The organism is Gordonia sp. (in: high G+C Gram-positive bacteria) (genome assembly GCF_012515855.1).
In the GTDB taxonomy this organism is placed as follows: Bacteria; Actinomycetota; Actinomycetes; order Mycobacteriales; family Mycobacteriaceae; genus Gordonia.
Map to the genome: position 1 here is coordinate 1 of NZ_JAAYXO010000191.1, position 57671 is coordinate 57671.

The 57671-nt window shown below is 68.3% G+C and carries 55 protein-coding genes (1 of these 55 running past the window's edge); 5 read left to right on the forward strand and 50 right to left on the reverse strand.

Annotated features, from left to right (window positions below):
* From GX543_RS13520 to mihF, 8 genes are all read right to left on the reverse strand, one after another.
* A partial coding sequence (locus tag GX543_RS13520; RefSeq protein WP_290852572.1) for a transcription antitermination factor NusB occupies positions 1–464 on the reverse strand: 464 nt, incomplete at its 3' end.
* Positions 461–1402: a methionyl-tRNA formyltransferase gene (gene fmt / locus GX543_RS13525; protein WP_290852573.1), complete on the reverse strand. Its 942-nt coding sequence runs from the start codon at positions 1400–1402 to the stop codon at positions 461–463. The genes fmt and GX543_RS13520, both read right to left, overlap by 4 nt.
* A gap of 1 nt (position 1403) precedes the next feature.
* A complete protein-coding gene (locus GX543_RS13530; RefSeq protein ID WP_290852663.1) occupies positions 1404–3344 on the reverse strand; it encodes a primosomal protein N' in 1941 nt (646 codons plus the stop codon).
* A 105-nt stretch (positions 3345–3449) separates the two neighbouring features.
* On the reverse strand, positions 3450–4664 hold the full coding sequence (metK, locus tag GX543_RS13535) for a methionine adenosyltransferase (protein ID WP_290852574.1): 1215 nt from the start codon (positions 4662–4664) through the stop codon (positions 3450–3452).
* Positions 4661–5977 (reverse strand): bifunctional phosphopantothenoylcysteine decarboxylase/phosphopantothenate--cysteine ligase CoaBC, encoded by a 1317-nt coding sequence (gene coaBC / locus GX543_RS13540; protein ID WP_290852575.1) that lies wholly within the window; start codon positions 5975–5977, stop codon positions 4661–4663. Before coaBC ends, metK begins: the two co-directional genes overlap by 4 nt.
* A 9-nt stretch (positions 5978–5986) precedes the next feature.
* Positions 5987–6286, reverse strand: a complete 300-nt coding sequence (rpoZ, locus tag GX543_RS13545; protein ID WP_290852576.1) for a DNA-directed RNA polymerase subunit omega — start codon at positions 6284–6286, stop codon at positions 5987–5989.
* Between the two features lies 1 nt (position 6287).
* Positions 6288–6908 (reverse strand): guanylate kinase, encoded by a 621-nt coding sequence (gene gmk, locus GX543_RS13550; RefSeq protein ID WP_290852578.1) that lies wholly within the window; start codon positions 6906–6908, stop codon positions 6288–6290.
* 2 nt (positions 6909–6910) lie between these two features.
* On the reverse strand, positions 6911–7225 hold the full coding sequence (gene mihF / locus GX543_RS13555; protein WP_006894812.1) for an integration host factor, actinobacterial type: 315 nt from the start codon (positions 7223–7225) through the stop codon (positions 6911–6913).
* A 247-nt stretch (positions 7226–7472) separates the two neighbouring features.
* Here mihF and GX543_RS13560 point away from each other — a divergent pair, with 247 nt between their 5' ends.
* On the forward strand, positions 7473–8540 hold the full coding sequence (locus GX543_RS13560; RefSeq protein ID WP_290852581.1) for an alpha/beta fold hydrolase: 1068 nt from the start codon (positions 7473–7475) through the stop codon (positions 8538–8540).
* Between the two features lie 8 nt (positions 8541–8548).
* Here GX543_RS13560 and pyrF read toward each other — a convergent pair whose 3' ends face one another.
* The 10 genes from pyrF to GX543_RS13610 all read right to left on the reverse strand — a co-directional run bounded on the left by pyrF (position 8549) and on the right by GX543_RS13610 (position 19816).
* Complete coding sequence (gene pyrF, locus GX543_RS13565) at positions 8549–9367, reverse strand: orotidine-5'-phosphate decarboxylase (RefSeq protein ID WP_290852583.1); 819 nt, start codon at positions 9365–9367, stop codon at positions 8549–8551.
* A 5-nt stretch (positions 9368–9372) separates the two neighbouring features.
* Positions 9373–12702 carry a carbamoyl-phosphate synthase large subunit gene (gene carB / locus GX543_RS13570; RefSeq protein ID WP_290852585.1) on the reverse strand — a complete coding sequence of 1110 codons (3330 nt, stop codon included), beginning with the start codon at positions 12700–12702 and terminating at the stop codon, positions 9373–9375.
* On the reverse strand, positions 12702–13895 hold the full coding sequence (gene carA, locus GX543_RS13575; RefSeq protein ID WP_290852586.1) for a glutamine-hydrolyzing carbamoyl-phosphate synthase small subunit: 1194 nt from the start codon (positions 13893–13895) through the stop codon (positions 12702–12704). The genes carB and carA overlap by 1 nt, the downstream gene beginning before the upstream one ends.
* Positions 13892–14473: a transporter gene (locus GX543_RS13580; protein ID WP_290852588.1), complete on the reverse strand. Its 582-nt coding sequence runs from the start codon at positions 14471–14473 to the stop codon at positions 13892–13894. The genes carA and GX543_RS13580 overlap by 4 nt, the downstream gene beginning before the upstream one ends.
* Positions 14470–15798: a dihydroorotase gene (locus GX543_RS13585; protein WP_290852590.1), complete on the reverse strand. Its 1329-nt coding sequence runs from the start codon at positions 15796–15798 to the stop codon at positions 14470–14472. The genes GX543_RS13580 and GX543_RS13585 overlap by 4 nt, the downstream gene beginning before the upstream one ends.
* A complete protein-coding gene (locus tag GX543_RS13590) occupies positions 15798–16850 on the reverse strand; it encodes an aspartate carbamoyltransferase catalytic subunit (protein ID WP_290852592.1) in 1053 nt (350 codons plus the stop codon). Before GX543_RS13590 ends, GX543_RS13585 begins: the two co-directional genes overlap by 1 nt.
* Positions 16847–17410: a bifunctional pyr operon transcriptional regulator/uracil phosphoribosyltransferase PyrR gene (gene pyrR / locus GX543_RS13595; protein ID WP_290852593.1), complete on the reverse strand. Its 564-nt coding sequence runs from the start codon at positions 17408–17410 to the stop codon at positions 16847–16849. The genes GX543_RS13590 and pyrR overlap by 4 nt, the downstream gene beginning before the upstream one ends.
* A gap of 110 nt (positions 17411–17520) precedes the next feature.
* The gene (gene nusB / locus GX543_RS13600) at positions 17521–17970 is read right to left on the reverse strand and encodes a transcription antitermination factor NusB (RefSeq protein WP_290852594.1); all 450 of its coding nucleotides are present in this window, start codon (positions 17968–17970) and stop codon (positions 17521–17523) included.
* A 73-nt stretch (positions 17971–18043) separates the two neighbouring features.
* Positions 18044–18607 (reverse strand): elongation factor P, encoded by a 564-nt coding sequence (efp, locus tag GX543_RS13605; protein ID WP_290852596.1) that lies wholly within the window; start codon positions 18605–18607, stop codon positions 18044–18046.
* Positions 18608–18667: 60 nt separating this feature from the next.
* Positions 18668–19816 (reverse strand): aminopeptidase P family protein, encoded by a 1149-nt coding sequence (locus GX543_RS13610; RefSeq protein ID WP_290852598.1) that lies wholly within the window; start codon positions 19814–19816, stop codon positions 18668–18670.
* A 42-nt stretch (positions 19817–19858) separates the two neighbouring features.
* Between GX543_RS13610 and GX543_RS13615 the strand changes: the two genes are divergently transcribed.
* Positions 19859–20350 carry a B-4DMT family transporter gene (locus tag GX543_RS13615; protein ID WP_290852599.1) on the forward strand — a complete coding sequence of 164 codons (492 nt, stop codon included), beginning with the start codon at positions 19859–19861 and terminating at the stop codon, positions 20348–20350.
* A 107-nt stretch (positions 20351–20457) separates the two neighbouring features.
* Here the strand turns inward: GX543_RS13615 and aroB are convergent, their stop codons facing one another.
* The 11 genes from aroB to aspS form a co-directional block, all read right to left on the reverse strand.
* Positions 20458–21567 (reverse strand): 3-dehydroquinate synthase, encoded by a 1110-nt coding sequence (gene aroB, locus GX543_RS13620; protein WP_290852601.1) that lies wholly within the window; start codon positions 21565–21567, stop codon positions 20458–20460.
* The gene (locus GX543_RS13625) at positions 21564–22121 is read right to left on the reverse strand and encodes a shikimate kinase (RefSeq protein ID WP_366929080.1); all 558 of its coding nucleotides are present in this window, start codon (positions 22119–22121) and stop codon (positions 21564–21566) included. The genes aroB and GX543_RS13625 overlap by 4 nt, the downstream gene beginning before the upstream one ends.
* A gap of 5 nt (positions 22122–22126) precedes the next feature.
* Positions 22127–23341, reverse strand: coding sequence for a chorismate synthase (gene aroC / locus GX543_RS13630; RefSeq protein WP_290852666.1), 1215 nt, complete (start codon positions 23339–23341; stop codon positions 22127–22129).
* Positions 23342–23391: 50 nt separating this feature from the next.
* Entirely contained in the window at positions 23392–23793 is a 402-nt protein-coding gene (locus tag GX543_RS13635) for a prepilin peptidase (protein ID WP_290852604.1), read from the reverse strand.
* Between the two features lie 77 nt (positions 23794–23870).
* Complete coding sequence (locus GX543_RS13640) at positions 23871–24719, reverse strand: shikimate dehydrogenase (RefSeq protein ID WP_290852606.1); 849 nt, start codon at positions 24717–24719, stop codon at positions 23871–23873.
* On the reverse strand, positions 24716–26545 hold the full coding sequence (gene mltG, locus GX543_RS13645) for an endolytic transglycosylase MltG (RefSeq protein WP_290852608.1): 1830 nt from the start codon (positions 26543–26545) through the stop codon (positions 24716–24718). Before mltG ends, GX543_RS13640 begins: the two co-directional genes overlap by 4 nt.
* A gap of 30 nt (positions 26546–26575) precedes the next feature.
* Positions 26576–27004: a Holliday junction resolvase RuvX gene (ruvX, locus tag GX543_RS13650; protein ID WP_290852611.1), complete on the reverse strand. Its 429-nt coding sequence runs from the start codon at positions 27002–27004 to the stop codon at positions 26576–26578.
* Positions 27001–29664, reverse strand: coding sequence for an alanine--tRNA ligase (alaS, locus tag GX543_RS13655; RefSeq protein WP_290852613.1), 2664 nt, complete (start codon positions 29662–29664; stop codon positions 27001–27003). Before alaS ends, ruvX begins: the two co-directional genes overlap by 4 nt.
* A gap of 81 nt (positions 29665–29745) precedes the next feature.
* On the reverse strand, positions 29746–31119 hold the full coding sequence (locus tag GX543_RS13660) for a replication-associated recombination protein A (RefSeq protein WP_290852615.1): 1374 nt from the start codon (positions 31117–31119) through the stop codon (positions 29746–29748).
* 7 nt (positions 31120–31126) lie between these two features.
* Positions 31127–32272, reverse strand: a complete 1146-nt coding sequence (locus GX543_RS13665) for a hypothetical protein (RefSeq protein ID WP_290852616.1) — start codon at positions 32270–32272, stop codon at positions 31127–31129.
* 7 nt (positions 32273–32279) lie between these two features.
* Complete coding sequence (gene aspS, locus GX543_RS13670) at positions 32280–34088, reverse strand: aspartate--tRNA ligase (protein WP_290852617.1); 1809 nt, start codon at positions 34086–34088, stop codon at positions 32280–32282.
* A gap of 160 nt (positions 34089–34248) precedes the next feature.
* Here aspS and GX543_RS13675 point away from each other — a divergent pair, with 160 nt between their 5' ends.
* Positions 34249–35121 (forward strand): neutral zinc metallopeptidase, encoded by an 873-nt coding sequence (locus GX543_RS13675; RefSeq protein ID WP_290852619.1) that lies wholly within the window; start codon positions 34249–34251, stop codon positions 35119–35121.
* Positions 35122–35216: 95 nt separating this feature from the next.
* Here the strand turns inward: GX543_RS13675 and GX543_RS13680 are convergent, their stop codons facing one another.
* The 3 genes from GX543_RS13680 to GX543_RS13690 form a co-directional block, all read right to left on the reverse strand.
* A complete protein-coding gene (locus GX543_RS13680) occupies positions 35217–36113 on the reverse strand; it encodes a hypothetical protein (RefSeq protein WP_290852621.1) in 897 nt (298 codons plus the stop codon).
* Between the two features lie 175 nt (positions 36114–36288).
* Positions 36289–37557: a histidine--tRNA ligase gene (hisS, locus tag GX543_RS13685; RefSeq protein WP_290852623.1), complete on the reverse strand. Its 1269-nt coding sequence runs from the start codon at positions 37555–37557 to the stop codon at positions 36289–36291.
* The gene (locus tag GX543_RS13690) at positions 37554–38237 is read right to left on the reverse strand and encodes an MBL fold metallo-hydrolase (RefSeq protein ID WP_290852625.1); all 684 of its coding nucleotides are present in this window, start codon (positions 38235–38237) and stop codon (positions 37554–37556) included. Before GX543_RS13690 ends, hisS begins: the two co-directional genes overlap by 4 nt.
* A gap of 151 nt (positions 38238–38388) precedes the next feature.
* Between GX543_RS13690 and GX543_RS13695 the strand changes: the two genes are divergently transcribed.
* A complete protein-coding gene (locus GX543_RS13695; RefSeq protein ID WP_290852627.1) occupies positions 38389–39318 on the forward strand; it encodes a peptidylprolyl isomerase in 930 nt (309 codons plus the stop codon).
* Positions 39319–39396: 78 nt separating this feature from the next.
* On the opposite strand, the gene GX543_RS13700 is transcribed toward GX543_RS13695, so the two are convergent.
* From GX543_RS13700 to GX543_RS13755, 12 genes are all read right to left on the reverse strand, one after another.
* The gene (locus GX543_RS13700; RefSeq protein WP_290852629.1) at positions 39397–41691 is read right to left on the reverse strand and encodes a bifunctional (p)ppGpp synthetase/guanosine-3',5'-bis(diphosphate) 3'-pyrophosphohydrolase; all 2295 of its coding nucleotides are present in this window, start codon (positions 41689–41691) and stop codon (positions 39397–39399) included.
* Between the two features lie 13 nt (positions 41692–41704).
* Positions 41705–42277, reverse strand: coding sequence for an adenine phosphoribosyltransferase (locus GX543_RS13705; protein ID WP_290852631.1), 573 nt, complete (start codon positions 42275–42277; stop codon positions 41705–41707).
* The gene (locus GX543_RS13710) at positions 42274–43962 is read right to left on the reverse strand and encodes an ABC transporter substrate-binding protein (RefSeq protein WP_290852632.1); all 1689 of its coding nucleotides are present in this window, start codon (positions 43960–43962) and stop codon (positions 42274–42276) included. The genes GX543_RS13705 and GX543_RS13710 overlap by 4 nt, the downstream gene beginning before the upstream one ends.
* Positions 43959–45017: a protein translocase subunit SecF gene (gene secF / locus GX543_RS13715; RefSeq protein WP_290852634.1), complete on the reverse strand. Its 1059-nt coding sequence runs from the start codon at positions 45015–45017 to the stop codon at positions 43959–43961. Before secF ends, GX543_RS13710 begins: the two co-directional genes overlap by 4 nt.
* Positions 45014–46633, reverse strand: coding sequence for a protein translocase subunit SecD (gene secD / locus GX543_RS13720; RefSeq protein WP_290852636.1), 1620 nt, complete (start codon positions 46631–46633; stop codon positions 45014–45016). The genes secF and secD overlap by 4 nt, the downstream gene beginning before the upstream one ends.
* Positions 46634–46642: 9 nt before the next feature.
* The gene (gene yajC, locus GX543_RS13725) at positions 46643–47005 is read right to left on the reverse strand and encodes a preprotein translocase subunit YajC (protein ID WP_290852638.1); all 363 of its coding nucleotides are present in this window, start codon (positions 47003–47005) and stop codon (positions 46643–46645) included.
* A 97-nt stretch (positions 47006–47102) separates the two neighbouring features.
* Positions 47103–48227, reverse strand: coding sequence for a Holliday junction branch migration DNA helicase RuvB (gene ruvB, locus GX543_RS13730; RefSeq protein ID WP_290852639.1), 1125 nt, complete (start codon positions 48225–48227; stop codon positions 47103–47105).
* Entirely contained in the window at positions 48224–48820 is a 597-nt protein-coding gene (ruvA, locus tag GX543_RS13735) for a Holliday junction branch migration protein RuvA (RefSeq protein WP_290852642.1), read from the reverse strand. The genes ruvB and ruvA overlap by 4 nt, the downstream gene beginning before the upstream one ends.
* Positions 48817–49410, reverse strand: a complete 594-nt coding sequence (gene ruvC, locus GX543_RS13740; RefSeq protein WP_290852644.1) for a crossover junction endodeoxyribonuclease RuvC — start codon at positions 49408–49410, stop codon at positions 48817–48819. Before ruvC ends, ruvA begins: the two co-directional genes overlap by 4 nt.
* An 81-nt stretch (positions 49411–49491) precedes the next feature.
* Positions 49492–50247 carry a YebC/PmpR family DNA-binding transcriptional regulator gene (locus tag GX543_RS13745; RefSeq protein ID WP_290852645.1) on the reverse strand — a complete coding sequence of 252 codons (756 nt, stop codon included), beginning with the start codon at positions 50245–50247 and terminating at the stop codon, positions 49492–49494.
* A gap of 54 nt (positions 50248–50301) precedes the next feature.
* Positions 50302–50913, reverse strand: coding sequence for a pyridoxal 5'-phosphate synthase glutaminase subunit PdxT (gene pdxT, locus GX543_RS13750; protein ID WP_290852647.1), 612 nt, complete (start codon positions 50911–50913; stop codon positions 50302–50304).
* Complete coding sequence (locus GX543_RS13755) at positions 50910–51764, reverse strand: acyl-CoA thioesterase II (RefSeq protein ID WP_290852649.1); 855 nt, start codon at positions 51762–51764, stop codon at positions 50910–50912. The genes pdxT and GX543_RS13755 overlap by 4 nt, the downstream gene beginning before the upstream one ends.
* Positions 51765–51820: 56 nt before the next feature.
* On the opposite strand from GX543_RS13755, the gene GX543_RS13760 reads away from it, so the two are divergent.
* Positions 51821–53800, forward strand: coding sequence for an acyl-CoA dehydrogenase (locus tag GX543_RS13760; protein WP_290852651.1), 1980 nt, complete (start codon positions 51821–51823; stop codon positions 53798–53800).
* 51 nt (positions 53801–53851) lie between these two features.
* On the opposite strand, the gene GX543_RS13765 is transcribed toward GX543_RS13760, so the two are convergent.
* The 6 genes from GX543_RS13765 to GX543_RS13790 all read right to left on the reverse strand — a co-directional run.
* Positions 53852–54301: a helix-turn-helix transcriptional regulator gene (locus tag GX543_RS13765; RefSeq protein WP_290852653.1), complete on the reverse strand. Its 450-nt coding sequence runs from the start codon at positions 54299–54301 to the stop codon at positions 53852–53854.
* Positions 54302–54405: 104 nt separating this feature from the next.
* Positions 54406–55122: a hypothetical protein gene (locus tag GX543_RS13770; RefSeq protein ID WP_290852655.1), complete on the reverse strand. Its 717-nt coding sequence runs from the start codon at positions 55120–55122 to the stop codon at positions 54406–54408.
* An 18-nt stretch (positions 55123–55140) separates the two neighbouring features.
* Positions 55141–55974, reverse strand: coding sequence for a protein phosphatase 2C domain-containing protein (locus GX543_RS13775; RefSeq protein WP_290852657.1), 834 nt, complete (start codon positions 55972–55974; stop codon positions 55141–55143).
* A 138-nt stretch (positions 55975–56112) separates the two neighbouring features.
* Entirely contained in the window at positions 56113–57018 is a 906-nt protein-coding gene (gene pdxS, locus GX543_RS13780; protein ID WP_290852659.1) for a pyridoxal 5'-phosphate synthase lyase subunit PdxS, read from the reverse strand.
* 66 nt (positions 57019–57084) lie between these two features.
* A complete protein-coding gene (locus tag GX543_RS13785) occupies positions 57085–57600 on the reverse strand; it encodes an NUDIX hydrolase (RefSeq protein ID WP_290852668.1) in 516 nt (171 codons plus the stop codon).
* A gap of 10 nt (positions 57601–57610) precedes the next feature.
* Positions 57611–57671 carry the end of a glycosyltransferase family 4 protein gene (locus GX543_RS13790; protein WP_290852661.1) on the reverse strand. It continues 1064 nt past the right edge of the window, so 61 of the gene's 1125 nt are visible here — the last part of the coding sequence; its start codon lies beyond the right edge, outside the window — the gene reads right to left on this strand; the stop codon is at positions 57611–57613.

The following is a 57671-nucleotide window of genomic DNA, read 5'->3' on the forward strand; positions in this document are numbered from 1 at the left end:
TGACTGACCTTGCGGAGCACCGCGTTGACGAAGCCCGACGGCCCCATGCCGTTCTCGGCGCGGGCGATGTCCACCGACGTCGAGACGGCGGCGTGCGAACCGATGCGGGTGCGGAGCAGCTGATAGGCGCCGAGCCGAAGGACGTCGAGGAGCTTGCCGTCGATCTCGTCGACGGGGCGACCGGCGGCGGCCGCGATCACCGCGTCGAGGAACCCGATCGAGCGCGCGGCGCCGTAGGTGAGCTCGGTGGCCAGCGCCGCGTCGCGGCCGGTGATCTTCCGTTCGCGGAGCATCTTCGGCAGCAGCAGGTTGGCGTAGGCGTCGCGCTCGCGGACCGCGCGCAGCACGTCGCGGGCGGCGATGCGAGCCGGATCTATGTCCTTGTCGCGGAACTTGTTCGGCTTGGTGCCGCCGTCCTTGTGGGGGCCGCGCTGAGAATGATCGGTCCTGGGTCGATCGGTCATGCGAACTTCTCCGTTCCGTCGAGCCGACTGCCGCGCGCCCAGTCGGCGGCGTTCATCGACTTCTTCCCCGGTGCCTGCACCGTACTCAGCCGCACCGCACCGGACGCCGTTCCGACGAACACCGCCTTCTTGGTGACGCCGAGGACCCCGGGTGCGAGTCCGGCGGGGACGTTGTCGTCGCCGTCGACGGGTGTCACCGCGCCGAGCTTCACGCGGGCATCGCCCAGCATGGCCCAGGCGCCCGGCGCCGGCGTGTGTGCCCGCACCGAACGGCCGATCAGGTGCGACGGCAGGTCCCAGCGAACGTGTGCATCGTCGGTGGTGATCTTGGCGGCGTGGGAGACCCCGTCTTCGGGCTGTGCCACCGGCACCAGTTCGCCCGCCTCGATGCCGTCGATCACGGCGCGCGCCAAGCCGGCACCGGATACGGCGAGCCGTCCCAGCAGGTCGCCGGAGGTGTCCGTGTCGCGGATTCGCTCGGTGAGGGTTCCGTAGACCGGGCCGGTGTCGAGGCCCGCTTCCAGCAGGAAGACGCTGGCACCGGTGATCTCGTCGCCCGCGGCGATCGCCGCCTGGACCGGGGCAGCTCCGCGCCAGGCGGGAAGGATCGAGAAGTGCAGGTTGATCCAACCGTGCGGGAGGGCGTCGAGGATGCTCTGCGGGATCAGGCCGCCGTAGGCCACGACCACCCCGAGGTCCGCGTTCCAGCGCGCCAGCGCCTCGGCGACCTCCGGCTCGGACATCCGGGCCGGGGTGATCACCTCGATCCCGTGCGCGTCGGCCAGCGTCCCGACATCCGACCGCACCACGCGTCGACCGCGGCCCGCGGTGGTGTCGGGTCGGGTGATGACGCCGACCACCTCGTGGTCGTCGGAGTCGAGCAATTCCTTCAGGGTCGGCACGGCCACATCGGGCGTGCCGGCGAACACCAGCCTCATGTCAACCAATCGTAGGTGGATCTATTTGGACCCGGATGCCTGCGGTGTCGTCGTGGCGCGCATTGCGGAGCGCCTGCGCAGCGCGGAGGGCCTCGGCGAGTTGGCGGCCGGCCACGCGCGGGGTCCGCAACAGGATGCGGTCGACGGGTCCGGAATCGTCCAGACCCGCGGGTCGTCGTACCCCCGGGGGCAGCGGCACGGGTCCGAGGGTCTCGGCGTCGGTGGGCATGTCGAGCAGGTCGAGGAACGCCGAGACCGCGGCGGGCGGACCGTCCACCGAGGCCATCGTGACGGCGGGCGGAAAGCCGAGTTCTACGCGGTGGCCGAGTTCGATCGACGCGAAACCGATCGGATCCCAACGGATCAGCGCCTGCACCGCGGCTTCGGAGGCGTCGGCGACCACCACCACCCGACCGCCGTCGCCGCGGGGTCGCACCAGCGTCGCGACCGCCATCCAGGCGCGCACCGCCTCCTCGGCGGCACGCAGGTCCTCGCGGTCCAGTTGGGCCCAGGTGTCGAGCAGGACGGCGGCCCCGTAGCCGCCGGGAGCGCGCGGCGCCGCCCCGGGCGTCGCGATCACCACGCGGGGACCCTCCGGGATCTCGTCGACGATCTTGTCGCCCGACGATGTGATCACCGGTACGCCGCGGAAAGCCCGGCCCAATTCCTCGGCGGTCCGCTGGTCGCCGACCATCAGTGCCCGCACCGCGGTGCCACCGCAGGCCGGGCACACGAACCGATTCTCCGGTCGAGCGCACCAGCGGCACGCGAGATCGCCGCGGTCGGACATCTGCAGCGGGCCGTTGCACGCCCGGCATCGCGCGTGGGCGCGGCACCGCGCACACGACACCGACGGCAGGTAGCCGCGTCGGGGAACGCTGAACAACACCGCCTGGTCGGCGGCCAGTGCCCGTCGGGCGGCGTCGAACGCGATTCCCGGAATGCGCGCTGCCCGTGCCAACGGGTCGCCGGCGATCCGCCGATCTTCGTCGGAGAGGCCGTCGACGCGGGGCATCCGCTCGCGCACCGTCGTTCGCGGGCCGACGACGTCGAACGCCCACCCGGACTCCACCAGCGCCTGCACCTCGGCGGTGCGCGCGTGGCCCCCGACCAGCAGCGCGGCCCCCGCCGCGTGGGCTCGCAGCACTCCGACCTCTCGGGGATGCGGATACGGCGACCGCGGTTCGTCCAGGCTGTCGTCGCCGTCGTCGAACACGACGATGAGCCCGATGTCCCGGACGGGCGCGAAGATCGCACTGCGGGTCCCGATCACCACCGTCGCCCTCCCCCGCAGCACCGACAGCCAGCGCCGGTACCGGGCGGTGGGTCCGAGCCCGGCGGCCAGCGTGACGCACTGTTCGCCGAGCAGGGGTTCGCAGGCGGCTTCGAGCCGGTCGAGATCACGCTGGTCGGGTACCACCATCACCACGCCGCGCCCGGCGGCCGCCGCACAGGCGGCGAGCTCGGCCAGCCGCGCCGCGACGTCCTCTCCCGGCAGCGCCTGCCAGCCCGCGTGCGGGTGCCCGCCGTCCACCACGGCGTCGACGAACTGCGAGCCGGAATCGTAGGCGCCCCACCCGTTCACGACTGGCGCCTCGATGGGCGGCAGTACGTCGTGGCTCGTCGGCTCCTTCTCCACCCGCGCATGCCGTGGCGGAATGGCCGAGCGCAGCACATCGGCCAGCGTGCCCGCGTACCGATCCGCGACGGCCCGACACAGGGTCGCCAGTTCGTCGGTCAGGACGCGTTCGGGCGAGACCACGCGGTCGAGCCACGACAGCTTGCCGTGGTGCTCGCTCCGCTCGACGCGCTCCAGGAGGTAGCCGTCCACCAGACGCCCCGCGAAGCGCACGCGGACTCGGACGCCCGCCTGCGCCTGCGCGTCCGTCTTGGTGTCGACGAGATAATCGAAAGGACGGTCCAGGTGGGCCAGCCCGAGCATCGGGAGAACGCGAGCAACGGGCCGCTGCGAAGCAGCGACCCGTTGATTGCGTGCAGGCTTCACAGCCTGCTCATCGACTGTCACATCGGTGAGAATACGGCCCGCTCAGAGGCCTGCGGCGGCACGCAGCGCGTCCACGCGATCCGTCCGCTCCCACGGAAGGTCGACGTCGGTGCGTCCGAAATGACCGTACGCCGCGGTCGGCGCGTAGATCGGCCGCAGCAGTTCGAGATCGCGGACGATGGCGCCCGGACGGAGATCGAAGACCTCCGAGATCGCCTTCTGGATGATCCCGGTGTCCACCTTCTCGGTTCCGAAGGTCTCGACGAACAGCCCGACCGGGGCGGCCTTGCCGATCGCATAGGCCACCTGGACCTCGACCCGCTTGGCGAGCCCCGCCGCCACTGCGTTCTTCGCCACCCAGCGCATCGCGTAGGCGGCGCTGCGGTCGACCTTCGAGGGGTCCTTGCCCGAGAAGGCGCCGCCGCCGTGACGGGACATGCCGCCGTAGGTGTCGACGATGATCTTGCGCCCGGTGAGACCTGCGTCGCCCATCGGGCCGCCCAGCACGAAGCTGCCCGTCGGGTTCACCAGCAGTCGCAGGTTCGAGGTGTCGAGCTTCACCGGCAGCTGCAGCTCGGCGAAGACCGGCTCCAGGACGTGCTTGCGGATGTCGGGCGTCAGCATGCCGTCGATGTCGATGTCGGCGGCGTGCTGCGTCGACACCACGACGGTGTCCAGGCGGACCGGGGTGTCGCCCGCGTACTCGATGGTGACCTGGGTCTTGCCGTCGGGACGCAGGTACGGAAGGATCCCGTCCTTGCGGACCTGGGTGAGGCGACGCGAGATCCGATGCGCCAGCGCGATCGGCAGCGGCATCAGTTCCGGCGTCTCGTCCGAGGCGTAGCCGAACATCAAGCCCTGGTCGCCCGCGCCCTGCGAGTCCAGATCGTCCTCGCCGGTGCCGGTGCGCTTCTCGTGCGATTCGGTCAGACCCTGGGCGATCTCCGGGGACTGCGCACCGATGGCGACGTTGACGCCGCAGGAGGCGCCGTCGAAGCCCTTGGTCGACGAGTCGTAGCCGATCTCGAGGATCTTCCCACGCACGATGGTCGGGATGTCGACGTAGGCGGTGGTGTTGACCTCGCCCGCCACGTGCACCTGCCCGGTCGTCACGAGCGTCTCGACGGCGACCTTCGCGCGGGGGTCCTTCGCGAGCATCGCATCGAGGATGGAGTCACTGATCGCATCGCAGATCTTGTCGGGGTGACCCTCGGTGACAGATTCGCTCGTGAATAGACGGGACGCAGAGCCGCTCATCGGTTCCTCTCGGTGTTGTCCCTCGCGGGAACAGGGTTCGTAAGTGTGTTGCCGCCCCGGTCGGTTCCCGGGTGCACCCGTCCATCTGGCACGAGAGAGGCGACTTCGTCAAGGATTCTGCTCGCCATCAACGTCTTTGAGCCAAAAGGCAGCCCGGTCTCCTGGCCGTCGGCGCTCAGCAACCAGCCCGTGTTGTCCTCGGTGCCGAAGGCCTTGCCGCCGCCGACCGCGTTGACCACGAGCAGGTCGCAGCCCTTGCGGCGCAGCTTGGCGCGACCGTGATCGAGGACGCCTCCGTCGGCGTCGCCGGTCTCGGCCGCGAACCCGACGATCACTGTTCCGGGCGCGATCTTGCCGTCGGCGCGATCGCGCACCAGGCCCGCGAGGATGTCGGGGTTGGTGTCGAGGTGGATGGGCGCCGGACCTTCGGCGCCCTTCTTGATCTTGGCGTCGGCGACGGCGATCGGCCGAAAGTCCGCCACGGCCGCAGCCATGATCACCACGTCGGCGTCGCGGGCACGCTCGGACATCTCCCGCTGCATCTCGACCGCCGAGTCGACGTCGACGATCTCGACCGACGCCGGATCGCCGGGGTCCGACGTCGCGCCGGACACCAGGGTGACGTGGGCGCCGCGCTGCGAGGCGGCTCGGGCCAGGGCGTAGCCCTGCTTGCCCGAACTGTGGTTGCCGAGATAGCGAACCGGGTCGAGCGCTTCGCGTGTGCCGCCTGCGCTGATGACCATGCGGACACCCGACAGGTCGTACGGCAGCGCATCGGATCGCTGAAGCAGAAGGTCGCCCAGTGCCGCGATCTCCGACGGCTCCGGCATGCGGCCGGCACCGGTGTCGGCGCCGGTCAGCCGGCCGACCGCCGGTGTCATCACGGTGACGCCGCGACGTCGGAGGGTCGCGACGTTGTCGACGGTCGCCGGATGCTCCCACATCTCGGTGTGCATCGCGGGGACCATCAACACCGGGCAGCTCACCGTCAACAACGAGGCGGTGAGCAGATCGTCGGCTCGACCGGCAACCGCCCGCGCCATCAGGTCGGCGGTCGCGGGGGCGATGATCACCAGGTCGGCCTGCCGACCGAGGGCGACGTGCGCCACCTCGTCGACGTCGTCGAAGACCTCGGTGGTCACCGGGTTGCCGGAGAGTGCCTCGAACGTCGCTGCGCCGACGAAGTTGAGCGCAGCGCGGGTCGGCATGACGCGAACGTCGTGGCCGGCCTCCGTGTAGTGACGGATCACCGAACAGACCTTGTACGCGGCGATTCCACCGCCCACACCGATCAGGATGTGCGCTTTCGACACCTGCGGGGCCTACTCGCCTTCGGTGTGCTCGAGAAGGTCCGAGTGGATCTCGCGCATCGCGATGGAGAGGGGCTTCTCCTGGACGCCCGGCTCCACGAGGGGGCCGACGTACTCGAGGATGCCCTCGGCGAGCTGGTTGTAGTAGTCGTTGATCTGACGCGCGCGCTTGGCCGCGTAGATCACCAACGCGTATTTCGACGAGGTGCGCTCAAGCAGTTCGTCGATCGGCGGATTGGTGATGCCCAGCGGGGTGTCGTAGACGGCCTCGTCCACGATGTCGCCGGTTTCGATCTCGGTCTGAGTGCTCAACTCAACTCTCCTGCGAAGTATGTGCCTGGGCTGTCTCGTCCGAGGACGGCCCAACCAGCAAGTTTACCAACTGTTTGGCGGCTACGTCGACATCGTCGTTCACGATGACGTGCTGAAACTCATCACGCGCCTCCATTTCGGTGCGCGCGGTCGCCAATCGACGCTCGATGTCCTCCGCCGATTCGGTTCCGCGACCCTTGAGCCGCTGCACCAGTTCGTCCCAGTTCGGCGGGGCGAGGAAGACGGTGATCGCCTCCGACATGGCGGACACCACGTTGCGCGAACCGACCAGATCCACTTCCAGAAGAACTGGCAGCCCGGACGCCAGCGCGCTCTGCACCGGCGCCGCCGGCGTTCCCGAACGCTGCAGACCACCGTGAATGTCGGCCCACTCGAGCAGTTCCCCTCGATCGATCATCGCGTCGAAGTCGGGACGGCTGACGAAGTGGTAGTCGCGCCCGTCGATCTCACCGGGTCGCGGGTCACGCGTGGTCGCCGAGATGCTGAACCACAGCTCCGGCACCAGATCACGTAACCGACGGACGACCGTCGACTTGCCGACGGCCGAGGGGCCGACCAGTACAACCAGTCGGCCCCTCCGTCGGGATTGCTCCGAAGTCACGCTCAGGAGCTGAACTTCTCAAGCAGGGCCTTGCGCTGACGGTCGCCCAGGCCGCGAACACGACGAGTCGGAGCGATCTCCAGCTCGGTCATGATCTCCTGCGCCTTGACCTTGCCGACCTTCGGCAGTGCCTCGAGGAGCGCAGAGACCTTCATCTTGCCGAGGATCTCGTCGTTCTCGGCGTCGGCCAGCACCTGCTGCAGGTTGGTGCCGCCACTCTTCAAACGGTTCTTGAGCTCGGCACGAACACGGCGAGCGGCAGCCGCCTTCTCAAGTGCTGCTGCGCGCTGCTCATCGGTCAACTGGGGAAGAGCCACGGTTCCTCCGTCTTTCGTTTCTACAGTTCGGTTTGTCCACGCGACGCTATACGAACATCTCGTGTGTTTTCGCCTCGGCGGGACGAGTCCCTGCGAGCGAATCGGTTCAAGCCTAACGCTCGACGCCGTGTCCCATGCAAGCGGACCAGCACAAACGGTACCTGGAACCGCTCTCGCGACGCGTCATCCGCATCGGCGCGCCCTGCGTGTTGTCGATAGGGGCGTCGAACAAGGTACCCTCCGCTCCATGCTCAGCGACCTTCGGACCCTCGCGCGTGTCCTCACCAACGATCTCGCGCCCACTGCCACCACCGAGAGCACCATGCTGTCCACGCGACCGCACGCCCGGCTCGTCCGGTACGGCTCGTCGGCCCAGTTGGCGGCGGCCCGCGCTGCCGGCCAGGTCCCGGTACTTCTGGTGCCGCCGCTCGCGGTTCCCGCGCGCTGCTACGACCTCGCGCCCGACGCCCAGCCGGGCAACTCGGTGGTCGAGTTCCTGCTGAGCATCGGGACCATCCCGTACGTGATCGATCTGGGCGACGTCACCTACCGTGATCGCCACCTCGGATTCGAGACCTACATCGACTCGATCATCCCGCGCGCCATCGGCGACGTGGTCGACGACTTCCGGTCGGCTCCCGACGCCGTCGACCTGATGGGGTGGAGTCTTGGCGGAACGTTGTCGCTGCTCACGGCAGGCGCGCACCGCGAACTGCCCATCCGGTCGGTCATCACGGTCGGCACCCCGCTGGACTACAAGAAGATCGAGCCGTACCCCATCGTCCGGAAGCTCCTCGGCCCCACCGGCGGTCGTCCGTTCACGTACGCCATCCGCGCCCTGGGCGGAATCCCGGGGCCGGCGGTGCGGCTGGCCTACCGAGCCACGGCGTGGGACCGGGAGCTGCTGAAACCGAAGTACATCCTGCAGAATCTGCGGGACACCGACGCCCTGATCCGGATGCAGGTCATCGATCGCTTCCAGAGCTCCCTGCCCGGCTACCCCGGCCGGGTGAGCGAGCAGATGTTCGTCAACCTGATCCTGCGCGACGAGATCTCACAGGGCACCCTGCACTTCGACGACCTGACCGTCGACCTGGCGTCCATCACCACGCCGGTGTTCATGGTCGGATCGCACAAGGACGCCATCGTCAGCCACGCCGCGGCGAAGCACGGCGTCGCGCTGTTCGCCGACTCGGTCTACACCGAGTTCCACACCGTGGAGACCAGCCACCTCGGGCTGCTGACCGGCGAGGCCGCGCAGAACCAGACCTGGCCCGCGATCGCCGCCTTCCGCGACAAGATCAGCAGCGTCTAGTCAGCCGGTCAACCCAGCGCGCTCTCGATCTCATCGCGCGTCCGCGCCGCGGCCGCGGCCAACGCGGCCGGGTCGGGGCCGGCCCCCAGGATGCTGCGGCTGGCCGCCGGAAGCAGCCACGACAGGTCGGCCCCGTCGAAGATCCGCGCGAGATCGGCGGCGGTGGCCCCCTGTGCGCCGAGCCCCGGCGACAGCACCGGTCCGCCCAGTGCACTCAGGTCGAGACCGTGCTGGCGCGTCGCTCCGACCACCACGCCGACGGTTCCCGAGCCGTCGGCGTTGGTCTCGGCGGCGGCGTCGACGATCGACTGGGCGACCGTGCGACCGCCCGCGTCGGCGGTCTGCACTGCCCCGCCTTCGGGGTTCGACGTCCGCGCGAGCGCGAAGATCCCACGGCCGGTCTCCTTGGCCTTCCCGATCATCGGGTCGAGGGAACCGAAGCCGAGGTACGGCGACGCGGTGACCGCATCGGAGCACAGCGGCGACGCGTCGTCGAGCCAGGCTCCCGTGTACGCGGCCATCGTGGAGCCGATGTCGCCGCGTTTGGCGTCGGCCAGGACCAGCGCCCCGGCGGCGCGACATCCGGCGATCACGTCCTCGAGGACCGCGAAACCTGCGGAACCGAAGACCTCGAAGAACGCGACCTGAGGTTTGATGACCGCCGCGACCGGACCCAGGCCGGCCACTGCGGCGTCGGCGAAGGCGCGCAGCCCGTCGACGGTGACCGGGAGCCCCCACTGCTCCAGCAGGGCGGCATGCGGGTCGATGCCCGCACATAGCCGACCCCGCTGGTCGACGACGGCTCGGTAGCTGGTCGCGAAGGTCATCTCACTCACCGTCCGGCTTGCAGCTCGGCGTGCCAACGCTGCAGCGAGCGGACACCCATCTTTGCGTTCAGCGTGGCCTCGATGCCCTGGATCGCTGCGCCCGCTCCCTGAACCGTGGTGATGAACGGGACGGTCGCGGCGATCGCCGCGGCGCGGATCTCGTAGCCGTCGACGCGCGGTCCGGCGGTGCCGAACGGCGTGTTGATGATGAGGTCGACCTCGCGATTGCGGATCGCGTCGATCACGGTCCGCTCCCCCTCCTGCGCCTCGAAGTACTTGCGCACGGTCTCGACCTCGATGCCGTTGCGACGCAGCACGTCGGCGGTGCCACCGGTGGCGAGCACCCGGAAACCGAGATCGGCGAGCCGCTTGATCGGCGAGATCATCGAGGCCTTGTCCCGGTCTGCCACCGAGACGAACACGGTGCCCGACAGCGGCAGCGCGCCGCCCGCACCCTCCTGGGCCTTGGCGAAGGCACGACCGAAGTCGGCGTCCAGCCCCATCACCTCACCGGTCGACTTCATCTCGGGACTCAGCAGCGAGTCGACGCCCGTGCCGTCGGCCAACCGGAACCGGTTGAACGGCAGGACTGCCTCCTTGACCGCGATCGGAGCGTTGGTCGGGGTGATCGAGCCGTCGCCCTCCGCGGCCAGGATGCCCTCGGTGCGGAGTTCGGCGATGGAGCGGCCGAGCATCACTCGCGCGCAGGCCTTGGCGAGCGAGACCGCGGTGGCCTTCGAGACGAAGGGCACCGTGCGACTGGCGCGCGGGTTGGCCTCCAACACGTAGAGGACGTCGTTCGACAGTGCGTACTGGACGTTCATCAGACCGCGGACGCCGAGGCCCTTCGCGAGGGCCGCCGTCGAGACGCGGACCCGTTCGATGACCTCGGAGCCCAGGGTGATCGGCGGCAGCGCGCACGCCGAGTCACCGGAGTGGATGCCCGCCTCCTCGATGTGCTCCATGATTCCGCCGATGTAGATGTCGGTGCCGTCGTAGAGGGCGTCGACGTCGATCTCGACGGCGCCTTCCAGGAACCGGTCCACCAACACCGGGCGGTCGTCGGAGATCTCGGTGGCGCCTGCGATGTAGGCGGCCAGGGACTCCTCGTCGTACACGATCTGCATGCCGCGACCGCCGAGGACATACGACGGTCGCACCAGCACCGGGTAGCCGATCTCGTCGGCGATGTCACGGGCGCCCTCGAACGTGGTGGCGGTACCGAACTTCGGTGCGGGGAGGTTCGCCTCCACCAGGACCTTGCCGAACTCGCCACGGTCCTCGGCGAGGTCGATGGCCGCCGGGCTGGTGCCGACGATCGGCACGCCCGCTGCCTCGAGGCGAGCGGCGAGCCCCAGCGGAGTCTGGCCGCCGAGCTGCACGATGACGCCGGCGACGGTGCCCGAGATCGACTCCGCGCGATACACCTCCAGCACGTCCTCGAAGGTCAACGGCTCGAAGTACAGACGGTCGGCGGTGTCGTAGTCCGTCGAGACGGTCTCCGGGTTGCAGTTGACCATCACGGTCTCGTACCCGGCCTCCGACAGCGTCAGGGCGGCGTGCACGCACGAGTAGTCGAACTCGATGCCCTGGCCGATGCGGTTGGGGCCGGACCCCAGAATGAGGACCTTGGGCCGCTCGGTCTGCGGCGCCACCTCGCTCGTGGCCGCGGGGTCGAGCTCGTAGCTGCTGTAGTGGTACGGCGTCTTGGCCTCGAACTCGGCCGCGCAGGTGTCCACGGTCTTGAACACCGGGTGCACGCCCAGGTCGATGCGCAGCGCACGGATCGCGTCCTCGTCGGTGCCGCGGAGCGCAGCGATCTGCCGGTCCGACAGCCCGTTGCTCTTGGCGACGCGCAGCAGGTCCTCGTCGAGGCTCTCGGCGTCGCGGACCTCGTGGCCGACGGCGCGGATGCCGTCGAGCTCGGCGAGGAACCACGGGTCGATGGCGGTGGCCTCGTAGATCTGCTCGATGGTCGCACCGGCTTCGAGGAGCAGCATGATCTTGTACATGCGCCCGTCCTTGGCGACGGACACCTCTTCCAGGAGCGCGTCGACGTCGACCGTCGACGGATCCGGACGGTCCGGCTCGGTCCAGAACCCTGCCGCCTTGGTCTCCAGCGAGCGCATCACCTTGCCGAAGGCCTCGCTGTAGCTGCGGCCCAGGCTCATGGCCTCGCCGACCGACTTCATGGTGGTGGTGAGGGTGTCGTCGGCTCCGGGGAACTTCTCGAAGGCGAACCGCGGGGCCTTGACCACCACGTAGTCGAGTGCCGGCTCGAACGCCGCCGGCGTGACCTTGGTGATGTCGTTGGTGATCTCGTCGAGCGAGTAGCCGATGGCCAGCTTGGCGGCCATCTTCGCGATCGGGTAGCCGGTGGCCTTGGAGGCCAGGGCCGACGAGCGCGAGACGCGCGGGTTCATCTCGATGACCACCATGCGGCCGTCGCGGGGATCCTGCGCGAACTGGATGTTGCAGCCGCCGGTGTCGACGCCGACCTCGCGGATGATGGCGATCGAGAGATCGCGCATGATCTGGTACTCGCGGTCGGTGAGGGTCATCGCGGGCGCGACGGTGATCGAGTCGCCGGTGTGGACACCGACGGGGTCGACGTTCTCGATGGAGCAGATGACGACGACGTTGTCCTTGTTGTCGCGCATCAGCTCGAGCTCGAACTCCTTCCACCCGAGGATCGACTCCTCGATGAGGACGTTCGCGGTCGGCGAGGCGGCGAGGCCGCCGCCCGCGATGCGCTTGAGGTCGTCCTCGTCGTACGCCATGCCGGAGCCGAGGCCACCCATGGTGAACGACGGACGCACGACCACCGGGTAGCCGAGGTCGGCGACGGTCTCGTAGACCTCGTCCATGGTGTGGCAGACGGCCGAGCGGGCGCTCTCGCCGCCGACCTTGGTGACGATGTCCTTGAACATCTGGCGGTCCTCACCGCGCTGGATGGCGTCGAAGTCGGCACCGATCAGCTCGATGTCGTACTTGGCGAGGATGCCCTGCTCGTGGAGTCCGACCGCCGCGTTCAGCGCGGTCTGACCACCGAGCGTCGCGAGGACGGCATCGATCGGGTGACCTGCTGCGGCCTCGGTCTCGATGACCTTCTCGATGTACTGCGGGGTGATCGGCTCCACGTAGGTGGCGTCCGCGAACTCCGGGTCGGTCATGATCGTCGCCGGGTTGGAGTTGACCAGCGAGACCCGCAGGCCCTCGGCCTTGAGGACGCGGCAGGCCTGGGTGCCCGAGTAGTCGAACTCGCAGGCCTGTCCGATGACGATGGGGCCGGAACCGATGACCAGGACGTGTGAGAGATCTGAACGGCGAGGCATTACGCGCGGTTCCCTTCCGTTGCTGAGGTTTCCATGACGTGGACGAACTTGTCGAAGAGGTTGGCCGCATCGTGCGGGCCGGACGCTGCTTCGGGGTGGTACTGCACCGAGAAGGCCTTGCCGGACATCAGCTCGACCCCTTCGACGACGCCGTCGTTGGCGCACACGTGCGAGACGCGGGCGCGGCCCAGGTCGGTGTCGAACTCCTCGCCGGCCTCGCCCTCGAGGGCGAATCCGTGGTTCTGGGAGGTGATGGCCACGCGGCCGGTGGCGGTGTCGAGCACCGGAATGTTGATGCCGCGGTGGCCGAACTTGAGCTTGTAGGTGCTGCGACCGAAGGCGCGGCCGAGGATCTGATTGCCGAAGCAGATGCCGAAGGTCGGCAGTCCGGCGTCGATGACCTCGCTGGTCAGCGCGACGGCGGCGTCGGCGGTCACCGGGTCGCCCGGTCCGTTCGAGAGGAAGAAGCCGTCCGCGCCGATCGCCCGGATGTCGGCGTAGGTGGCCGAACTCGGGAGGACGTGCACCTCGACGCCGCGCGCGGCGAGCATGCGCGGCGTGTTGGCCTTGATGCCGAGATCGAGGGCCGCGACCTTGAACTTGGCCTGGCCACCCGCGGCCTCGACGATGTAGGGCTCGGTGGTACTGACCTCGGCGGCCAGGTCGGCGCCTGCCATCGAGGGCTGTGAGCGCACGGTCTCGACCATGTCGTCGACCGAGCCGAGGGCGTCGCCGGAGAAGATGCCCGCACGCATGGCGCCACTCTCCCGGAGCACGCGCACTACCGCGCGGGTGTCGATGCCTGCGATGCCGACGATCCCCTGGCCGATCATCTCGTCCTCGAGCGAGGAACTTGCTCGCCAGTTGGAGACGCGTCGCGTGGGGTTGCGGACCGCATACCCGGCGACCCAGATGCGACCGGGATCCTTGTGGTCGATGAAGTCGGCGGACCAGCGCACGGCGGAACGCTTGCCGAGCAGGCTCTCGCTGTCCTCGGTGTTCCAGCCGGTGTTGCCGATCTGCGGCGCCGTCGCGACCACGATCTGCCGGTGGTAGCTCGGATCGGTCAGGGTCTCCTGGTACCCGGTCATCGCGGTGCAGAAGACCGCTTCCCCGAGCGTGCTGCCCGTCGCCCCGAACGCCTGGCCGGTGAACACCTGCCCGTTCTCCAGCACCATCACCGCTTTACTCATTTTTCGTCCTTCTCATCGGTCTCGCCGGTGCCAGTCGTGTGCTCGTCCGCGCGCTCGAGGTCGCGAAAAGCCTTCTCTGTGACCTCGGAGTAGGCCGAGGTCCACTCCGGGTAGCTTGATTTGTCGTCGGCCCGCAGCCCGGAATCGATCTGGGTGCCGGTCGGCAGTGTCCATCGGATGACGAGGACACCGTCTTTGGTCATGGCCTTGCCCGCGATGCCGCGCTCGGTCCGGACCGCGGCGATCGCGTCGTCGGCGATCCAGATCGACGACGCTCCCGACCGCTCGATCAGGATGCCGCTCGCGTACCCCGTGATGGTCGCGTTCGCACGGTCGCCGATGTCGCCGACCGCCACCCGGTCCTGCCAGCTCGGCGCCATCGTGCTGCCGAGGTAGAGGCCGGTGTGCGGGCCGCGCAGTGGTTCGCCCAGATCTGCGGGCACGGTCGGCATGTCGCCGACGGACGCGGCCTGGCGCCGTCCGCGGTTGCGCCAACCGCGGATCACCAGGGACACCAGGATCACCCACACCGCGAAGGAGCCGAGGGCGACGAGAGTGTTGAACAGCCAGCTGCTCACGCCCACTCCCCCGCAGCCTGCTGTTCCCCGCCGGTGGCGCGACGCGCGGTGATCGTGCCGCGCAGCAGCGTGGCGATCACCGTCCCGGGAAGTGTCATCGCCTCGTACGGGGTGTTCTCCGAGCGGCTCGCCAGCTCGCCGCCGCGCACCGTCCAGTCCGAGTCGGGATCGATGATCGTGAGGTTGGCGGGCTCACCGACGGCGATCGGGCGGCCCTGGTCGTCGAGACCGACGATCTGGGCGGGACGCTCGCTCATCACGCGTGCCACGCCGCGCCAGTCCAGCAGCCCCGGCTTCACCATGGTCTCCACGACGATCGAGACGGCGGTCTCGAGCCCCAGCATGCCCGGCCGGGCCTGCGAGAACTCACAGCACTTCTCCTGCGAGGCGTGCGGCGCGTGGTCGGTGGCGACGCAGTCGATGACGCCCTCGGCGAGCGCCGCGCGCAGAGCCAGCTTGTCGCTCTCCTCACGCAGCGGCGGGTTCACGCGGTTGACGCCGTCGTAGGTCTCGAGCCGCGAATCGTCGAGCAGCAGATGGTGCGGCGTCACCTCGGCGGTGATGTCGATCCCCTGGCCGCGCGCCCACTTGAGCAGTTCCACGGTGCCCGCAGTCGAGGCGTGCGCGATGTGGACCCGTGCGCCGGCGTCGCGCGCCAGCAGCGCGTCGCGCGCGACGATCGACTCCTCGGCGGCTCGCGGCCATCCGGCCAGTCCGAGCTTCGCCGCGGTCGGCCCGTCGTGCGCCACGGCGCCGACGGTCAGACGCGGGTCCTCCGAGTGCTGTGAGATCAGGACGCCGAGGCCCTTCGAGTACTCGAGGGCGCGCTTCATGATCACCGGGTCGTGGACGCACTTGCCGTCGTCGCTGAAGAGCTTCACCTTGGCTGCGCCGTCGGCCATCATGCCCATCTCGGCGAGCTGCTTGCCTTCCAGACCGACGGTCACGGCGCCGACCGGATGCACATCGACCAGGCCGACCTCCCGACCCAGCCGCCACACATGATCGGTGATGGAGGTGTTGTCGGCCACCGGCGCGGTGTTGGCCATGGCGAAGACCGCGGTGTAGCCGCCGCGCGCGGCGGCCCGAGAACCGGACTCGACGGTCTCGGTGTCCTCACGACCCGGCTCGCGCAGGTGCGTGTGCAGGTCGACGAAGCCGGGCAGTAGCACGCCGCCGCCGCCGTCGACGGTCGCGGCGCCTTCCGGTGCGGTCAGCCCGGGACCGATGTCCGCGATCTCACCGTTCACGACGGCGACGTCGACGAGATCACCGTCACCGTAGGGCCGGACATTGGTGATCAGGACCGAACTGGCGACGGACACTACTGCTCTCCTTCAGATGCCGATTGGGGCGATGACGCTGCGGGTGACGACGATTGCGGCGATGACGGTTGCGGCGAGCTTGGCAGGTCGTGGACGGCACCGGTCTCGGCACCTGCGATCAGTCGGAACAGCACCGCCATCCGCACATGGACACCGTTGCGAACCTGCTCCAGCACAGTGGCCTGCGGGGCGTCGGCGACCGTGAAGCCGATCTCCATGCCGCGCAGCATCGGCCCGGGATGCAGGACCACCGCGTCGTCGCGGAGCATCCGCAACCGCGAGTCCGACAGTCCGTAGCGCACCGCGTACTCGCGGGTGCTGGGGAAGAATCCGCCGCTCATTCGTTCGGCCTGAACGCGGAGCATCATCACCGCGTCAGCCGAGGGCAGCTCGGCGTCGAGTTCGGTGGAGACGCGGACCGGCCAGGTCTCGACGCCGGTCGGCAGCAGGGTCGGGGGCGCCACCAGCACCACCTCCGCGCCGAGTGTCGACAGCAGTTGCGCATTGGAGCGAGCGACTCGCGAGTGCAGGATGTCGCCGACCAGTGCGATGCGACGGCCCTCGAGGCTGCCGAGTCGCTGCCGAATCGTGTAGGCGTCGAGCAGCGCCTGCGTCGGATGCTCGTGGGTGCCGTCGCCTGCATTGATCACCGACGGACCGGTGGTCGGCAGGCCGGTGACGTCGGTCCCGTCGTTGGTCCAGCGGGCGACCTGCGCTGCGGCGCCGGAGGCCGGGTGCCGCAGAATCAGCGCGTCGGCGCCGATCGCGCGCAGCGTCTTGGCGGTGTCTCGAAGCGATTCGCCCTTGTTGACCGACGAGCTCGATGCGCTCACGTTGATCGCGTCGGCGCTCATCCACTTGGCGGCGACCTCGAACGAGACGCGGGTGCGCGTGGAGTTCTCGTAGAACACCGTCATCACGGTGCGGCCGCGCAGAGTGGGCAGCTTGCGGACCTCGCGGCCGGCCAGCGCCTGCTCGAATCGCTGCGCCTCGTCGAGGATGTCGATCGCTTCGTCGGCGGTCAGATCGGCGGCGGAGAGCAGGTGCTTCATCGCAGCACCACCTCGTCGACGCCGTCGTGCTCGGTGAGGTGCACCTCGACGTCCTCTTCGCGGGAGGTCGGGACGTTCTTGCCGACGTAGTCGGCGCGCAGCGGGAGTTCGCGGTGTCCGCGGTCCACCAGGACCGCGAGTTGCACCGCGGCCGGGCGGCCGAGGTCGCGGAGGGCGTCGAGTGCCGCGCGCACGGTACGGCCGGAGAAGAGGACGTCGTCGACCAGGATCACCAGCGCGCCGTCGACGCCGCCTTCGGGAACCAGGGTGCGCTCCAGCGGACGGTGCGGCTTGTCGCGCAGGTCATCGCGGTACAGCGTGATGTCGAGGTAGCCGGTCGAGACGTCGACGCCCGAGAATTCGGCGATGCGTTCTGCCAACCGGAGAGCCAGCGAGGTACCGCGAGTGGGAATCCCGATGAGGACCACGCGGCGCGCGTCTGCGGCGTCCAGCGCCGTCTTCTCGATCACTTGATGAGCCATGCGGGCCACGGTGCGGCCGACGTCCGAAGCGTCAAGCAACACGCGCTGCGGGCGCACGTCATCGACTGGCGAAGCCAAGTCGACCTCCTTCTCCGCCTCACTGGACGGGTCGTTAAAGGAAAATCTTCTGAGTTCGGTTAGCACTCCGCTCGGCGAGAATCGCGATGAGCGAGGCGGTGACGTACAGCTTACTCCGCGGAGGCCGCGGCCCTGACCTGAGGGGCCAGTTCCGCGACCTTGCCGAGGACGCCGTTGACGAACGACGGCGAATCATCCGTCGACAGCTCCTTCGCGAGCTGGACGGCTTCGTCGAGCACCACGTCGATCGGGACGTCGTTGGCGTAGAGGAGCTCCCACACGGCCAACCGCAGAATCGCACGGTCGACCGCGGGGAGGCGGTTCAGCTTCCAGTTCTCGAGGTGCGATTCGATCACCGCGTCTACCTGCGCGGCGTCGGTGGTGACGCCTTCGACGACCTGCACGGTGTACTCGTACATCGTGCCGACACTGTCGTCGGTGGGGTAGATCTCGCGCCGCTCGGCGATCAGCTGGGTGGCCTTGACGTTCTTGGCTTCCGCCTCGAACAGCAGGTCCACCGCGCGCTTGCGTGCCTTATGGCGAGTACCGGTCTTCTTCACTTGCTTCTCTAGCGCCTTCGAGTTCGGATTCGGGTTCGGCCCATCGATGGAAGGGCCGATCGGTCGGTCCGCGTCAGTTGTTGACGCGTCCCAGGTAGTTGCCGTCGCGCGAATCGATCTTCAGCTTGTCGCCGGTGTTGATGAACAGTGGGACCTGAACCTCGGCGCCGGTCTCCAGGGTGGCGGGCTTGCTGCCACCGGTGGAGCGGTCGCCCTGCAGACCCGGGTCGGTGTGCTGCACCACGAGTTCCACGGTGACGGGAAGCTCCACCGAGAGGGGCGCCTCCTCGTGAGTCGAGACCTGGACCACCATGTTCTCGAGCAGGAAGCGCGCGCCGTCGCCGACGGTCTCCGGAGTGATCGAGATCTGGTCGTAGGTCTCGCCGTCCATGAAGACGTAATCGGTGCCGTCGTTGTAGAGGTAGGTCATGTCGCGACGGTCGACGGTCGCCGTCTCGACCTTGACACCGGCGTTGAAGGTCTTGTCGACGCTCTTGCCCGACAGCACGTTCTTGATCTTGGTGCGCACGAAGGCGGGGCCCTTGCCCGGCTTCACATGCTGGAACTCGAGAATCTGCCAGAGCTGACCCTCCAGCTTGATGACGAGCCCGTTCTTGAAGTCGGCAGTCGATGCCATCTGTGTTCTCCTCAAAGTCGTTGGCCGCTTCGCCCGGTTCGCGAGCGACGCGATCTTGCTCTACAAGACGCGGAACGCCTTGTCTGTGGTCGTCAGCAACCGCGGATGCGACTCGGTGACGACCAGGGTGTCTTCGATCCGCACGCCGCCGCGGCCAGGAAGGTAGATCCCCGGCTCGACGGTGACCGTTGCGCCGACAGGCAGTGTACCGCTCGCAGCGGCTCCGATTCCCGGACGCTCATGGATCTGCAGTCCGACCCCGTGGCCGAGACCGTGCACGTAATAGTCGCCGTAACCGGCCTCGACGATCACGTTCCGGGCCGCGGCGTCGATCTCTGCCAGGCTCGCCCCCGCATGCAACGCTTCCCGACCTGCCTGCTGGGCGGTCGACACGACGGCGTAGATCTCGCGCTGCCAATCCGCCGGCTCGCCGAGGACGAACGTCCGTGTCATATCGGAATGGTACCCGCGGCTCACGGCCCCGAAATCGATCTTGACCAGGTCGCCGACCGCCAGCACCGCGTCGGTCGGCCGGTGATGCGGGACCGCCGAATTGGCACCGGCCGCCACGATGGTCTCGAAGGCGATGGCGTCGGCTCCGCGCGCGAACATCTCCCATTCGAGATCGCGGGCCACGTCGCGTTCGCTGCGACCGGGCGCGATCGCGTCGCGTTCGATCAACGCGGCGAGCGCATCGTCCGCGATCGCGCACGCCGACGTGATGGACTCCACTTCGCTCGCGTCCTTGACTTCCCGCAGCCGCTCAACGGTGTCCCGCATCGGCACCAGCTCGACGCCCGCCTCCGCAGCGACCGTGCGCAGGTCGCTGAAGGCGGCGATCGTCATGGTGTGCGCCTCGATCCCCAGGCGCACACCGGCCTGCTGCCCCACGGCGTACCGCAGGAGCGCAGGCGGGCAGTCGCGCGCGATCTCCGCCGGGAGCACAGGCGCCTGTTCGGCCACCTGGGCGGTGTAGCGGCCGTCGGTGGCGATGGCGTCCTCCCGTCGCCCGGAGTGCTCCGCCGACCACACCAGAACGGCCCCGTTACTTCCGGTGAATCCTGTGAGGTAACGCACGTTGATCAGGTTCGATACCAGAATCGCATCGACTCGCTCCCGGTCCGCGCCGGTCTCGAGCGCCGCTGCCAGCCGGGCCCGTCGGCGTTCGGTCATGTCGTCTCCCGGCATCTCGTCGTCGCCTTTCTGCATGTCAACGTTGGTGAAACAGGTTCCACCCGGTATGGTGCTCCCATGAGTTCGTGGCTACTTCGTGGTGTCGTGATGTCGGTTCTGCACATCGTGACCCGAATCATTCTGGGCTTCTTCGTCATCGCCGCACCACTGTCGAGCAACATCGGCAAGACTATCGCCCTGGTGGTCGTCGTGCTGGTGGCCATCATCTGGGGCGGTTTCGACGGCATCAAGGACGCCCGTGCGAATCCCGACCCCGACGACTACGAGGACCTCACCATCCGCTGGCTGAAGGTCGGTCTCTTCGCGGCCGTCATCTCGTGCTTCGTGTGCTGGGTCCTCGGCACGCTGTGGCTCAACGGCATCGGGCAGGCGGCCTTCTGGATCGACATGACCGCGGGCGTCTCGTTCGTCACCCTGATCGTGTACGTGCCCGCCTTCTTCGGCGTCAGCATGGGTCGCTTCTTCGTCCGCCGCGATCAGCGCAAGGCTGAGCTGGCCGCCGAGGAAGCCGCCGAAGCGAAGACCACCGAGTTCGCACCCACCGCCTGATCCCAGTTTCTTCCTGATCCCAGCTATTCTTCGCTCCGCGAACCGAAACGACTCGGGCCGCCGACCTCCTGGAGGTCGGCGGCCCGAGTCGTTGTCGACGTCGACAGCTACAGCATGACGGTGCCGCTCCCCTTCATTCCGCCGGAGGCGACGGCGGAGTACGCGGCGGCGATCAGCGTCGGGTCCGGAGCCTCGAGGCGTCCCGGCTTCCCCAGTCCGTCGAGAACCACGAACCGAAGCATGCCGGAGCGGTTCTTCTTGTCGCCCGCCATTGTCTGCAGGAGTTCGGCGAGCGCGTCGTCGTCGTAGCTCGTCGGCAAGCCCACCAACTCGAGAATGCTGCGATGGCGGTCGGCCGTCGCATCGTCGAGTCGACCCGCCAACCGTGCCAGTTCGGCCGCAAAGACCATGCCGACGGAGATCGCCGCGCCGTGACGCCACTTGTAGCGCTCCCGCCGCTCGATGGCGTGACCGAGGGTGTGGCCGTAGTTGAGGATCTCCCGGAGCGAGGATTCCTTGAGGTCTGCGGAGACGACGTCGGCCTTGACCTGCACCGACCGACGGATCAATTCCGGAAGCACGCTGCCCGAGGCGTCGAGCGCCGCTTCCGGATCGGCCTCGATCATGTCGAGGATCACCGGATCGGCGATGAAACCGGTCTTGATGACTTCGGCGAGTCCGGCGATGATCTCGTTGCGCGGCACCGTCTCGAGCGTTGCCAGATCGATCAGCACGGCGTCGGGCTCGTGGAACGAACCCACCAGGTTCTTGCCGGCTTCGGTGTTGATACCGGTCTTGCCGCCGACCGCGGCGTCGACCATCGCGAGCAACGTGGTCGGTACGTGGATCACACCGATGCCCCGCATCCAGGTGGCTGCGGCGAATCCCGCGAGATCGGTGGCGGCGCCGCCGCCGAGGCTGATCACCTTGTCGTTGCGCATCATCCCGATGCGCCCGAAGACCTCCCAGCAGAACGCGGCGACCTCGAGGTCCTTGCCGTCCTCGGCGTCCGGGATCTCGACGCGGTGTGCGTCGAACCCCTTGCCCGCCAGGAACTCCCGGATCTGTTCAGCCGTGGCCTTCAGGGTGGGCTGGTAAACGATCGTGACGCGGTCGGCACCCGTGGCCGCTTCCGCGAGGTCACCGAGCAGTCCTCGCCCGATGGTCACCTCGTACGGGGAGGCGGCTCGGACCGCCACCTTCACCGGATCAGTCATTCCTGTTCACTCCTCGCTGGGTTGGGCACAACTTCGTCACTCGTCTCTGCTCGACACGGGAGGCGCTCGACGATCTCGTCGACCACCACGCGCGGCGGCCGCCCGGCGTCAACCACGATGGTCGAGACGTCGCGGTAGGTCGGCTCGCGCAGCGCCAGCAGTTCCGCGTAGCGGGCTGCCGGGTCGGGGTCGGCCAGCAGCGGTCGGTCCGACGACGCCACCCGTGCGAAACCGGTGTCCGAACCGATCTGGAGATAGACGACCACGTGCCCGGCGAGCGCATCGCGGACGGCCTGCGTCATCACTGCGCCACCGCCGAGGGAGACCACGCCGTCGTGGGTGGTCACGACCTCAGCGACCACCTCGGCTTCGAGGCGCCGGAAGACGCCTTCGCCGTCGACGGCGAAGATCTCCGGAATCCGTCGACCCGAGCGCTCCTCGATCTCGTGGTCGGTGTCGGTGAAGCCGACGCCGCACCGTGCGGCCAGCGCCGAACCGATCGTCGACTTGCCGGATCCCATGGGGCCGACGAGGACTGCCACCGGTCGGCGCACGAGGGTCACGATCCCGGATGCGGCGGACGCGCAGCGATGGCGTCGAGGTAGCTCTGCAGGTTGGCCGCGGTCTCGGCGGCCGAATCACCGCCGAACTTCTCCAGCGCCGCCTGCGCGACCACCAGCGCGACCATCGATTCGGCGACGACACCCGCCGCGGGGACCGCACAGACATCGCTGCGCTGGTGAATCGCGGTCGCGGCCTCGCCGGTGGTCATGTCGATGGTGGCCAGCGCACGCGGGACCGTCGAGATCGGCTTCATGGCGGCGCGGACGCGAATCTCCTCGCCGTTGGTCATGCCGCCCTCGAGTCCGCCGGCCCGGTTGGTGGACCGCAGCACACCATCTGCGCCCGGGACCATCTCGTCGTGCGCAGCACTGCCGCGGCGACGGGCGGTCTCGAAGCCGTCTCCGACTTCGACGCCCTTGATGGCCTGGATGCCCATGAGGGCGCCTGCCAGGCGTGCGTCGAGGCGTGCCTCGCCGCTGACGTGCGAGCCGAGGCCGATCGGGACGCCGGTCACGATGACCTCGACGATGCCGCCGAGGGTGTCACCGTCACGCTTGGCGGCTTCGATCTCGTCGATCATCGACTGCTCGGCGTCCTTGCCGAACGCTCGGACCGGACTGTCGTCGATGGCCTGCACGTCGGCGAAGGTCGGCGTGGGGCCGGTGTACGGATCGCTGGCGCCGATGGAGATGACGTGCGAGACGACCTCCATGCCGAACACCTGGCGCAGGAAGTTGCGGGCCACGGTGCCCGCGGTGACGCGCGCGGCGGTCTCGCGGGCGCTCGCCCGCTCCAGAATCGGCCGGGCGTCGTCGAATCCGTACTTGAGCATGCCCGAGTAGTCGGCGTGGCCGGGGCGCGGGCGGGTCAACGGCGCGTTACGTGCGCTGCCCTCGAGCTCATCGGCGTCCACGGGATCGGCCGACATGACCTGCTCCCACTTGGGCCACTCGGTGTTTCCGATCTCGACGGCCACCGGGCCGCCCATCGTCAAACCGTGGCGGACGCCGCCGATCATCGTGACCTGATCGGCCTCGAACTTCATGCGGGCGCCGCGGCCGTAGCCGAGCCGTCGCCGGGCCAATTGCTCGGCGATGTCGGACGAGGTGATCTCCACACCGGCGACCATGCCCTCGACAAGGGCCACCAGGGCCGGGCCATGGGATTCTCCGGCAGTTATCCAGCGCAACACAAGGTTCGATTGTTCCAGAAGCGGCGACGAAAGGCACAGTCAGGCCGCTCAACGCCTGCCCGCGGTGTTCACAGGCACAGCATCAGGCCGGTGGCGACCGCCAGCGCGGGTCCGTGCGGCACCCGTCGGCGTCGGGTCACCACGGTGGTCGTCGCGGCGATCAGCGCGGCCACCAGCACCGCGCCGAGCGCCGTGAGCGGGTCGGCGAGCAGACCGCCGCACGGCACCGCGAACTTCACGTCACCCCCGCCGCAGGCGTGCACGGTGAACGCGGCCGCGTACGGCAGGGCGAGCGTCACCGCCCCGCCGCCGACCGCCGGAAGCGCCGCCGCGACCGCCGCCGTCCCCACGACGGCGGGCAGCACCAGGGTGTTCGGAATCCGGCCGGTCCGACGGTCGACATCCGCGACCACCAGCAGCCAAGCACCCACGAGCAACCACGCGACGACCAGCAAGCAAGCAGCGACCATGCAGCGAGCCTGCGCCGTGCGCGACCATGGAGCAATCGCCCGATCCACAGGTTCCGGCACCCGAACGGCGCCGAGCGCTACCGGCCGACCGCCGCCGCCATCGCGGCCTTGGGCGCGGGCTGTCCGGTGAACTGCTCGACCTGGCTGTACGCCTGGTTCAGCAGCATCACGATGCCGCCGACGACCGTTCCGCCCGCGGCAGCGACCGCGGCAGCCAGGGGCGTGGGCCAGGGGTCGTAGATCACGTCCACCAACCGCGATGAGGCACTGACCGTCGACACGAGTGGCTCGGCGGCAGCAGCGGGCACCGTCGAGATCGTCACGTCCGCCTCAGCGCAGGCATTCCGCAGGTCGCGTCCGGCCGCGTAGCCGATCACGGCTGCGTCGACCCCGAGTCGCTCGGCCAGGTCGATGACTCCGCGTGCCCGGTCGGCGCTGCGCGCCACCACCGTCACCGCGGAGACGCCCGCGTCGGCCAGGGCCGCGATCGCGGGCAGTGCGGTCCCACCGGCCCCGATGAGCACCGCTCGGGTCGCCGTGCCGGGAAGTCCGACCTCCACCAGCGAGCCCGCGACACCGTCGACGTCGGTGCAGTCGGCTCGCCAGCCGTTCGGTGTCCGAACCAGGGTGTTGGCCGAGCCGATCAACTCGGCGCGCGGGGTCCGTTCGTCGGCGAACGCCAGCGCCGCGAGTTTGCCCGGCATGGTGACGGAGAAGCCGACCCATTCCGGGCCTGCCGAGCCGACCCGGTCGGGCAGTTGCTCCGCGTCGGTCTCGATCGCGTCGTAGGTCCAACCGTCGAGCCCCAGGGCCGCGTAGGCGGCGCGGTGCAGGGCCGGCGAGCGGGAGTGCCCGACCGGCGATCCGAGGACTGCGGCGCGACGTGGCGCCCCGGACCTCGAAGGCGCGCTCGCGTTGTCCATCATTCGCAGCCGGTCACCAAGAGCTTGTTGTCGCAGGCCACCTGGCGATTCTTCTTGTGCTGCTCGAAGGTCCGCGAGAACAGCGTCTTGCCGTCGCGATCGACGGTGACGAAGTACCGCCAGTCACCATCCGCCGGATTCAGCGTCGCATGCAACGCACGCTCGCCGACCGAACCGATCGGGGTGATCGGCAGCCCCTTGTGCTGGTAGGTGTTCCAGGCGTTCTCGTCCTTGTAGGCGGCGCCCGACAGGTCGATGTTCTGGATGTTGGCGGTGTAGTTGGCCGTGGAGTCCATCTCCAACCGCTGGTCGTCCGTCAGACGGTTCAGGATCACGCGCGAGACCTTCGCGAAGTCGCCCTCCACGCTCGCCTCGCGTTCGACGATCGATGCGGTCACCAACGTCTGGTACGGCGTCAAACCGGTCTTGTTGTCCGATTCCAGGCCCCACGCGGTGAAGCGCTTGGCGGAGTCGGTGATCAGACTGTGGAGCAGTTCCACCGGGCTCGACTCCGGGTTCAGGTTCTCCCAGGCACCGGAGGCGATAAGGCCCTCGATCCGCCGGTGGTCGTTGCCGAGCTTGTCGAAGGTCTCGCGCGCCCAGCTCGGGATGCCGAGCTCGTCCGCGCTCGCGGTATCGGCCGCCTTCATCAGGTCCTCGACGGTGACGCCGTAGGTCGCGTCATCGGTCTTCACCGCGGTGGCGTCGGCGATCAGCTGGAAGATGCCCGGCGTGGTCTTGCCGTCGGCGCCCTTCTTCGAGTCGAGCTGACGCCCCTCGGGAATGATCATGAATCCCACGCGATTGGCGTTGCCCTGCATCTTCTCCACGGCCGCCGCCGCTGAGATGCCCTTCGGCAGCTTGTAGAAGCCTGCCGCAACGGTGTCGTTGCCGGTCGCGTTGACGAAGGCCTTCTTGCTGCCGACCACGCCCGCGTCCGCGAGGGTCTGGCCGATGTCGCGGATCGACGCGTCGCTCTGCACCTCGACGAGTGCCGCACCGTGTCCGGTGGCGTCGTCGTAATCGGTGGACGACTCGAAGACGCCGAGGGCATTCAGTGCGACGCCCGCCAGTACCAGGACCATCACCATCGCGATGGCGAGCACGCTGACGATCACCTTGCGGTTCCGCTTACGCGCGGGCATGGGACGGTCGTCGTCCGCGCCCGGGACGTACTCGGCGTCGATGCCCGCGTCGGCGTCAGCGGAGTCCAGGATCTCCGGAAGTCGGAGATTCGGATCGGTCACCTCGTCGTCCATGCCAGCGAGCCCGGACACCGACTCGGGGGGCCGGTACTCGTACTCGGGAACCGGCGGCGCGACCGGAGCCTGCGGCGTCGGGGGCTCCGGGGATTCAGCGGGAATCTGCGGCGTGGCGGGAATCGGCGGCGTGGCGGCAATGTCCTCGTGCGTCGCATCGAGAATGTCGAACAGGCCGGTGGGTTCGGGCGTGGTCTGAAGCTGCTCAGCTGCGGGCGGCTCGGCTGCGGGCGGCTCGACGACAGGCGGTTCCGGCCGATAGGTCCGCGGAGACGTGAAGCTCAGGCCTTCGACCTCGGTGGGCCGATGCCGGACCTCGAAGTACGGCGACGGCTCCCCCGCCGGACGCTCGGGCGTGCGGTATTCGATCGTCGGGTCGGGCAGCGAGTCGCCGACGCGAACGATCGGGATGCTTCCGGTGGTCGTCGGATCACCGGGAGCACGCCGTCGGCGATGCCGGTTGCCCGACTGCCCGGCACCCATCGACTCCGCGAAATAGCGGCGCCGTTCGCCTTCCGACGACGGCTGACCGCCTGCGCTTTCGCTGCGCGGGTCGTCCTGATCAGACACGTGAGAAACTCCTCCTAGTCGACGCGGGACTCATCGCTGTGCGTCGAGCCATCCCTGAAGAATAGCGACAGCCGCGGCTTGATCCACCACGGCACGCGCGTCCTTCGCTTTCACTCCTGACGCACGCAGCGCATGCGTCGCAGTCACCGTGGTGAGGCGCTCGTCGTAGAACTCGATCGAGACACCGTCGAGTTCGGTCTCCAGCTGACGTCCGAAGGACCGCGCGGCCCGCACCGCGGGGCCCTCCTCACCACGCAGGGTGCGAGGCAGGCCGATGATCACCCCGATCGCTTCGTACTCGGTGATGATCTCCATCAGCCGCGCGATGTCCGAACCGTCTTTTGCCCGGCGCACCGTCTCGACCGGCGTGGCGAGGATCCCGTCGGGGTCGCACACGGCAACGCCCACCCGGACGCTGCCGACGTCGACGGCCACCCGCCGCCCTCTCGGAGTGATCACCGAGCCCCGATGACCTCGCGGAGGCGCCCGAGCGCGGCATCGATTCCCGCGGCGTCGGTGCCGGAACCCTGCGCCAGATCGGGCTTGCCGCCGCCGCGTCCGGACACGAGCGGCGCGATCTCGCGGACCAGATCGCCCGCCTTGATTCCGCTACCGCGTGCAACATCGGTGGTTGCGATCGCGAAGGGCACCTTGCCGTCCGTCGCGGAGAACAGCGCCACCACCGCGTTGCGGTCGGCGATGCGACCGCGCAGGTCGGTGACGAGTCCGCGGAGTCCGTTGGCGTCGACGCCGTCGGCGATGCGAGCGGCGACCACCAGCGTGTCACCGACCGGAACGCCCTGGTCGACGAGGTCGGCCACCGCCGCGCGCGCCTGCTCGGCACGCAGCGAATCGACGGTCTTCTCCGCTTCCTTGAGCTTCAGGACCAGCTGTTCCACCCGGTCGGGCACGTCCTCCGACGGCACCTTCAGCGACGCGGCCAGACCGGCCATCAGCGCGCGTTCCCGCGACAGGTAGCGGAACGAATCCATGCCCACGTACGCCTCGACCCGGCGGGTGCCGGAACCCACGGACGATTCGCCGATCACCGTGATCGGTCCGATCTGCGCGGAACTGGCGACGTGCGTGCCGCCGCACAGCTCCATCGAGAACGGTCCGCCGATCTCCACGACGCGGACCTCGTCGCCGTAGTTCTCACCGAAGAGTGCCATCGCACCCATCGCCTTGGCCTTCGCCAGGTCGGTCTCGAACGTGTTGACCGTGTAGTCGGCCTCGACGGCCTCGTTGGCGATCTGCTCGATCTCGGTGCGCTGGGCTTCGGTGAGCCCCGTTCCGGCGTGGAAGTCGAAACGCAGATAGCCGGGACGGTTCAGCGAGCCTGCCTGCGTCGCCGTGGGGCCGAGCACCTGGCGAAGCGCCGCGTGCACCATGTGCGTACCGGAGTGGCCCTGGGTGGCTCCGTGGCGCCACGCCGTGTCGACCGAGGCCAGCACCTCGTCGCCTTCGACGATCTCGCCCTCGTCGACGACCACCTGGTGCAGCCACACCTTCTTGCCGACCTTCTGGACGTCCTTGACGCGCAGGCGCACGCCGTCGCTCGTGGTGATCGACCCCTGGTCGGCCATCTGTCCGCCGGCCTCGGCGTACAGCGGGCTGCGATCCAGGATCAGTTCCAGTTCGGTGCCCGGTGCCGCAGAGCGGACCCGTTCGCCGCCGGAGACCAGCCCGAGGACCCGGGCCTCCGAGACCAACTCGGTGAAGCCGGTGAACTCGGTGGCTCCGCGGTCGAGGAACTCGCGGTACACGGTGTTGTCCGCGTGCGCCGACTTGCGCGAACTCGCGTCGGCCTTCGCGCGGCGACGCTGCTCGTCCATCAGCTCGGCGAAGCCGTCGCGATCGACAGCCAGCCCGGCCTCGGCCGCCATCTCCAGGGTCAGGTCGATCGGGAAGCCGTAGGTGTCGTGCAGGGTGAAGGCGTCGGTTCCGCTGATGGAGCCGCGACCCGCCTCCTTGGTGGCGTCGGCGGCCTCGGAGAACAGCTTCGAACCCGCGGCCAGCGTGCGCGCGAACGTGGTCTCCTCGGCCACCGAGACCGAGACGATGTGTGCGCGCTGACGTTCGAGCTCCGGGTACGACGGACTCATCACGTCGATGACGGCGGCGATGATCCGCTCCATCGCCTGCTGTCCGCCCAGGAGCCGGATCGAGCGCACCACGCGGCGGAGGAGTCGGCGCAGCACGTAGCCCCGTCCGTCGTTAGCGGGGACGATGCCGTCGCCGATCAGCATGGCGGCGGTGCGCGCATGGTCGGCGATGACGCGGAATCGCACGTCGTCCTCGTGGTTGCCGACGCCGTAGCCACGGCCGGTGATCTCGGCGGCGAGGTCGATGATCGGCTTCATCAGGTCGGTCTCGTACACGTTGTCGACGCCCTGGAGCAGGCAGGCGACGCGTTCGATGCCCATGCCGGTGTCGATGTTCTTCTTCGGCAGCGGTCCGAGGATCTCGTAGTCGTCCTTGCTGGTGCCCTCGCCGCGCTCGTTCTCCATGAACACGAGATTCCAGATCTCGATGTACCGGTCCTCGTCGGCCTCGGGGCCGCCTTCGACGCCGTACTCGGGTCCGCGGTCGTAGAAGATCTCCGAACAGGGACCGCAGGGGCCGGGGACGCCCATCGACCAGTAGTTGTCGGCCATGCCGCGGCGCTGGATGCGCTCGGCGGGCACGCCGATCTCGTCGCGCCAGATCGCCTCGGCCTCGTCGTCGTCGAGGTACACGGTGGGCCACAGCTTGGTGGGGTCGATGCCGTAGCCGCCGTCGGCGACGGAGTCGGTCAGCAGCTTCCAGGCGAAGGTGATCGCCTCGCGCTTGAAGTAGTCGCCGAACGAGAAGTTGCCCGCCATCTGGAAGAAGGTGTTGTGGCGCGTAGTGATGCCGACTTCTTCGATGTCGAGGGTGCGGACGCACTTCTGCACGCTGGTCGCGCGCTCGTACGGCGGCGTCTGGTCGCCGAGGAAGTACGGCTTGAAGGGCACCATCCCGGCGTTGACGAACAGGAGATTGGGATCGTCGAGAATCAACGAAGCGCTCGGCACCTCGGTGTGTCCGGCCCGGATGAAGTGGTCCAGAAAGCGCTTCCGGATCTCATGCGTCTGCACTGCGGCGATGTCCTTTGTCGAAGTCGGGAATCAGGAAGTCCCCTTGCTGATCAACCGTCGAGTTTACGCCCCCGCCCCGCTTCACCGTTGGGAGCGCCCCCGGGAGGCGATTCCCCGGACGATCGACCGCAGTCGACCGACGCGCGGCGCGAGCTCGCGCTCGAATCCATGGTCGGTCGGCAGGTAGTAGTCGACGCCGACCAACGCGTCCGGCGGGTACTGCTGCGCCAGCACGCCGTCGGGGTCGTCGTGCGGGAATCGGTACCCCACCGCGTTCCCGAGCTTCTTGGCGCCCGCATAGTGTCCGTCGCGCAGATGTGTGGGTACCGCACCCGCCTTGCCTGCGGCGACGTCTGACATGGCCGTGCCGAGAGCGGACGTCACCGCACCGGACTTCGGTGCGGTCGCCAGGTGGATCGTGGCCTGCGAGAGGGCGAGCTGAGCTTCGGGCATGCCGACCATCTGGACCACCTGCGCCGCGGCCACCGCGGTCTGCAGCGCGGTCGGATCGGCCATCCCGACGTCCTCGCTCGCGTGAATCATCAGCCGGCGAGCGATGAAGCGGGGATCCTCCCCCGCGGTGATCATCCGTGCCAGGTAATGCATCGCGGCGTCGACGTCCGAACCGCGGATGGATTTGATGAAAGCGCTGATCACGTCGTAGTGCTGGTCGCCGGAGCGGTCGTAGCGGACCGCGGCCCGGTCGATCGCGGCCTCGACGTCGGCCACCGCGATCTCGCCACCCGGCTCCACGGCGTCGGCGCTCGCCTCCAGTGCCGTCAGGGCCCGACGCGCGTCGCCGCCGGCGACCGCCACCAGGTGCGCCAACGCCTCGTCGGACAGGGTCACCGATCCGTCCAGACCGCGCGGATCGGCCACGGCCCGGCGCACCACCGCTGCGATGTCGTCGTCGGTCAACGACTGCAGATTCAACACCAACGACCGCGACAGGAGCGGGGCGACGACCGAGAACGACGGGTTCTCGGTGGTCGCCGCTACCAGCAGCACGATCCGGTTCTCGACGGCGTCGAGGAGCGCATCCTGCTGGGTCTTGGAGAAACGGTGGACCTCGTCGATGAACAGGACGGTCTGCTGGCCGTGGGCGAGGCGACGGCGCGCCATGTCGATGACGGCGCGGACCTCCTTGACGCCGGACGAGAGTGCCGACAGCGCCTCGAACCGGCCGCCCGTGGCCTGGCTGATGAGCGAGGCCATCGTAGTCTTCCCGGTGCCGGGCGGTCCGTACAGCATCACCGACGCCGCACCGGATCCCGCGATCAGTCGCCGGAGCGGTGCACGTTCACCGAGCAGGTGCTGCTGGCCGACGATCTCGTCCAGCGACTGCGGCCGCATCCGAACCGCCAGCGGCAGTTCGGGTTTCGCGGTGCTTGCGAGACGGCTGTCCGCCGTTGGTTCGGCGGGGTCACCGTCTGCCGCGAAGAGACCGTCTTCCACGACCGCTTCACCCGAACCAGTAGATCCGCAGGGCTTCTTGAACACGATCGGCGCCGTCGACGAGGATCGAGTCGATCGCGGCTTCTTCACCGGCGTCGGCGAGATCGGCCCACCGGGCCAGAACCACGCGGGCATCGGTGGTGTGCAGCGCCCAGTCGTGATCCCCCGCGTCGCCCTGAACCATCCAGTACGTCGACAGCCACACCCACAGCGCGCGGGCCTGGAAGATCCGGGCCGCGAGATCGCGCTCGCTGATCGACGGCCACAGCGGCTTCACCTCGCCGCGCCAGGCCTCGACCAGCGCGCGCTCGAGGCGGGGTCGCTCCATCACGACGTCGGCCGACAGCCGCGCGGGGAACGTCGCCAGCGCGTACGCGATGTCGAGCGTCGCATCGCGGAACTCGCCCCACTCGTAGTCCATGAACTGGACGCCGTCGCCGTTGATGAGGATGTTCTCCGGACCCACGTCGGCCGGGCTGAACGCCCGGAAGTCGCCGCCGTCGAACAGGGTGAGGCCGCGCTCGAGGATCGCGTGCGCGTCCGAGGGCAGCTCGACGTCAATGACGCGCAGCATCTCGCCGTAGGCGCGGACCGCGGCCGCGGCGTGGTCGCCGATTCCGCCGCCGGCCACAGTCACTCGACTGCCCTTGCCGCCCTTGGCCTTTCCACTGATCCGCATCAGCGTCTCGAAGTCGTCCTCACCGCCGAGGGTGGCCGCGTGCATGCGTCCGAGCGCCTGCCCCCAGGCACTCACCCCGCGTTCGACCTCATCGGCGTCGTTGGAACCGAGCAGCTCGACCATCGGCCGACCGTGCCCCAGGTCGGTCAGGACCAGGACACGCGCCTCCAGGTCGGAGGCCAGCAGTTGCGGGCCCGGCCGCGACTGGGTGGGCAATGCCGTGGCGTAGCGATAGGAGGCGATCTCGCGCAGCACCTGGGAGGCAGGCGTCTGATTGTCGAACGCCTTGACCACCACCGTGCGGTCCAGCGACACCGGGTTGTCCAGCACGCGCGCACGGACGACCGTCGAACGGCCGGTGCCGCCGAGGTCCTCGGGATCGTCGAGAACCACGGCACTGCCGGCTCGACGGGCGAGGACCCCCTGGGCGGTCTCCAGGACTGACGAGATCCGTTCGTCAGCGATTACGGTCATGGTTTCCTCAGGCCTCGGCCGGCGCCTTCTGTTCGCCCGCCTTCTGCTCGCCCGCCTTCTGGGGCTTGGCGTCGATGCCAGTCTCCTTGCGCTGCTCCGGCGTGATCGGCGCGGGCGCGTCGGTGAGCGGATCGATGCCGCCGCCCGACTTCGGGAACGCGATCACTTCGCGGATCGACGGCTCGCCTGCCAGGAGTGCGGTGATGCGGTCCCAGCCGAACGCGATGCCGCCGTGCGGCGGCGCACCGTACGAGAAGGCGTCGAGCAGGAAGCCGAACTTCTCCTGTGCGTCGTCCTCGGAGATGCCCATGATCTTGAAGACACGTTCCTGAATGTCGCGGCGGTGGATGCGAATCGATCCGCCGCCGATCTCGTTGCCGTTGCACACGATGTCGTAGGCGTAGGCGAGCGCCTCGCCCGGGTTGGACTCGAGGAGTTCCATCGACTCCGGCTTGGGCGAGGTGAAGGCGTGGTGCACGGCGGTCCAGGCGCCGGTGCCGACCGCGACGTCGCCCGCGGCGGTCGCGTCGTCGGCGGGCTCGAACAGCGGTGCGTCGACGACCCAGGTGAACGCCCAGTCGCCGTCCTTGATGAGGCCGAGTTTGTCGGCGATCTCGCCGCGGGCCGCGCCCAGCAGCGCGCGCGAGGTCTTCACCGCGCCCGCGGCGAAGAAGACGCAGTCGCCCGGCTCGGCGCCCACGTGGGCGGCGATGCCCTCGCGCTCGGCGTCGGAGATGTTCTTGGCGACCGGCCCGGTGAGGGTGCCGTCCTCCTGCACCAGCACGTAGGCCAGTCCGCGGGCGCCGCGCTGCTTGGCCCACTCCTGCCAGGCGTCGAGCTGGCGACGGGGCTGCGACGCGCCGCCCGGCATCACCACGGCGCCGACGTACGGCGCCTTGAAGACGCGGAACGGGGTCTCGGCGAAGAAGTCGGTGCACTCCACCAGCTCGATGTCGAAGCGCAGGTCGGGCTTGTCGCTGCCGAATCGGCGCATCGCGTCGGCGTAGGTCATCCGCGGGATCGGCGTGGTCAGGTCGACCCCGATCAACTTCCACAGCGCCGCGAGAATCTCCTCGGCGAGGGCGATCACGTCGTCTTCGTCGACGAAGCTCATCTCGATGTCCAGCTGGGTGAACTCCGGCTGGCGATCGGCGCGGAAGTCCTCGTCGCGGTAGCAGCGAGCGATCTGGTAATAGCGCTCCATGCCTGCGACCATAAGCAGCTGCTTGAACAGCTGCGGGCTCTGCGGCAGGGCATAGAACGAGCCCGGCTGCAGGCGTGCCGGCACGAGGAAGTCGCGAGCGCCTTCGGGCGTCGACCGGGTGAGGGTCGGCGTCTCGATCTCGACGAAGTCGTGGGCACCGAGGACGCCGCGTGCGGCGGCGCTGACCTGCGACCGCAGCCGGATGGCCTTGGCCGGGCCTTCGCGACGCAGGTCCAGGTAACGGTGGCGCAGTCGCGCTTCCTCGCCGGGCTGTTCGTCGAGCTGGAACGGCAGCGGAGCCGACTCGTTCAGCACGGTCAGCTCGCGCGCGTTCAGCTCGACGGCTCCGGTGGCCAGCGCGGTGTTCTCACTGCCCTCGGGACGGACCTCGACCTCACCGGTGACCTGGATGCAGTACTCCGCGCGCAGCCGGTGAGCGGCCTCGGCGACCTGCTCGTCACGGAACACCACCTGCACCAGGCCGGAGGAGTCGCGGAGATCGATGAAGACGACCCCGCCGTGGTCGCGCCGGCGCGCCACCCATCCGACGACGGTGACAGTCTGCGATGCGTCTTCTCGACGCAGCGATCCGGCGAAATGAGTGCGGAGCACTGGGTTCCTTTCCTTCTGCGCAGCACAAAGCTGCCAGGGTCAAGCTGCTTGCGTCCGATTCTACGTTTCGCCGCCGACATCGCACCAAGCGCGTCCGGTCAACGCACCGGGCACGTCCGGTTCGCGGTTGTCGCGTCCGATTCGTGGTTAATGTAAGCCCATGACATTTCAAGGCAGCGGTCCCCTCGACACCGGCAAGGTGTCTGCGGGCGGTTCGGGTGGCGGAGGCATGGGCGGCGGGCGGATGGCGCTCGGCGGCGGCGCGGGCATCATCGTGGTGATCCTCGGCCTGCTCTTCGGCTTCAATCCCGGCGACATTCTGGGCGGAAGCGACCAGTCGTCGGCGAATCAGCAACCGGTGTCGGCCGACAACCAGGCGCTGCAGGAGCGCATCGACAACTGCACGATCGAATTGGCCAACACCGATGACATGTGCCGCATCGTCGCCACCACCAACAGCCTGAACCAGGTGTGGTCCGAGCAGTTGCAGGGCTACACGCAGCCCGAGACCGTCATCTTCAGCGGCAACATCAACACCGGCGGCTGCGGTGCGGCGTCGTCGGCGATGGGCCCCTTCTACTGCCCCGCCGATCAGACGGCCTACTTCGATCCGTCGTTCTTCGCCGACCTCAAGCGCATGGGCGGTTCCGACGGTCCGCTCGCTCAGGAGTACGTCGTCGCCCACGAGTTCGGGCACCACATCGAGAACCTGAGCGGCGTGCTCGCCAAGGGTCAGCGCATGGGCAACAACGGTTCGGTCCGCGTCGAACTGCAGGCCGACTGCCTCGCGGGCGTGTGGGCCTACCACGCCGACAAGGGTCCCGACGCGATGCTCGCGCCGCTGACCGACCAGCAGATCCAGACCGTCATCCAGAGCGCGAAGGCCATCGGCGACGACACCATCCAGGGTTCGCGCTCCAATCCCGAGGGCTGGACCCACGGGTCCGCCGAACAGCGCGTCCGCTGGTTCAAGATCGGCTATTCGAAGGGCGACGCGCGCCGCTGCGACACGTTCGCGACCAACGACCTGTAGTCGCGTTCGCTCCCTCCAACGACGCTCGCTCACCTCCCGAGGTGAGCGAGCGTCGTTTTGGGTAGCGATCGTCGGCGAAGTGAGCGAACCCGCGCTCAATAGCGGATCCCGAGTCGGTCGTACCGGCGCTCGAGTTTGGCGATCATCCGTTTCGTGCGCAGGTCGTCCCAGATCCACCGGCCGACGTCGACACCGACGTCGCGGAGCTGGTCTTCACGGAGCTTCTCCCGCACGACGACGGCCTCGACGTCCTCATCGCCCCGCATCTCGCGCTGGTACTTCACCATCCCGTCGAACTCACCGACGAACTTCTCGTCGCGACCGAAGTCGCACCGAGCGACGCGGCCCGATTCGAGCGTGTACTCGACCTGCAGGTCGGGCACCCGATGGCCGGCTTCGATCATCTGGGCACGGCTCCACGACTCGCCCGGAGACTCCGAGTCGCCGTCGGCGAAGGAGAACGCACGCCGGACGAGTGCGATTCCATGACGGCTCGCACGGAGCCGCCGCGTGACGTCGTCGGCCTGCATACCCAGGCGCAGGCCCGCGTCGAACACGGTGAGAGCCTGTGGCAGCGTCGCGGTCTTGAGCGCGACGTCGATCGCCGTGCGCTCCATGCTCGTCACGAGAAGCCCGTCGATCTCGACGACGTCGTCCGGCCCGAACGTCCCCGAGTGAATGACGCGCCGCGAGCGTTCCGAGCCCCCGCCGTCTTTGCCGTTGGTCACGTGGACGCGACGCTGATCGGGATGCAGCAACGACAGTCCGTGCACCACCGCCGCGGAGTCGTGACTGAGAACGGGACGCTGCGGACTGATCGCCGCCGCGATGCAACGGAACCCGTAGACGATCCGCTCAGCGTCCTTCCGTCCCGCGACGGCGGCGCTCGGTACCGACATGCCGCGTGCGACGACGATGAGTTCGCCCGAATGCACCGCCGACGCAAGGCGCCGCTCCGAGATGCCGTGCTCCAGCGCCGTCTTGCGATGCACGATCCCGTACCTGTCCACCGGCCACATGGGTTCAGTCGACCACCGGCCGCCGTTCGTCGCACCTGCGTTATCCACAGATTGGGCTCGCCCCTGCGCTCGCTTACGACAACGACGCTCGCTCACCTCCGGAGGTGAGCGAGCGTCGTTGGAGTGAGCGAAGACTACTCAGCGAAGGCTACTCAGCGAGGAGGGCGCGCGCCGTCGCGACGACGTCGTCGAGTGAGATCTTGCGCTGCTCGCCGTTCGAGAGGTCCTTCACCTCAATGGTCCGCTCCTCGAGTTCCCGGTCGCCGAGGACCAGGGCCAGGCGAGCGCCCGAGCGGTCGGCCGCCTTCATCGCGCCCTTGAGGCCGCGATCGCCGTAGGCGAGGTCGACGCTGACACCCGCGGCACGCAACTGTCCGGCGACATAGACCAGTTCGCTCTTGGCCGCCGCGCCGAGCGGCACGCCGTACACCTGGACCCGACCTTCACCGGCCACCGAGACGCCTTCGGCCTCCAGTGCCAGAACCGTCCGGTCGACGCCGATGCCGAAGCCGATGCCCGAGAGGTCCTGCTTGCCGCCGACCTGCTTCATCAGACCGTCGTAACGACCACCGCCGCCGATGCCCGACTGCGCGCCGAGACCGTCGTGGACGAACTCGAAGGTCGTCTTGGTGTAGTAGTCCAGGCCGCGGACGAGTCGCGGGTTGATGACGTACTCGACGCCCAGGCGATCGAGGCCGCGGCGGACCTCGTCGAAGTGCTCCCGCGCCGAGTCGCTGAGGTGATCGAGCATCAGCGGGGCCGACGCGGTCATCTCCTTGATCTCCGGGCGCTTGTCGTCGAGCACGCGAAGCGGGTTGATCCTGGCGCGCTCGCGCGTCGGCTCATCGAGATCGAGACCGAACAGGAACTCCTGCAGCGCTTCTCGGTACTGCGGACGGCAGGTCTCGTCGCCGAGCGAGGTGAACTCGAGGCGGTAGCCCGACAATCCGAGGCTCTTGTAGCCCTCGTCGGCCACGGCGATGACCTCGGTGTCGAGGGCCGGATCGTCCACACCGATGGCCTCGATCCCGACCTGCTGCAGCTGGCGGTAGCGCCCGGCCTGCGGTCGCTCGTACCGGAAGAACGGCCCGGCGTAGCAGACCTTCACCGGCAACTGACCGCGGTCGAGTCCGTGCTGGATCACCGCGCGCATCACGCCCGCGGTGCCCTCGGGGCGCAGCGTGACCGACCGACCGCCGCGATCGGCGAAGGTGTACATCTCCTTGCTGACCACATCGGTCGACTCTCCGACGCCGCGCGCGAACAGCGCCGTGTCCTCGAAGATCGGCAGTTCGATGTGTCCGTAGCCCGCACGATGGGCCGCTCCGGTCAGCGCGTTCCGAACCGCGAGGAAATCAGCCGAGGCCGGTGGGAAATAGTCGGGAATGCCTTTCGGCGCCGCAAACTCGCCACTCACAGTCCGAATCGTCCTTTCTTGTTCGCGCCGGGCAGATCGAGCAGGAACGGATTGCTCGTGCGCTCGGCGCCGATGGTGGTCTGGGGTCCGTGACCCGGGAGGATCACGACGTCGTCGTCGCGCGTCATCAACTTCTCGGCGATCGACGCGAGGAGCGTCTGGTGACTGCCGCCGGGGAGGTCGGTACGACCGATCGAACCATTGAACAGTACGTCGCCCGCGAAGCACACGGCCGCCGAGTCGGGGCTCAGCAGCACGCTGCCCGCCGAATGGCCGGGCGCGTGGTCGACGGCCCACCGGAAGCCTGCGGCGTCGACGTCTTCCCCGTCGACGAACTCGATGACCTTCTCCGGCTCGGTGAACGTCATGTCGCCGATCATCGACGACAGTGCGCTCCCCAGTCCCATGCCCGGGTCGGTGAGCATCGGGCGATCGTCGGCGTGGATGTACACCGGGATCGAGTACTCGTCGGCGAGTTCGGTCGCGTTCCAGGTGTGGTCGAGGTGGCCGTGCGTCAGGAAGATCGCGACCGGCGTCAGCTCGTACTCGGCCAGGGCCTCGCGCACACTGGGCGCGGCGTCCTGCCCCGGATCGATGATGACCGCGTCACTGCCGCGATCCTCCGCGACCAGATAGCAGTTGGTCTGGAACATGCCTGCGGGGAACCCGGCGATCAGCACGAGGCATACCTCCTTATAGGGGCACGGCGATCTGCCGCGCACCGCGTCTAACCCCCATTGTCTCATCGGTTGCCAAGGCCCCTGCGATAGCATGGGGCGCGCTGTAGCGACAGCGCCCTGCCCCACATGCCGCACAGGAGGTTCCATCAGCGTGTCGTCCAACGAAGAGCGTCGCGATGCCGCCCGCCGCAAGCTGGAAGAACGGCTCGAAAGCGAACGCCGGGCCGCACGCCAGCGGCGCCTCACGCTGATCTCGGTCTGCAGCGTCGCGGTCCTCGCCGCCGTCGCCGTCGGCGGATACTTCTACTACCGCCACTGGGACGACAAGCGTCACACGATCTGCGAGTACACGAAGGCCGACAACGACCTCAACAAGACGATCGAGGTCCTCGAGAAGCAGATCGCGAGTGCGCCGGCCGATCAGAAGGCCCAGGGCGAGAAGTACATCGAGTTCATGCGCGAGGGCGCCAAGAAGGTCCGCAGCTCCCCGATGCCGGAGAGCCGCGTCCTCAACACCGGCACCGTCGACTGGACGCTGACCACCAATCTCGGCGAGATCCCGGTGACCCTCGACCGGGAGTCGGCGCCCTGCAACGTCAACGCGATCGTCTCGCTGTCGAACAACAACTTCTACGACAACTCCGAGTGCCACCGCCTGGCCCAGAGTGATCAACTGCACGTGCTGCAGTGCGGCGATCCGACGCGCACCGGAGCCGGGTCCCCCGGCTGGAGCACGGTCGACGAGAACCCGACCAACCTCGAAGTGGGCGAGATGAACCCGCAGCTCATGCAGATGGGCATGGAGCCGCCGGCGATCTACCCGCGCGGAACCGTCGCGATCGCGAACCGCAACGACCAGCAGAACGGCGTCGTCAACACCGGCAGCGCACAGTTCTTCATCGTCACCAAGGACACCCAGCTGCAGCCCAACCTCGCCGTGGTGGGCAAGGTCGACGACGCAGGCATGAAGATTGTCGACAAGGTGGTCGCGGGCGGCATCGACCCGGGTCCGGTCGGAACCGCCGAGAACGGCTTCCCGAAGACGACGCTCGAGATCAAGTCGACCTCGATCAGCGAGTGACGTTTCGACTCACGAACTGATCTCCGTCAGCCGAGACGAGCCGAGACCCGCAACGGGTCTCGGCTCGCCTCGTTTCAGCTAGGCCGCCGAGGTCACGCGGTACACGTCGTACACGCCCTCGACGTTGCGAACCACGTTCAGCACGTGCCCGAGATGCTTGGGATCGCCCATCTCGAAGGTGAACTTGCTGACGGCCACGCGATCCCGATTCGTGGTGAGCGACGCGGACAGGATGTTCACCCGCTCATCGGCGAGCACGCGCGTCACGTCCGACAGCAGACGATGCCGGTCGAGGGCCTCCACCTGGATTGCGACGAGGAACACCGAGGACGGGTTCGGCGCCCACTGCACCGGAAGCAGGCGTTCCGGCTGGGCCCGCAGGTCGTCTGCGTTGGTGCAGTCGTCGCGGTGGACGCTGACGCCGCCGCCGCGGGTGATGAAACCGATGATCTCGTCGCCCGGTACCGGGGTGCAGCATTTGGCGAGCTTCACCAGAACGTTGTCGACGCCTTCGACCACCACGCCCGAATCACCCGTCTGCCTGCGCCGGGTCGGGGTCGACGGGGTCGCCCGGGCGGCGATCTCCTCCTCGGCCGCGTCCACGCCGCCGAGCATCGCCACCAGTCGGTGCACCACGCGCCCGGCGGGAACATGCCCCTCGCCGACCGCGGTATAGAGCGCGTCGACGTCCGCGAAGCCGAACTCCTTGGCCAGTGCGGTGATCGATTCGCCCGACACCAGTCGGTGCACCGGAAGGCCGCCGCGGCGGACCTCCTTGACGATCGACCCCTTGCCCGCTTCGAGCGCCTCCTCGCGACGCTCCTTGGCGAACCACTGACGGATCTTGGCCTTGGCGCGCGGCGAGACCACGAAGTTCTGCCAGTCTTTGCTCGGCCCGGCGCTCTCGGCCTTCGACGTGAAGACCTCGATCACCTCGCCGTTCTCGAGCGCCCGTTCCAGGGCCACCAGCCGGCCGTTGACCCGCGCGCCGATACAGCGGTGCCCCACCTCGGTGTGGACGGCATACGCGAAGTCGACCGGCGTCGAACCCGCGGGGAGGGTCACCACGTCGCCCTTCGGGGTGAAGACGAAGATCTCCTTGACCGCGAGGTCGTAGCGCAGCGATTCGAGGAACTCCCCCGGATCGGCGGCCTCCCGCTGCCAGGCGAGCAACTGGCGCATCCACGCCATGTCGTCGACCTCGGCGACGTCGGTGGTCTTGCGGCCCTTACCTTTTCGGCCTTCTTTGTACCGCCAGTGCGCTGCGATGCCGAACTCCGCGGTCCGGTGCATCTCCACGGTGCGGATCTGGATCTCCAGCGGCTTGCCCTCGGGACCGATCACCGTGGTGTGCAACGACTGGTACACGCCGAAGCTGGGCTGCGCGATGTAGTCCTTGAACCGGCCGGCCATCGGCTGCCAGAGCGAATGCACGACGCCGATCGCGGCGTAGCAGTCGCGCACCTCGTCGCACAGGATGCGCATGCCGACGAGGTCGTGGATGTCGTCGAAGTCTTTGCCCTTGACGATCATCTTCTGGTAGATCGACCAGTAGTGCTTGGGCCTGCCCTCGACGGTCGCCGTGATCCGCGATCCCGCGAGCGCGTTGTTCAGGTCCGACCGCACCCGGGCGAGATAGGTGTCACGGCTCGGCGCCCGATCGGCCACCAGGCGGACGATCTCCTCGTACTTCTTGGGATGGAGGATCGCGAACGAGAGATCCTCGAGTTCCCACTTGACCGTCGCCATGCCGAGACGATGTGCCAGGGGCGCGATCACCTCGAGGGTCTCGCGGGCCTTGCGCGCCTGCTTCTCCGGCGGCAGAAACCGCATGGTCCGCATGTTGTGCAGGCGGTCGGCCACCTTGATCACCAGCACCCGCGGATCACGAGCCATCGCGATGATCATCTTGCGAATGGTCTCGGCCTCGGCCGCACTGCCCAGCGCGACCTTGTCGAGCTTGGTCACGCCGTCGACCAGATGTGCCACCTCCGAACCGAAGTCCGCCTCGAGCTGATCGAGCGAGTACCCGGTGTCCTCCACCGTGTCGTGCAGCAGGGCCGCGACGAGGGTGGTGGTGTCCATCCCCAGATCGGCGAGAATCGTCGCCACCGCCAGCGGATGGGTGATGTACGGGTCGCCCGACTTCCGGAACTGTCCGGAGTGGTGCTCGTCCGCGACGGTGTACGCCTGCTGAAGCACCGCGAAGTCCGCCTTCGGGTACACCTCGCGATGCAGGGATACCAGGGGCTCGAGCACAGGTGCGACTCCGCTGCGGGGCGCCGCAGTCATCCGGCGCGCCAGTCGCGCACGCACCCGGCGCGAGCTCAGCGGAGAGGCATCGTCGGGTCGCTTGGTGTCGGGATCGCTCATAGAGCGATCGTACTCAGCCGAGGCAGAGGTTATGCACCCGAACCGCGGGGCCCAGTTCCGCAGCGACGAGTTCGCGGCCCGACAGTCCGTCGAGCTCCATGACCACCGCGATCGTGTCGACCCGTGCGCCCGCTCGCTGTAGCAGCTGCGCTGCCGCCACCGCCGTCCCCCCGGTGGCGAGGACATCGTCGAGCACCGCGACCCGACGATCAGCGAGGTCGATGCCGTCCTCCGGGATCTCGAGTCGCGCGGTGCCGTACTCCAGCTGGTAGTCGAGCCCGATCACCGGCGGCGGCAGCTTGCCGCCCTTGCGGACCGCCACCACCCCGAGACCGAGCTGCCGCGCGACGGCCCCGCCGAGCAGGAAGCCGCGGGCGTCGACCCCGGCGATCAGATCGGCGCCGCTGCAGGCCGAGGCCAGTGCGTCGACCACCGCATCGAGTCCGTCGGGGTCCGCGAGGACCGGTGTCAGGTCCTTGAACGCGATCCCGGGCTCCGGGAAATCGGCGATCAGCCGAGCGCGTCGCTCGATGACGGCCCGCGCCCGGTCCAGCGCGTCGCTGTCGTCGCGGTCACCGACGTTCACCGCACCTCCCAGCGATCCATGTTCCACCCGGTGCCCGAGCTCCCCATCCCGGGGACCATGTTCGCCACGGACACCGACTCGCGTGCCCGAACGGTGCCGAACAGCGGAATCGTCGGCAGCTGTTCCCAGGCTGCGGTCTCGATGGTGCGCAACAGCGGCAGGCGCGCGCTGTCGCTCGTGGTGCCGGCAAGGTCACCGATGGCGGCGGTCACCTGGCGATCGCGGAGCCCCGAGAGGTTCAGCGGGTCGCCGGTCGCGAACGCGAAGACCTCCGGGAAACCGGACGCCGTGCTCGATGCGGCGAACGTGCCGTCCGACATCAGGATCGCGTCGTACTCCTTGCCCAGCCCCTCGATCGACAACTCCGGCGACGAGACGTCCTCGACCGTGATGCCCGCCGGACCGCAGGTCTGGCCGATCATCTTGACGAGCTCGGCGTTCTCGGTCGACTTCGCGACGTACCCGATCCGCACTGTCGGCGTGGCGCGCCTGCCTGCGCCTCGCTCGCCCAACAGCGACTTGGCCCGGGCCACGTCGGACCGCGGATAACGGCGACTGTACTGCGCATTCAACGACGGTCCCAGGGGATCCGCGGGCGAGGCCGAGCGCAGATTCCAGGGGACACCGTTGGCGCCGAAGCGGCGTGCCAGCGCGTCCCGCGGCATGCAGGACGCCAGCGCGCGCCGCACCAGCGGATCGGTGCCCACGCCCTTGCCTGCGAAGACGAGTTGGGTCACGGACAGCGGCGCAGGCTCACGGATCGTCGTGCGATTGACCGGCGCGCTGGGTGCGGCCTCGCCGGCGATCCTGGCGCCGAGCGCCAGGTCCCCCGAGTCGACCACCGTCGCACGCGACCCGTCGAGCGCCTTCTCGCCATCGGTTCCCCGCGGCCACACGGTCACCGATTCGGAGGCGGGGGGCTCACCCCACCACTTCTCGTTCGGAACCAGCGTGAGCCCGCCTTCGACGGAGTAGGCGTCGACGCGGTAGGGACCGGCTGCGGGGAAGGTCGCCGCGTCGACCTGCGAACCCGGCTTCAGGTCGAAGGCGGTGTTCCACGCGGCGGCGATCTTGGCGATGACGGCCTTGTCCCCCGAGCGGATCGCGTCGACCACGTTGGGCACACCGGCCGCGCGCGCGACCACGTGCGGCGGCAGCAGGGTGCCTGCGCCGAACATCTCGCGCCACTGTCCGTAGGTGCGGCCGCGCTTGAAGACGACCGTGGCGACCTTGGCACCCGGCGTGCAGTCGACCCGAGCGATGTCTTCGTACCCGGCGTGGGTCGCGGCGTCGAATCCCGGTGTGGTGCCGCTCAGCGCGGTGGCCGCCAGGAAGAGGGCGTCGCAGGTCATCGGCTTGTCGTCGGAATAGCCCGCGTCCTTCGAGAACTGGTAGGTGAGGGTCTGTTCGGAGCCCGGTTCTTCGACGACCGTCCCGATGTCGTGGTCGGCGATGATCTGCCCCTCGGGGCCGACGATCGAGAACCCGGGCAGCACCCGGTTGAGCGCCATGATCGTGCCGTCCGCATGCCCCTGAACCGTGTTCGCGTTGTAGGAGGCGACGCGCGCATCGACCAGATAGTCGATGTCGGCACGATCGTCGCCCCCGCAGGCCACCAGCAGAGCACCCGCGGCCGAACCGGCCGCGAGAAGCGAGGCGGCACGGCGCAGCCGCGGGTGTATCATGCTGAGATCCGTTCCCTTCGAGCGAGGACCTTGGCGGTGTGCCGCTTGATGTCCGTGGTGCGTTCCTTCATCGACACCAGGCACGGCGATGCCAGGAACACCGAGGAGTAGGTGCCGACCACGACGCCGACCAGCTGAATCAACGCGAGGTCCTTCAGCGTTCCGACACCGAGCATCCACACGGCGACGACCATCATGGCAATGATCGGCAGCACCGAGATCACGGTGGTGTTGATCGAGCGCATCAAGGTCTGGTTGACCGCGAGGTTGGTCTGCTCAGCGTACGTCCGACGGCTCGTCGCCAAGACCGATCTGGTGTTCTCCTCCACCTTGTCGAAGACGACGACCGTGTCGTAGATGGAGAAGCCGAGGATCGTCAGCAGACCGATCACGGTGGCCGGGGTCATCTCCCAGCCGACCAGCGAGTAGATGCCCGCGGTCACGACGAGGTCGAACACCAGCGAGGCCATCGCCGCGACCGACATCTCCTTGTCGAATCGGATGGCGATGTAGATGAACGCGACGACCAGGAACACCGCCAACGCGATCAGCATCTTCTGCGTGATCTCCTTGCCCCACGTGGAGCTGACGTCGGAGGAGCTCACGTCCGCGGGCTTCACGTCGGGTTCGAACGCGGTGCCCAGCGCGTGCAGCAACTCGGCCGTCTCGGGGCCGGTGAGGGTCGAGGTGCGGATCTGGATGGTCGCCGAGCTGCCGGCGCCCGCCTGCTGAACGGTGTCGGGGCTTCGTCCGAGGGTGTCCTCGAAGACCTTGGTCACCTCGGAGGTCGTCACGGCGCCGCGCGCGGGCATCGAGACCTGCGTGCCGCCTTCGAAATCGATGCCGAAGGTGAATCCGCGGATTGCGATCGACAGGATGCAGATCACCATCAGCACGCCGGAGATCGCGTACCACATGCGCCGCTTGCCGATGACGTCGAACGCTCCGGTGCCCGAGTACAGGCGCGAGAAGAACGACTGGTTCTTGTCTGCGACGTAGTCGTCGTCCGACCATTCGGTCGGCGTCCTCACGTCGTCGGGAGTCGGGTTGCTCACTGCGCGTCCCCTTCCTTGTGACCGGCGGAGACGCCGGCCGCGCTAGCAGTCGGCTGCACCTGACGACGGACTCGAGCCACCTCGGACACCGCGCCCAGTCCGTTGATCGAGGGCTTGGACAAGAACTTGTTGCGGCTGGCCAGAACCACCATCGGATGCGTCACCAGGAAGACGATCATGATGTCGATCAGCGTCGTCAGACCCAGGGTGAACGCAAAGCCGCGGACCGCGCCGACGGCGAGCAGGTAGATGATCGCGGCACAGATGAAGCTGACCGCGTTGCCGGTCCACACCGTGCGACGAGCACTCTGCCAACCTCGGGTGACGGCCGAACGCACCGTTCTGCCCTCGCGCATCTCGTCCTTGATTCGTTCGAAGTAGACGACGAACGAATCGGCGGTCATGCCGAGGCCGATGATCAGACCGGCGATACCGGCCAGGTCGAGGGTGAATCCGATCCAGCGGCCGAGCAGCACGATGATGCCGTAGACCATCGTGTAGGCGAGGATCAGCGAGAGCACCGACAGGAAGCCCATCGCCCGGTAGTACAGCAGCGAGTAGATCAGGATCAGGATCAGCCCGACCAGGCCCGCGATCAGGCCGGCGTTCAGCGAATGCAGGCCGAGGGTGGCCGACACGGTCTGCGCGTCCGACATCGAGAACGACAGCGGCAGTGAACCGTACTTGAGTGCGTTCGCCAGCGCGTCGGCCTCGCCCTGGGTGAAGCGACCGCTGATCTCAGTGGTGCCGAGGATCTGCACGTTGATCGACGGCGCGCTCAGCACGCGAGTGTCGAGGGTGACCGCGGTCTGCTTGCCGACGTTCTTGCCGGTGTAGTCGGCCCAGGTCTTCTGGGCGTCGCCCTTGAAGTCGACGTTGACAGTCCACGCACCGGTCGAGTTCTGACCGGATTTGGCGTCGGCGATCTCCCGACCGTCGATCAGCATCGGCTCCAGCAGGTACACCATGCCGTCACCGTCGCCACATGCCACCAGGTACTCGTTGGGCCGGTCGTGGCCGATCAGCGGGTCGTTGGCATTCGGCGAACAGTCGAGTTTCGCCATCTGGGCGCGAAGCTTGTCGAGTGTCGCCTGATCGGCGTTCGCAGGCGCCTGACGCAGCGCGCGCTCGGCTTCGACCGCGGCCTTCTGCTCGTCGGGCGTCATCTCGGAGACGTCCTTGGCGTTCGGGTCGGGCTTCTGCTCCTGCGCCGGCACCTGTTCGACGACCGGGCGGATGTAGAGGCGTGCGGTCTGGCCGAGGTCGCGAGCCTGCTTGCCGTCGTCGCCCGGAACGGTGATGACGATCGTGTCACCGTTCACCACCACCTCCGACCCGCCGACGCCGAGACCGTTGACTCGCTGGTCGATGATCTGCCGCGCCTGATCGAGCTGCTGTGCCGACGGGGCCTTGCCGTCGTCAGTGCGCGCGGTCAGCACCACGCGCGTGCCGCCCTGCAGGTCGATGCCGAGCTTGGGCGTCGGGCTTCCGTCGCCGGTGAAGAACACCAGGCCGTAGACGATGGCCAGAAGTGCGAAGAAGACGGTCAGCGGCTGCCATGGCGGCCGCTCCGGCCGGAGCTTGCCCGCCCCAGCTCGCAGATTGGGTTTAGTCACGCGTAAGTTCTACTTCTCTTCGTTCTGGTCTTTGTCGAGCGACACGTTCTCGGACCCGATTTCGTCGTCAATCGACTCGGTGTCGATCGACTCGATGTCCGGGGCGTCGGTCTCGGGTGCGACGACCTCGCGGATCGCGAGCCGGTTCCACTCGGTCACCACGCCGGGGGCCACCTCGAGCTTGACGGTGTCGCCTTCGTCGGCTTCCACAACGGTAGCGAACAGGCCCGCGTGCAACTGGACGCGCGCACCCGCTTCGAGGGAGCTCTGCATCTCGCTCATCGCGGCGGCGCGCTTCTTCTGATTGCGGATGCTGAAGAACATGAAGCCTGCCATGGCAGCAAGCATCAACGGGAGGATCAAAGATTCCATGGGAACCAGTGTGCCAGGCTCACCGGATGCACCCGAATCACAGGTGCCGGTCGCGTCACGATTGCGCACGCCGCACGGACAGCGGCGCGCCGCCCGATCAACCGAACAGGGTGCCGCCGTCGTCCTCGCGCGCTCGCACCCCGAGCACCTGGTTGAGTGCTCCCGCAGGCGGCTGCAGACCCAGGTGCTGCCAGGCCGCCGCCGTGGCGACCCGCCCGCGTGGTGTCCGTGCGATCATTCCCGCACGCACCAGGAACGGCTCGCACACCTCTTCGACGGTGGCCGGCTCCTCCCCGACCGCCACCGCGATGGTCGACACGCCGACCGGTCCACCGCCGAAACCGCGGACCAAAGCATTCAGAACAGCACGGTCGAGACGGTCGAGACCGAGTTCGTCGACGTCGTACACCGCCAGCGCGGCACGCGCCGCGCCCAGATCGACGGTGCCGTCGCCGCGGACCTCGGCGTAGTCCCGAACCCGTCGCAGCAGGCGGTTGGCGATGCGCGGGGTGCCGCGGGATCGTCCGGCGACCTCGATCGCGGCCTCGTCGCTGATCGGGATGCCGAGGATCTTGGCCGAACGCAGCAGTACGCGGACCAGTTCTTCCGTCTCGTAGAACTCCATGTGCGCGGTGAACCCGAACCGGTCGCGCAGCGGCCCGGTGAGGGCGCCTGAGCGGGTGGTCGCACCGACGAGCGTGAACGGCGCCACCTCGAGCGGGATCGATGTGGCTCCCGGCCCCTTGCCGACCACCACGTCGACGCGGAAGTCCTCCATCGCCAGGTACAGCATCTCTTCCGCGGGCCGGGCGATGCGGTGGATCTCGTCGATGAAGAGGACGTCCCCCTCCACCAGGTTCGACAGCATGGCCGCGAGATCGCCCGCGCGTTCCAGCGCCGGACCGGACGTGATGCGGATCGCGGCGCCCATCTCGCTCGCGATGATCATGGCGAGCGAGGTCTTACCTAGTCCGGGCGGGCCCGAGAGCAGGATGTGGTCGGGCGTGCGTCCCCTGGCGCGCGCCGCGTGCAGCACCAGCTCCAACTGCTCTCGCACGCGCGGTTGACCGATGAAGTCGCCGAGACTGCTCGGACGCAGACTTGCATCGAGATCGCGGTCGCCGTCGACCGATGAGGCGCTGAGAAACTCCCCTGCCTCGAACTCATCTGTCTCGAACTCTTCTGCGCCAAACTCTTCTGCCGCACCGAAACCGTCGATCATCGACGCGGTCCCAGAGAGGTCAGCGCGGCGCGCAGGAGGGTCGCCGAATCGGCGCCGGGATGATCGGCGAGCACCGCGGCGACGGCCTTCTCGGCCGCGCCCTCGGTGAACCCTAGGCCGACCAGCGCCTCGACCACCTGTGCTCCGACACTGGCGGCGACGGGCGCGCCGGGCACCGCGGCGCCGACCGGGCCCGCGGTCACCTTGTCGCGCAGTTCCACGACGAGACGCTCGGCCACGCGCTTGCCGATTCCGGGCACCGTGGTCAATGCCTTGGCATCGGACTCGGCCAACGCGCGGCGCAGACTTTCCGGTTCGAGGACGGCAAGAGTCGCCATCGCCAGGCGCGGACCCACGCCGGTGACCGTCTGGAGCAGGCCGAACAGATCGCGGGCCTCCGGATCGGTGAACCCGTACAGCGTCATCGAGTCTTCCCGGACCATCATCGCGGTGAGCAGGCGGACCTGCGCCCCGCGCGTCAGACTGCCGAGGGTCGGCGGGGTCGCGAGAACCCGGTAGCCGACTCCCGCGCACTCCACGACGACGTGGTCGAGCGCGATATCGATGACCTCACCTGACACCGACGAAATCACAGAGCTGCCTTTCCGCCGGCGATCGCCCGCGCTTCTTCCTGAGCCGCTTTGAGTCGAGCGCGGTGACGGTTCTGCGCCACCCTCGCCTGTTCGGCGGCTTCTTCCATGCGACGGTTCACCGGGCCGCGCCAGCAGTGACAGATGGCCAACGCCAAGGCATCGGCGGCATCGGCGGGCTTGGGCGGTGTCTGCATCCCGAGGATGCGGGTGACCATCGCGGTGACCTGCGCCTTGTCGGCACGCCCCGACCCGGTGACCGCCGCCTTGACCTCGCTGGGGGTGTAGAAGCCGACCGGGAGGTCGCGCTCGGCCGCGGCCAACGCGATCACTCCGGCCGCTTGGGCGGTCCCCATCGCGGTGCTCACCTGACGTTGAGCGAAGACCCGCTCGATCGCCACCACGTCGGGGCGGTGCGAGTCGAGCCACTGCACCGCGGCGCGGTGGACCTCGAGGAGCCTTCGCTCCAAAGCCATGTCAGCCGGAGTGCGAATCACGTCGACGTCGAGCGCGGTCACTGTGCGACCCGCTCCGGCCTCGACGAGTGCGATGCCGCACCGTGTCAGACCGGGATCGACACCTAGAACACGCATTCCGGGAACTCGCACTCCGGCTCACCTCTCGAACCAGGTCGGGCCGACACGGCCCGACCAGAACATTTGTTCGAGAGCCTATCAGTCGTTCTCGAGCTCGGCGAGCACCTCTTCGCTGATGTCGACATTGCTGTAGACGTTCTGGACGTCGTCCGAGTCCTCGAGCGCGTCGATCAGCTTGAACACCTTGCGGGCGCCTACGGCGTCGACGGCTACCTCGACCGACGCGCGGAAGTCCGGGTCGGCGGAGTTGTAGTCGATCCCGGCTTCCTGCAGGGCCGTGCGCACGGCGATCAGATCGCCGGCTTCGCTGACGACCTCGAAGGTGTCGCCGTTGTCGGTGACCTCTTCGGCGCCGGCGTCGAGAACCGCCATGAGGATGTCGTCCTCGGTCTGATCGCCCTTGGGCAGGATCACGACACCCTTGCGGGTGAAGAGGTACGAGACCGACCCGGGGTCGGCCATGTTGCCGCCGTTGCGGGTCATCGCGACGCGCACGTCGGTGGCCGCGCGATTGCGGTTGTCGGTGAGGCACTCGATCAGGAGCGCGACGCCGTTGGGGCCGTAGCCCTCGTACATGATGGTCTGCCAGTCGGCGCCACCGGCTTCTTCACCGGCGCCGCGCTTGCGCGCGCGCTCGATGTTGTCGTTCGGCACCGAGGACTTCTTGGCCTTGGTGATCGCGTCGTAGAGGGTCGGGTTTCCGTCGGGGTCACCGCCCCCCGTACGCGCTGCGACCTCGATGTTCTTCACCAGCTTGGCGAACATCTTGCCGCGCTTGGCGTCGATCGCGGCCTTCTTGTGCTTCGTAGTGGCCCATTTGGAGTGGCCGGACATGCGGTGGTCCCTTCTGGAGCAGTCGGCTGCCCGACGGGCAGCCGAGAAAAAATACTACGCTGAGCGCACCATATCCACGAAGAACTGGTGCACGCGAACATCTCCGGTGACTTCGGGATGGAAGGAGGTCGCGAGCACATTGCGCTCGCGCACCGCCACGACACGCCCGGCAGCCGGACCGTCCGGGACGGTGGCCAGAACCTCGACGTCACCGCCGACTTCTTCCACCCACGGCGCACGGATGAACACCGCGCGCATCGGATCGGCGCCCGGAGCGTCGGTGATGCCGGTGAAGGACAGGTCAGTCTCGAACGACTCCACCTGCCGTCCGAACGCGTTACGACGGACGGTGATGTCGAGTGCGTCGAGGTGCCGCGCATCGGCACGGGTGTCGAGGATCCGCGACGCCAACATGATCATTCCGGCACACGACCCGTAGGCGGGCAGGCCCTCGCGCAAGCGCTCCACCAGTGGATCGTAGAGATCGAAGACTCCCAGCAGACGACTCATCGCGGTCGACTCGCCACCCGGGATCACCAGTCCGTCGATGTCGTCGAGTTCGGCGCGTCGCCGGACGGGCGACGCGTCGACTCCGCACGCGGACAGCGCCGCAAGGTGCTCCCGGACATCGCCCTGCAGGGCCAGCACGCCGATATGCGCGGTCATTCCACCGGCCGCATGATCGACGCCGCGGACTCCGGAACCCCGCGGCGGGTGAGCCCTTCCTGCGTCACAGCCGCCACCAGACGGCCGCGGCGGTCGAAGATCCGGCCCTGCGTCAACGACCGACCGCCTCCGGCCGACGGCGACGTCTGGTCGTAGAGCAGCCATTCGTCGGTGCGGAACGGACGCAGGAACCACATGGCGTGATCGAGCGAGGCGTTCTGCGTCTTCACGTCGTGGTGGATCACCGCGGACGAGCTGAGCAGCGTCATGTCGCTCATGTAGGCCAGCGTGCAGACGTGCAGGAGGTGATCGTCGGGCAGCGGATGCTTGTACTTGAACCAGACGCGCTGCTGCGCCGCGATGCCGCGGGCACGCTTGGTCTCCGCCTGGTCGACGATGCGGATGTCGAAGTTGTTCCACTCGGCGAACAGGGTCTTCTGGGTCCCGGTGACGTTCTCGCTCAGGTCGGGCAAGGTGTCCGGGTCGGGCGCGACCGGCATCTCGTCCTGGTGCTCGATGCCGACGTCGTCGGTGATGTGGAACGAGGCCGACATCGAGAAGATCGCCTCGCCGTCCTGCACGCCGGTGACCCGACGGGTGACGAACGAGCGCCCGTCGCGAATCCGGTCGACCAGGAACACCGCGGGCTTGTCGGGCTTGCCCGGCCGCAGGAAATAGCCGTGCAACGAGTGGACCGCGTACTTCGGGTCGACAGTCCGCGTGGCCGAGACGAGGGCCTGGCCCGCGACCTGTCCACCGAACGTTCGACGCAGGTGAGAGGGGAACGACCCTCCGCGATAGATGTCGTTGTCGATCCGTTCCACCGCCAGGATCTCTTCAATGGTCGCCACAGGGGTGATTATCGCATCGAGTCCAGGACGCGCCGCCGCAGGTAGGGTCGGGAGCCATGACCACCGAGACGAGCACCGAGTCGACCCCGTTGCGCCCCGAGACGATCCCGAACACCCTGACCACCCAGTTGCAGGCGGTTCTCGACGGCCGATGGGCCCAGACCCGCGACGTGGTCCGCCGCCAGATCGACGAGCAGACGCTGGTCCCCCAGCACGGACTCTCGCTCGCCGACTATCGCGAGCGGGTCCTGGACCAGATGAAGCAGATGGTGCCGCTGGGCTTCCCGGCGGCCGGCTTCCGTCCCGAGCACGGCGGCACCGGCGATGTCGGTGCCGCCGTCACCGCCATCGAGACCCTCGGCTACGGCGACCTCTCGCTGATGGTCAAGGCCGGCGTCCAGTGGGGCCTGTTCGGCGGAGCCATCGAGAACCTCGGCACGGCGTCCCACCACGAGAAGTACGTGCGCGGGCTGATCGACCTCGACCTTCTCGGCTGTTTCGCGATGACCGAGACCGGCCACGGATCCAACGTCCAGCAGCTGGAGACCACCGCCACCTACGACCCGACGACCGGCGAGTTCGAGATCCACTCCCCGACCTTCCACGCACGGAAGGACTACATCGGCGGTGCCGCCGAGCACGCTCGCTACGCGGCCGTCTTCGCACAGCTGATCACCGGCGGCCCCGGTGAGGAGCCCACCGGTCGCGGCGTCCACTGCTTCGTGGTGCCGATCCGCGATGAGAACGGCGACGACCTCCCGGGCGTCACCACCTCGGACTGCGGTTACAAGGGCGGGCTTCCCGGCGTCGACAACGGCCGGATCGTGTTCGACCGCGTCCGGATCCCCCGCGCGGACCTGCTGAACCGATACGCGGACGTCGCCGCCGACGGCACCTACTCCAGTCCGATCGAATCCGATAACCGCCGGTTCTTCACCATGCTCGGCACGTTGATTCGCGGTCGCGTCACCGTCGGCGCCTCGGCGGGCGCCGCGGGGCGCTACGGTCTGGCGATCGCGGTGAACTACGCCCTCGGGCGCAGGCAGTTCGAGGCGCCGGGCGGCGAGGACGAGCTGCTGCTGCTGGACTACCGCACGCACCAGCGTCGACTGCTGCCCCTCGTTGCCCGCGCCTACGCGTTCGCGGTGGCCCAGAACGAGGTCACCGCCGAACTCCACGACTTGCAGACCGCCGATCCCGAGACTGTCGACCCGAAGGACATCCGGCTCCTCGAGACCAAGGCTGCGGCCATCAAAGCCGGCCACACCGCCCTCGCTCAGACGGCGATCTCGCAGGCCCGCGAGGCGTGCGGCGGAGCAGGCTACATGGCGGACAATCTGCTGCCGCTGCTCCGCGGCGACATCGACGTCTTCACCACCTTCGAGGGCGACAACCTGGTGCTCACCCAGTTGGTCGCAAAGGAGCAGCTCACCGCGTACGCCGAGGACGTGCAGGGGCTGGACGCCGTGGGCTGGGTCCGCTTCGTGGCCAATATGGCCACCAGTTACGCACTGGAGAAGACCGCGGCGCGCCAGGTGGTTCAGACCCTTCTCGACGATTCCGACGAGGATCCGGAGAACAGCGCCCTCACCCATCCGGGTACCCAGTTGCGGCTGCTTCGAGATCGCGAGGACCACCTCACCCGGACGGCGGCGGCCCGCATGCGTCGCGCCAAGGACGACGACGCCGATCCGCTCGAGGTGTTCACCGAGACCCAGGATCACCTGGTCAAGGTCGGTCAGGCCCACATCGAGCGGATCGTGCTGGAGAGCTTCGTCGAGGTGATCGGCCGGGTGGCGGATCGGCCGACACGCACGGTGCTCAAGCAGGTGCGGAACCTGTTCGTCTATTCGTTGCTGGAAGACGACCTCGGCTGGTTCTTGATGCACCGTCACGTCAGCGTGGAACGAGGCAAGGCGATCCGGCGCGGTGTCAACGACCTGTGCCGCGACCTGCGACCCCACGCTCAGGACCTGGTCGATGCCTTCGGTGTCCCCGCGGCGAGCCTGAACATCCCGATGCTGGGCCACCACTGACCCTCGACCGCCGCTGACCCTCGGCCGCCCGCGGCAGCGCCGGCCCGCGACTTACAGTTCGTCGATGTCGACGATGTCGTCCTGAATGGCCCGGGCGACGAGGGCCGCCTTGGTGGACGCGGGGCGGCCCAGGTCGGCGTACTTGGCGCGGATGCGGGTCAGGTGAGTGTTGACCGTGCCGAGCGAGATGAAGAGGGCCTGTGCCACCGCGGGCTTGGAGTCGAGCATCAACCAGGTGCGCAGGACCTCGACCTCGCGGTCGGTCAGCATCGGCTGCGGGAGCTTCGGCGCGACGACCTCGTCGCGAACCACCGAGAGCGCGACCTGCGGCGCGACACCGACGACGGGCTGACCGGGAAGCGGCATCACCCGAGCGCTCAGCCGAGCCAGCGCCTCGCGGCGACGACGGTCGACGGCCGAGGCGGACCGCGGACGGTTCACGCTGCCGGTGTTCGCTGAAACGGGGGTCAGTGCGGTGGGGGCGAGTGCGGTAACGGTCATTTCTCTGTCCCTTCATCTGCGCTGGAACGAGGTGTTCCGCTGCTGTTGAAGAGAACGTTATGGGGGTTCGCACCACCCGTCGATGGGGAGAACTCCCCATGGCATCACTGCTGGTCAGAGGCCTGATTGCGGGCGTACTCCGCATCGAGTAACCAGAGGTCGTCGCGGGTCACGACGCGGGTCGACAAGCCGTACTCGACAAGCCGGAGTCGCCGGTTGCTCGCCAGCTTGCCGCCGCCGGCACGCATCCCGGCCACACCGATGAGATCCAGCTTGTCGCAGACGTTGTCGAGTTTGCGATTGAACTTGGTGAGCGACCAGCCCAGCCGCGCCGCGGCCTGCGCCGAACTCGGAATGGCGCTGGCACCCGTGCCGTCTCGCTTCAGGATCGCCTCGGCCAGGACCAGAATCGCCAGTCGCTGGCTGTCGGTGAAGTTCGGGACGCCCCGGGTGGTGTCACCGCCGACCAGGTTCTCCACGGTCGGCGCCGAGATGTTCGGCGAGCCCGCCTGCACTTGGATCTCGTAGGTGGTGGGTCCGGCGGTGAAGACGATGCTCGTCCGGCCGAACACCAGCGGCATCCGCGCCCCCGGTCCGAGGGTCGCACTGAAACCGAGATCAGCGGCGGTCACCGTCGCCGACAAATGGGTTCCCAGATTGGTCAGCCACCACATCCCGCCGTCATCGTGCAGCACCAGGAAGCGCCGGTGCAGGTAGGGATTGTCGTCGACGGTGAGCGTCGCCTCACGACCGATGTAGAACGGCTGCCCGGAGAGAACCGGAAAACGCTCGCCGCAGAACTCGGCGAACGTCGTCGTCATCTCCGGTTGCAAAGCTGATCAGGCCTCGAGTTCTTCCGCCGCCGCCGCCTCAGGGCCTTCCGCGGCCGACTCTGCCACCACCGACAGCACGGTGACGGTCACGTTGTCGTGTGCTCCGGATTCCAGTGCCGCCTCGACCAACGCCGCCGCCGCGATCTGGTTGTCCGGCGACGCTTCGAGGATCACGGCGATCTCGTCGTCTGTGAGTTCGCCGTCGAGCCCGTCCGAGCACAGCAGGATGGTGTCGCCCGGTTTGGCGGGGAACGAGAAGTAGTCGGCGACCGGGACCGCCATGCCTGCGCCGAGGGCACGGGTGATCACGTTGCGCCGCGAGTCGACTCGGGCCTCGGCGGGCGTCAGGAAACCGGCCGCGACCAGTTCCTGCACCTGCGAGTGATCGACGCTGACCTGACGCAACTCGCCGGCGGTGAACAGGTAGGTTCGCGAGTCGCCGATGTTGAACGCGACCCACTGCGGGGTCTCGTCCTCGGCGGCCAGAACGACGCCGGTGGCGGTGGTTCCTGCGCGTCGACCGGTCTCGGAGCCGAGTTCGCCGATGCGGTCCTGCGCCTGAATCAGCAGTTCGCCCACCCGCGCGCGGGTCGCCTCGGGGCCGTCGCCGATCTCGGCTTCGGCCAGCGTCAGCAGAGCCGCCTCGCTGGCGAGCTCGCCGCTGTCGTGGCCGCCCATGCCGTCCGCGACGATGTACCGGCCGGGGAGCGCCAGGGCCGCGTCTTCGTTCGCTTCTCGAACTCGTCCGACGTGACAGACCACGGCCCAGTCCACGACAAGACCACCGACCTCGTCTCGGCCGGTCAGCGCCTCGTCACGCAGAATCTTCGGTTCGGTCATTGCGCTCCCCTGCGAACTATGTCCGCGACTGCTGTCGCCCGGATGGGCCAGGTTTGATGTACCAGTTCACGTCGATGAAAGTGTACGACCCGACGTGATCGGGCGACGGCCCGGCCGCGAACTTCCTCGCCCGCTTCTCTACCAGCCGCGCTCGGCGAGGCGGTGCGGCTGCGGGATGTCGTCGACGTTGATGCCGACCATCGCCTCACCCAGACCCCGGGAGATCTGTGCGAGCTGATCGGGATCGTCGTGGAACGTGGTGGCCTTGACGATCGCGGCGGCGCGCTGCTCCGGATTGCCCGACTTGAAGATGCCCGAGCCGACGAAGACGCCTTCGGCGCCCAGCTGCATCATCATCGCAGCGTCGGCCGGGGTGGCGATTCCACCGGCGGTGAAGAGCGTGACGGGCAGCTTGCCCGCCTTGGCGACCTCGACGACGAGATCGTACGGGGCCTGCAGCTCCTTCGCCGCCACGTACAGCTCGTCCTCCGGCAGCGACGAAAGACGCCGCAGCTGCTGGCGGATCTGGCGCATGTGGGTGGTGGCGTTCGAGACGTCACCGGTGCCTGCCTCACCCTTCGACCGGATCATCGCCGCGCCCTCGTTGATGCGGCGCAGGGCCTCACCGAGGTTGGTGGCACCGCAGACGAACGGGACGGTGAACGCGAACTTGTCGATGTGGTTCTCGTAGTCGGCCGGAGTCAGGACCTCGGACTCGTCGATGTAGTCGACGCCGAGGCTCTGCAGGATCTGCGCCTCGACGAAGTGGCCGATCCGGGCCTTCGCCATCACCGGGATCGACACGGCTTCGATGATGCCGTCGATCATGTCCGGGTCGCTCATCCGCGACACGCCGCCCTGGGCGCGGATGTCGGCGGGCACGCGCTCGAGGGCCATGACCGCCACGGCGCCGGCGTCTTCGGCGATCTTCGCCTGCTCGGGGGTGACCACGTCCATGATCACGCCGCCCTTGAGCATCTCGGCCATGCCGCGCTTAACACGTGCGGTACCGGTAGCGGGTGCGTTCTGAGCCTCAGTGGCCACTGATTGATCTCCCTGTCGAGTGGTTCGATTGTCCAGACAAGTAAACCCGATCGAGTTCACCGTCGCTCACAGGGTGCCGCTGACCCGCTCGGTGATCTCGAAATACTCGGGCAGACGCGAGTGCCCGCCGAGCCGGAGCCAGCGCACCATGCGACGTCCGCCGAGCGCCCGCGCATCGCGCACAGCGTCGTTGTAGAAGCGGCGCGCCACGGTGACGCGGGTCTGCGCATCGGCGAGTTCCGCGACCAGCGCGTGCGACCGATTGGTCGAAGACGTCCTGGCCAGCGCCACCGACAGGTCGTTCTCCGCGGATTCGCGGGTCTCGCGCGACGCCGCCTCGGCATCGATCGCGGCGGCCGCGAGCGCCCCCGCTCCCTCGGCCTCGGGGTCTTCGGCCGCGATGGCCCGAGCGACCACCGCGCGGCGCTCCAGCGCCGCGGTCAACGCTTCGAAGGCGAGGTCGACGCGGACGTTGAGCCGGTTGAGTCTGGTGGCTCGAGTGATCGAGAGCACCGCGAGCCACAGAAGCCCGGCGCCTGCGGTCGCGACGACGACGATCGTCACGATGTCGCTGATGGTCATCATCGCCGCCTCAATCCGACACCACGACGGGACCCGCGCCCAGCGTGACGGTGTCGTAGACCCGCTGGATC

Coding starts and splice junctions, on each gene's coding strand:
- fmt (WP_290852573.1), bottom strand. CDS start 1,402: ATGAGGCTGGTGTTCGCCGGCACGCCCGATGTGGCCGTGCCGACCCTG.
- GX543_RS13530 (WP_290852663.1), bottom strand. CDS start 3,344: ATGCTCGGGCTGGCCCACCTGGACCGTCCTTTCGATTATCTCGTCGAC.
- metK (WP_290852574.1), bottom strand. CDS start 4,664: ATGAGCGGCTCTGCGTCCCGTCTATTCACGAGCGAATCTGTCACCGAG.
- GX543_RS13560 (WP_290852581.1), top strand. CDS start 7,473: ATGCTCAGCGACCTTCGGACCCTCGCGCGTGTCCTCACCAACGATCTC.
- pyrF (WP_290852583.1), bottom strand. CDS start 9,367: ATGACCTTCGCGACCAGCTACCGAGCCGTCGTCGACCAGCGGGGTCGG.
- carB (WP_290852585.1), bottom strand. CDS start 12,702: ATGCCTCGCCGTTCAGATCTCTCACACGTCCTGGTCATCGGTTCCGGC.
- carA (WP_290852586.1), bottom strand. CDS start 13,895: ATGAGTAAAGCGGTGATGGTGCTGGAGAACGGGCAGGTGTTCACCGGC.
- GX543_RS13590 (WP_290852592.1), bottom strand. CDS start 16,850: ATGAAGCACCTGCTCTCCGCCGCCGATCTGACCGCCGACGAAGCGATC.
- efp (WP_290852596.1), bottom strand. CDS start 18,607: ATGGCATCGACTGCCGACTTCAAGAACGGGCTCGTCATCAAGCTGGAG.
- GX543_RS13610 (WP_290852598.1), bottom strand. CDS start 19,816: ATGCAGAAAGGCGACGACGAGATGCCGGGAGACGACATGACCGAACGC.
- GX543_RS13615 (WP_290852599.1), top strand. CDS start 19,859: ATGAGTTCGTGGCTACTTCGTGGTGTCGTGATGTCGGTTCTGCACATC.
- aroB (WP_290852601.1), bottom strand. CDS start 21,567: ATGACTGATCCGGTGAAGGTGGCGGTCCGAGCCGCCTCCCCGTACGAG.
- GX543_RS13635 (WP_290852604.1), bottom strand. CDS start 23,793: ATGGTCGCTGCTTGCTTGCTGGTCGTCGCGTGGTTGCTCGTGGGTGCT.
- GX543_RS13640 (WP_290852606.1), bottom strand. CDS start 24,719: ATGATGGACAACGCGAGCGCGCCTTCGAGGTCCGGGGCGCCACGTCGC.
- GX543_RS13665 (WP_290852616.1), bottom strand. CDS start 32,272: ATGACCGTAATCGCTGACGAACGGATCTCGTCAGTCCTGGAGACCGCC.
- GX543_RS13675 (WP_290852619.1), top strand. CDS start 34,249: ATGACATTTCAAGGCAGCGGTCCCCTCGACACCGGCAAGGTGTCTGCG.
- GX543_RS13700 (WP_290852629.1), bottom strand. CDS start 41,691: ATGAGCGATCCCGACACCAAGCGACCCGACGATGCCTCTCCGCTGAGC.
- GX543_RS13710 (WP_290852632.1), bottom strand. CDS start 43,962: ATGATACACCCGCGGCTGCGCCGTGCCGCCTCGCTTCTCGCGGCCGGT.
- yajC (WP_290852638.1), bottom strand. CDS start 47,005: ATGGAATCTTTGATCCTCCCGTTGATGCTTGCTGCCATGGCAGGCTTC.
- ruvB (WP_290852639.1), bottom strand. CDS start 48,227: ATGATCGACGGTTTCGGTGCGGCAGAAGAGTTTGGCGCAGAAGAGTTC.
- ruvC (WP_290852644.1), bottom strand. CDS start 49,410: ATGCGTGTTCTAGGTGTCGATCCCGGTCTGACACGGTGCGGCATCGCA.
- GX543_RS13745 (WP_290852645.1), bottom strand. CDS start 50,247: ATGTCCGGCCACTCCAAATGGGCCACTACGAAGCACAAGAAGGCCGCG.
- pdxT (WP_290852647.1), bottom strand. CDS start 50,913: ATGACCGCGCATATCGGCGTGCTGGCCCTGCAGGGCGATGTCCGGGAG.
- GX543_RS13760 (WP_290852651.1), top strand. CDS start 51,821: ATGACCACCGAGACGAGCACCGAGTCGACCCCGTTGCGCCCCGAGACG.
- GX543_RS13765 (WP_290852653.1), bottom strand. CDS start 54,301: ATGACCGTTACCGCACTCGCCCCCACCGCACTGACCCCCGTTTCAGCG.
- GX543_RS13770 (WP_290852655.1), bottom strand. CDS start 55,122: ATGACGACGACGTTCGCCGAGTTCTGCGGCGAGCGTTTTCCGGTTCTC.
- GX543_RS13775 (WP_290852657.1), bottom strand. CDS start 55,974: ATGACCGAACCGAAGATTCTGCGTGACGAGGCGCTGACCGGCCGAGAC.
- GX543_RS13785 (WP_290852668.1), bottom strand. CDS start 57,600: ATGACCATCAGCGACATCGTGACGATCGTCGTCGTCGCGACCGCAGGC.